The 55021-nt window shown below is 69.1% G+C and carries 59 protein-coding genes and 1 tRNA gene (1 of these 60 cut by a window edge); 32 read left to right on the forward strand and 28 right to left on the reverse strand.

What is annotated here, in order from left to right; all coding sequences use genetic code 11:
* Nucleotides 1–76 (forward strand): hypothetical protein (locus tag J3S20_RS10500; protein WP_216837025.1); only part of this gene is annotated, 76 nt, incomplete at its 5' end.
* A 68-nt stretch (nucleotides 77–144) separates the two neighbouring features.
* Nucleotides 145–2310 (forward strand): glycosyltransferase, encoded by a 2166-nt coding sequence (locus J3S20_RS10505; RefSeq protein WP_216836441.1) that lies wholly within the window; start codon nucleotides 145–147, stop codon nucleotides 2308–2310.
* 22 nt (nucleotides 2311–2332) lie between these two features.
* Here the strand turns inward: J3S20_RS10505 and rfaE1 are convergent, their stop codons facing one another.
* Both rfaE1 and J3S20_RS10515 read right to left on the reverse strand, forming a co-directional pair.
* Nucleotides 2333–3823: a D-glycero-beta-D-manno-heptose-7-phosphate kinase gene (gene rfaE1, locus J3S20_RS10510; protein ID WP_216837026.1), complete on the reverse strand. Its 1491-nt coding sequence runs from the start codon at nucleotides 3821–3823 to the stop codon at nucleotides 2333–2335.
* Nucleotides 3824–3928: 105 nt separating this feature from the next.
* The gene (locus J3S20_RS10515) at nucleotides 3929–4651 is read right to left on the reverse strand and encodes a metallophosphoesterase (protein ID WP_216836442.1); all 723 of its coding nucleotides are present in this window, start codon (nucleotides 4649–4651) and stop codon (nucleotides 3929–3931) included.
* Nucleotides 4652–4715: 64 nt separating this feature from the next.
* Here J3S20_RS10515 and J3S20_RS10520 point away from each other — a divergent pair, with 64 nt between their 5' ends.
* From J3S20_RS10520 to J3S20_RS10560, 9 genes are all read left to right on the forward strand, one after another.
* Nucleotides 4716–5861, forward strand: a complete 1146-nt coding sequence (locus tag J3S20_RS10520; RefSeq protein ID WP_216836443.1) for a hypothetical protein — start codon at nucleotides 4716–4718, stop codon at nucleotides 5859–5861.
* Nucleotides 5858–7015 (forward strand): serine/threonine-protein kinase, encoded by a 1158-nt coding sequence (locus tag J3S20_RS10525; protein WP_216836444.1) that lies wholly within the window; start codon nucleotides 5858–5860, stop codon nucleotides 7013–7015. Before J3S20_RS10520 ends, J3S20_RS10525 begins: the two co-directional genes overlap by 4 nt.
* A gap of 41 nt (nucleotides 7016–7056) precedes the next feature.
* Nucleotides 7057–8349, forward strand: a complete 1293-nt coding sequence (locus J3S20_RS10530; protein ID WP_216836445.1) for a family 1 glycosylhydrolase — start codon at nucleotides 7057–7059, stop codon at nucleotides 8347–8349.
* 54 nt (nucleotides 8350–8403) lie between these two features.
* A complete protein-coding gene (locus J3S20_RS10535; protein ID WP_216836446.1) occupies nucleotides 8404–9051 on the forward strand; it encodes a histidine phosphatase family protein in 648 nt (215 codons plus the stop codon).
* A gap of 93 nt (nucleotides 9052–9144) precedes the next feature.
* A complete protein-coding gene (locus tag J3S20_RS10540) occupies nucleotides 9145–9804 on the forward strand; it encodes a lipid-binding SYLF domain-containing protein (RefSeq protein WP_246602661.1) in 660 nt (219 codons plus the stop codon).
* Nucleotides 9805–9963: 159 nt separating this feature from the next.
* The gene (locus J3S20_RS10545; protein ID WP_216836448.1) at nucleotides 9964–10908 is read left to right on the forward strand and encodes a glycosyltransferase; all 945 of its coding nucleotides are present in this window, start codon (nucleotides 9964–9966) and stop codon (nucleotides 10906–10908) included.
* Nucleotides 10909–10959: 51 nt separating this feature from the next.
* Nucleotides 10960–11334, forward strand: coding sequence for an Hpt domain-containing protein (locus J3S20_RS10550; RefSeq protein ID WP_216836449.1), 375 nt, complete (start codon nucleotides 10960–10962; stop codon nucleotides 11332–11334).
* A 6-nt stretch (nucleotides 11335–11340) separates the two neighbouring features.
* Entirely contained in the window at nucleotides 11341–12846 is a 1506-nt protein-coding gene (locus J3S20_RS10555) for a sigma-54-dependent transcriptional regulator (RefSeq protein ID WP_216836450.1), read from the forward strand.
* A 76-nt stretch (nucleotides 12847–12922) separates the two neighbouring features.
* Complete coding sequence (locus J3S20_RS10560; RefSeq protein ID WP_216836451.1) at nucleotides 12923–13306, forward strand: hypothetical protein; 384 nt, start codon at nucleotides 12923–12925, stop codon at nucleotides 13304–13306.
* Between the two features lie 143 nt (nucleotides 13307–13449).
* On the opposite strand, the gene J3S20_RS10565 is transcribed toward J3S20_RS10560, so the two are convergent.
* From J3S20_RS10565 to J3S20_RS10575, 3 genes are all read right to left on the reverse strand, one after another.
* Nucleotides 13450–13968, reverse strand: coding sequence for a GNAT family N-acetyltransferase (locus tag J3S20_RS10565; protein ID WP_216836452.1), 519 nt, complete (start codon nucleotides 13966–13968; stop codon nucleotides 13450–13452).
* Nucleotides 13969–14049: 81 nt separating this feature from the next.
* Entirely contained in the window at nucleotides 14050–15258 is a 1209-nt protein-coding gene (locus tag J3S20_RS10570; protein WP_216836453.1) for an amidase, read from the reverse strand.
* A gap of 108 nt (nucleotides 15259–15366) precedes the next feature.
* Nucleotides 15367–16083, reverse strand: a complete 717-nt coding sequence (locus tag J3S20_RS10575) for a GNAT family N-acetyltransferase (protein WP_246602671.1) — start codon at nucleotides 16081–16083, stop codon at nucleotides 15367–15369.
* 137 nt (nucleotides 16084–16220) lie between these two features.
* Here J3S20_RS10575 and J3S20_RS10580 point away from each other — a divergent pair, with 137 nt between their 5' ends.
* The 5 genes from J3S20_RS10580 (at nucleotide 16221) to J3S20_RS10600 (ending at nucleotide 21244) form a co-directional block, all read left to right on the forward strand.
* Complete coding sequence (locus J3S20_RS10580) at nucleotides 16221–17033, forward strand: ferredoxin--NADP reductase (RefSeq protein WP_216836454.1); 813 nt, start codon at nucleotides 16221–16223, stop codon at nucleotides 17031–17033.
* 124 nt (nucleotides 17034–17157) lie between these two features.
* Nucleotides 17158–18300, forward strand: a complete 1143-nt coding sequence (locus tag J3S20_RS10585) for a TRAP transporter substrate-binding protein (protein WP_216836455.1) — start codon at nucleotides 17158–17160, stop codon at nucleotides 18298–18300.
* Between the two features lie 96 nt (nucleotides 18301–18396).
* Nucleotides 18397–19074, forward strand: a complete 678-nt coding sequence (locus tag J3S20_RS10590) for a TRAP transporter small permease subunit (RefSeq protein ID WP_216836456.1) — start codon at nucleotides 18397–18399, stop codon at nucleotides 19072–19074.
* Nucleotides 19075–19106: 32 nt separating this feature from the next.
* Entirely contained in the window at nucleotides 19107–20522 is a 1416-nt protein-coding gene (locus tag J3S20_RS10595) for a TRAP transporter large permease (RefSeq protein WP_216836457.1), read from the forward strand.
* Nucleotides 20519–21244, forward strand: coding sequence for a hypothetical protein (locus J3S20_RS10600; protein WP_216836458.1), 726 nt, complete (start codon nucleotides 20519–20521; stop codon nucleotides 21242–21244). The genes J3S20_RS10595 and J3S20_RS10600 overlap by 4 nt, the downstream gene beginning before the upstream one ends.
* A 33-nt stretch (nucleotides 21245–21277) precedes the next feature.
* Here J3S20_RS10600 and J3S20_RS10605 read toward each other — a convergent pair whose 3' ends face one another.
* Complete coding sequence (locus J3S20_RS10605) at nucleotides 21278–21661, reverse strand: hypothetical protein (protein WP_216836459.1); 384 nt, start codon at nucleotides 21659–21661, stop codon at nucleotides 21278–21280.
* Nucleotides 21662–21701: 40 nt separating this feature from the next.
* On the opposite strand from J3S20_RS10605, the gene J3S20_RS10610 reads away from it, so the two are divergent.
* The 5 genes from J3S20_RS10610 (at nucleotide 21702) to J3S20_RS10630 (ending at nucleotide 28496) form a co-directional block, all read left to right on the forward strand.
* On the forward strand, nucleotides 21702–22640 hold the full coding sequence (locus tag J3S20_RS10610) for an ArsR/SmtB family transcription factor (protein ID WP_216836460.1): 939 nt from the start codon (nucleotides 21702–21704) through the stop codon (nucleotides 22638–22640).
* Nucleotides 22641–22654: 14 nt separating this feature from the next.
* Nucleotides 22655–26155, forward strand: coding sequence for a methionine synthase (metH, locus tag J3S20_RS10615; RefSeq protein ID WP_216836461.1), 3501 nt, complete (start codon nucleotides 22655–22657; stop codon nucleotides 26153–26155).
* A gap of 72 nt (nucleotides 26156–26227) precedes the next feature.
* A complete protein-coding gene (locus J3S20_RS10620; RefSeq protein ID WP_216836462.1) occupies nucleotides 26228–27115 on the forward strand; it encodes a cation diffusion facilitator family transporter in 888 nt (295 codons plus the stop codon).
* Between the two features lie 35 nt (nucleotides 27116–27150).
* Nucleotides 27151–27942 carry an energy transducer TonB gene (locus tag J3S20_RS31110; protein ID WP_216836463.1) on the forward strand — a complete coding sequence of 264 codons (792 nt, stop codon included), beginning with the start codon at nucleotides 27151–27153 and terminating at the stop codon, nucleotides 27940–27942.
* Nucleotides 27936–28496, forward strand: coding sequence for a cob(I)yrinic acid a,c-diamide adenosyltransferase (locus J3S20_RS10630; RefSeq protein ID WP_216836464.1), 561 nt, complete (start codon nucleotides 27936–27938; stop codon nucleotides 28494–28496). Before J3S20_RS31110 ends, J3S20_RS10630 begins: the two co-directional genes overlap by 7 nt.
* A 4-nt stretch (nucleotides 28497–28500) precedes the next feature.
* Here the strand turns inward: J3S20_RS10630 and J3S20_RS10635 are convergent, their stop codons facing one another.
* The gene (locus J3S20_RS10635) at nucleotides 28501–29127 is read right to left on the reverse strand and encodes a glutathione S-transferase family protein (protein WP_216836465.1); all 627 of its coding nucleotides are present in this window, start codon (nucleotides 29125–29127) and stop codon (nucleotides 28501–28503) included.
* Between the two features lie 94 nt (nucleotides 29128–29221).
* Here J3S20_RS10635 and J3S20_RS10640 point away from each other — a divergent pair, with 94 nt between their 5' ends.
* Nucleotides 29222–29704, forward strand: a complete 483-nt coding sequence (locus J3S20_RS10640; protein WP_216836466.1) for a disulfide bond formation protein B — start codon at nucleotides 29222–29224, stop codon at nucleotides 29702–29704.
* A 43-nt stretch (nucleotides 29705–29747) separates the two neighbouring features.
* Here the strand turns inward: J3S20_RS10640 and J3S20_RS10645 are convergent, their stop codons facing one another.
* Entirely contained in the window at nucleotides 29748–30323 is a 576-nt protein-coding gene (locus J3S20_RS10645; protein WP_246602675.1) for an HNH endonuclease, read from the reverse strand.
* A gap of 152 nt (nucleotides 30324–30475) precedes the next feature.
* Nucleotides 30476–31132: an alpha/beta hydrolase gene (locus J3S20_RS10650; RefSeq protein ID WP_216836467.1), complete on the reverse strand. Its 657-nt coding sequence runs from the start codon at nucleotides 31130–31132 to the stop codon at nucleotides 30476–30478.
* Nucleotides 31133–31173: 41 nt separating this feature from the next.
* Between J3S20_RS10650 and gluQRS the strand changes: the two genes are divergently transcribed.
* Entirely contained in the window at nucleotides 31174–32031 is an 858-nt protein-coding gene (gene gluQRS / locus J3S20_RS10655; protein ID WP_216836468.1) for a tRNA glutamyl-Q(34) synthetase GluQRS, read from the forward strand.
* A gap of 3 nt (nucleotides 32032–32034) precedes the next feature.
* Here the strand turns inward: gluQRS and J3S20_RS10660 are convergent, their stop codons facing one another.
* From J3S20_RS10660 to J3S20_RS10735, 16 genes are all read right to left on the reverse strand, one after another.
* The gene (locus J3S20_RS10660; RefSeq protein ID WP_456305693.1) at nucleotides 32035–32754 is read right to left on the reverse strand and encodes an ABC transporter ATP-binding protein; all 720 of its coding nucleotides are present in this window, start codon (nucleotides 32752–32754) and stop codon (nucleotides 32035–32037) included.
* Nucleotides 32754–33593, reverse strand: coding sequence for an ABC transporter ATP-binding protein (locus J3S20_RS10665; RefSeq protein WP_216836469.1), 840 nt, complete (start codon nucleotides 33591–33593; stop codon nucleotides 32754–32756). The genes J3S20_RS10660 and J3S20_RS10665 overlap by 1 nt, the downstream gene beginning before the upstream one ends.
* Nucleotides 33590–34864 (reverse strand): high-affinity branched-chain amino acid ABC transporter permease LivM, encoded by a 1275-nt coding sequence (gene livM / locus J3S20_RS10670; RefSeq protein ID WP_216836470.1) that lies wholly within the window; start codon nucleotides 34862–34864, stop codon nucleotides 33590–33592. Before livM ends, J3S20_RS10665 begins: the two co-directional genes overlap by 4 nt.
* Complete coding sequence (locus J3S20_RS10675) at nucleotides 34861–35775, reverse strand: branched-chain amino acid ABC transporter permease (protein WP_216836471.1); 915 nt, start codon at nucleotides 35773–35775, stop codon at nucleotides 34861–34863. Before J3S20_RS10675 ends, livM begins: the two co-directional genes overlap by 4 nt.
* Before the next feature lie 106 nt (nucleotides 35776–35881).
* Nucleotides 35882–35957: transfer RNA gene (locus J3S20_RS10680), tRNA-Phe, on the reverse strand.
* Nucleotides 35958–36041: 84 nt separating this feature from the next.
* On the reverse strand, nucleotides 36042–36224 hold the full coding sequence (locus J3S20_RS10685) for a DNA gyrase inhibitor YacG (protein WP_216836472.1): 183 nt from the start codon (nucleotides 36222–36224) through the stop codon (nucleotides 36042–36044).
* Nucleotides 36221–37387: a ribonuclease E/G gene (locus tag J3S20_RS10690; RefSeq protein WP_216836473.1), complete on the reverse strand. Its 1167-nt coding sequence runs from the start codon at nucleotides 37385–37387 to the stop codon at nucleotides 36221–36223. The genes J3S20_RS10685 and J3S20_RS10690 overlap by 4 nt, the downstream gene beginning before the upstream one ends.
* A complete protein-coding gene (locus tag J3S20_RS10695) occupies nucleotides 37384–37971 on the reverse strand; it encodes a Maf family protein (RefSeq protein ID WP_216836474.1) in 588 nt (195 codons plus the stop codon). The genes J3S20_RS10690 and J3S20_RS10695 overlap by 4 nt, the downstream gene beginning before the upstream one ends.
* A gap of 26 nt (nucleotides 37972–37997) precedes the next feature.
* Entirely contained in the window at nucleotides 37998–38216 is a 219-nt protein-coding gene (gene infA, locus J3S20_RS10700) for a translation initiation factor IF-1 (RefSeq protein WP_092956859.1), read from the reverse strand.
* Between the two features lie 119 nt (nucleotides 38217–38335).
* Nucleotides 38336–39643: a histidinol dehydrogenase gene (gene hisD / locus J3S20_RS10705; protein ID WP_216836475.1), complete on the reverse strand. Its 1308-nt coding sequence runs from the start codon at nucleotides 39641–39643 to the stop codon at nucleotides 38336–38338.
* The gene (hisG, locus tag J3S20_RS10710; RefSeq protein WP_216836476.1) at nucleotides 39640–40359 is read right to left on the reverse strand and encodes an ATP phosphoribosyltransferase; all 720 of its coding nucleotides are present in this window, start codon (nucleotides 40357–40359) and stop codon (nucleotides 39640–39642) included. The genes hisD and hisG overlap by 4 nt, the downstream gene beginning before the upstream one ends.
* A 137-nt stretch (nucleotides 40360–40496) precedes the next feature.
* Nucleotides 40497–41297 carry an NAD kinase gene (locus J3S20_RS10715; protein WP_216836477.1) on the reverse strand — a complete coding sequence of 267 codons (801 nt, stop codon included), beginning with the start codon at nucleotides 41295–41297 and terminating at the stop codon, nucleotides 40497–40499.
* Between the two features lie 225 nt (nucleotides 41298–41522).
* Nucleotides 41523–41912 carry a hypothetical protein gene (locus J3S20_RS10720; protein WP_216836478.1) on the reverse strand — a complete coding sequence of 130 codons (390 nt, stop codon included), beginning with the start codon at nucleotides 41910–41912 and terminating at the stop codon, nucleotides 41523–41525.
* Nucleotides 41912–42904 (reverse strand): GTP 3',8-cyclase MoaA, encoded by a 993-nt coding sequence (gene moaA / locus J3S20_RS10725; RefSeq protein ID WP_216836479.1) that lies wholly within the window; start codon nucleotides 42902–42904, stop codon nucleotides 41912–41914. The genes J3S20_RS10720 and moaA overlap by 1 nt, the downstream gene beginning before the upstream one ends.
* A gap of 114 nt (nucleotides 42905–43018) precedes the next feature.
* Entirely contained in the window at nucleotides 43019–43774 is a 756-nt protein-coding gene (locus J3S20_RS10730) for a sulfite exporter TauE/SafE family protein (RefSeq protein WP_246602677.1), read from the reverse strand.
* The gene (locus J3S20_RS10735) at nucleotides 43771–43926 is read right to left on the reverse strand and encodes a DUF3553 domain-containing protein (protein WP_216836480.1); all 156 of its coding nucleotides are present in this window, start codon (nucleotides 43924–43926) and stop codon (nucleotides 43771–43773) included. Before J3S20_RS10735 ends, J3S20_RS10730 begins: the two co-directional genes overlap by 4 nt.
* Nucleotides 43927–44114: 188 nt before the next feature.
* Between J3S20_RS10735 and J3S20_RS10740 the strand changes: the two genes are divergently transcribed.
* The 6 genes from J3S20_RS10740 to J3S20_RS10765 all read left to right on the forward strand — a co-directional run bounded on the left by J3S20_RS10740 (nucleotide 44115) and on the right by J3S20_RS10765 (nucleotide 50248).
* On the forward strand, nucleotides 44115–44729 hold the full coding sequence (locus J3S20_RS10740) for a histidine phosphotransferase family protein (RefSeq protein WP_216836481.1): 615 nt from the start codon (nucleotides 44115–44117) through the stop codon (nucleotides 44727–44729).
* Nucleotides 44730–44820: 91 nt separating this feature from the next.
* Complete coding sequence (locus J3S20_RS10745; protein WP_216836482.1) at nucleotides 44821–47445, forward strand: hybrid sensor histidine kinase/response regulator; 2625 nt, start codon at nucleotides 44821–44823, stop codon at nucleotides 47443–47445.
* A gap of 16 nt (nucleotides 47446–47461) precedes the next feature.
* Nucleotides 47462–47926, forward strand: coding sequence for a chemotaxis protein CheW (locus J3S20_RS10750; protein WP_246602679.1), 465 nt, complete (start codon nucleotides 47462–47464; stop codon nucleotides 47924–47926).
* A complete protein-coding gene (locus J3S20_RS10755; RefSeq protein WP_216836484.1) occupies nucleotides 47923–48324 on the forward strand; it encodes a response regulator in 402 nt (133 codons plus the stop codon). The genes J3S20_RS10750 and J3S20_RS10755 overlap by 4 nt, the downstream gene beginning before the upstream one ends.
* Nucleotides 48321–49427 carry a chemotaxis-specific protein-glutamate methyltransferase CheB gene (gene cheB, locus J3S20_RS10760; protein ID WP_343215203.1) on the forward strand — a complete coding sequence of 369 codons (1107 nt, stop codon included), beginning with the start codon at nucleotides 48321–48323 and terminating at the stop codon, nucleotides 49425–49427. The genes J3S20_RS10755 and cheB overlap by 4 nt, the downstream gene beginning before the upstream one ends.
* Entirely contained in the window at nucleotides 49424–50248 is an 825-nt protein-coding gene (locus J3S20_RS10765) for a CheR family methyltransferase (protein WP_216836485.1), read from the forward strand. Before cheB ends, J3S20_RS10765 begins: the two co-directional genes overlap by 4 nt.
* Nucleotides 50249–50363: 115 nt before the next feature.
* Here the strand turns inward: J3S20_RS10765 and ctrA are convergent, their stop codons facing one another.
* A complete protein-coding gene (ctrA, locus tag J3S20_RS10770) occupies nucleotides 50364–51098 on the reverse strand; it encodes a response regulator transcription factor CtrA (RefSeq protein ID WP_216836486.1) in 735 nt (244 codons plus the stop codon).
* A 52-nt stretch (nucleotides 51099–51150) separates the two neighbouring features.
* On the opposite strand from ctrA, the gene J3S20_RS10775 reads away from it, so the two are divergent.
* Together J3S20_RS10775 and J3S20_RS10780 are read left to right on the forward strand one after the other, a co-directional pair.
* Entirely contained in the window at nucleotides 51151–52566 is a 1416-nt protein-coding gene (locus J3S20_RS10775) for a FliI/YscN family ATPase (RefSeq protein WP_343215204.1), read from the forward strand.
* The gene (locus J3S20_RS10780; protein WP_216836488.1) at nucleotides 52553–52960 is read left to right on the forward strand and encodes a hypothetical protein; all 408 of its coding nucleotides are present in this window, start codon (nucleotides 52553–52555) and stop codon (nucleotides 52958–52960) included. Before J3S20_RS10775 ends, J3S20_RS10780 begins: the two co-directional genes overlap by 14 nt.
* Here J3S20_RS10780 and hppD read toward each other — a convergent pair.
* A complete protein-coding gene (gene hppD / locus J3S20_RS10785) occupies nucleotides 52941–54047 on the reverse strand; it encodes a 4-hydroxyphenylpyruvate dioxygenase (protein WP_216836489.1) in 1107 nt (368 codons plus the stop codon). The two genes, J3S20_RS10780 and hppD, sit on opposite strands and share 20 nt — an antisense overlap.
* 127 nt (nucleotides 54048–54174) lie before the next feature.
* Between hppD and J3S20_RS10790 the strand changes: the two genes are divergently transcribed.
* Nucleotides 54175–54648, forward strand: a complete 474-nt coding sequence (locus tag J3S20_RS10790; protein WP_246602685.1) for an Lrp/AsnC family transcriptional regulator — start codon at nucleotides 54175–54177, stop codon at nucleotides 54646–54648.
* Here J3S20_RS10790 and J3S20_RS10795 read toward each other — a convergent pair.
* Nucleotides 54643–55021, reverse strand: the final stretch of a protein-coding gene (locus tag J3S20_RS10795; RefSeq protein ID WP_216836490.1) for a BaiN/RdsA family NAD(P)/FAD-dependent oxidoreductase. The gene runs 857 nt beyond the window's last position; the window shows 379 of its 1236 coding nt (coding positions 858–1236); its start codon lies off the right edge, out of view — the gene reads right to left on this strand; the stop codon is at nucleotides 54643–54645. The genes J3S20_RS10790 and J3S20_RS10795 overlap by 6 nt on opposite strands.

Below are 55021 nucleotides of genomic sequence, written 5' to 3' on the forward strand. Positions count from 1 at the left end.
GATCGAGGTGCAGTCCGGCTCCTACCTCGGCGAGGACGACATCGTCCGCCTGGAAGACACCTACGGACGCGCGTGAGCCAGCGTGCCGTCCTGCCGCAGATGCGCTAGACCTTCCTGACGACGCGGCAGGCAGGATCTTCAGGCATGGACGGTGTGCGGCGGAGCGAGGGTGCGGGCCTGCTGGGGGAGGCGGATCGCCGGCGCGATGCGCGCGACTGGCGCGGCGCGGCCGAGGGCTACGCCGCCTGGCTGGCGCAGCACCCCGATGACTGGGGCATCTGGATCCAGCACGGCCATTGCGTGAAGGAACAGGGCGACCCGCTCGGCGCGGTTGCCTCCTATCGCCAGGCGGAGCGCGGCCTGCCTGAGGATGCCGATCTGCAGATCCAGATCGGCCATGCCCTGAAGCGGGCGGGGGACCGGGCCGGCGCGCGCATCGCCTATGCCCGGGCACTCGACCTGACCCCGGATAGTGACCTCGCCTGGCGCGAGGTGGCGACCCTGCTCGCCGAGGGCGGGCTCGCGGAGGCGGCGGCGGAGGAAGGCGGCGGGCTGACCCTGGTGGGCGACCTTTCCGTGGTCTTCGACCTGTCGGACCTGCTCTCCTGGTTCGGCAGCAACCGCGCGCCCTCCGGCATCCAGCGGGTTCAGATGGAAATCGTGGGCCCAGCGCTGCGCCCGGGTGTCGCGGCCTCCACCGTGCTGCTGGCCGTCTTCGATGCCGAGGCGGCCGCCTGGCGTGCGCTGCCGCGCGAGATCTTCCTGCGCCTGGCATCGCTGGCCCGGGCCGGCGCCGACCCGCTCGACGGCCCCTGGCGGGAGGCGGTGGGTCTGGCGCGGGAGGCGGTGGCGGCGGCGCCGGAACTCGTCTTCCCGCAGGGCGCCTGGCTGGTGAACCTCGGCTCCTCCTGGTGGCTGCCGGACTACAGCATGGCGCTGCGCGCGGTGAAGGCGCGGCATGGCGTGCGCTACGCGCCGCTGGTCCATGACTGCGGGCCGCTGGTGGTGCCGGAACACAATACCCCGGAGATGGTCGCGGAATTCGCCCGCTGGTTTGCGGGCCTCGGCGCCCATGCGGACCTGCTGCTGGCCGTGTCGGAGGCGACCCGGAAGGATATCGAGGCGCTGCGCCAGAAGCTGCTTCCCGGCCTGCCTACGCCGCCGGTTTCGGTGCTGCGGCTGGATGCGCAGCCGGTGCGCGTGCCGCCGGCGGCACGCCCGCATCCGGGGGTCGCGGCGCTGTCCGGGCGCCCCTACGCGCTCTTCGTCGGCACGCTGGAATCGCGCAAGAACCACCTTTTCGTCCTGAACGCCTGGCTGGCGCTGATCCGCAAGCATGGCGCGGCCGCGCTGCCGCTGCTCGTGCTGGTGGGCCGCCCGGGCTACCTCTCCGACCCGGCGCTGGCCCTGCTGCGTAATGCACCGGCGCTGCGCGACGGGGTCCGGCTGCTGACCGATGTGCCGGATTCAGCGCTTGCCGGGCTGTATGAGGGCGCGCTGTTCACGCTGTACAACTCCTTCCACGAGGGCTGGGGCCTGCCGGTGACGGAGGCGCTGTCGCATGGCAAGGCGGCGCTGGCCCCCGACCATTCCGGGCTGCTGGAAGCCGGCCTCGGCCTCGCGCTGCATTTCCGCCACCAGAGCGAGCCCGATTTCCTGGAAGCGGTGGAGCGCCTGGTCTTCGACCCCGCCTATCGCCAGGCGCAGGAGGCGAAGGTGCGCGCCGGGCTGAAGCTGCGCGCCTGGAAGCAGGTGACCGATGACCTGCTCTCGCGCCTTTCCACCGCGCCGCCCGCCGCGCCCCCGGCACCGCCGCCTGCGGTCTTTGGCACGGTGCACCGGCTGGCGGAAATCGCGGCGCCGCTGCCCGACCCCGCCATGGCCCTCGCCGACCTGCTGCGCGCGGGAGAGGGTTGGTATCGGGCCGAGGCCTGGGGCTGCTGGACCCGGCCGGGCCGCGCCCTGCTGCACCTGCCGGTCGCCGCCTCACAGGCGGGCACGCTCCGTCTGCACCTGATGCTGCGCGCCCCGGCCCGGAGCCAGCGCGTGACGCTGGCCACGCCGGGCGCCGAGCCGATGGTGCTGGAACTGGCGGCTGGTGGCCGCGCGGTGGCGGCGCTGGAGGTGCCGGCGCAGGGCGAGGTGCTGGAACTCGCGATCGAGGCCGATGCCGCGCCGGAGACCAGCAGCCCGCAGGCGCGGGAGGTGGGCGTCGGCGTCATCTCCGTCATGGCCTGTGCCGCGGAGGATCTGGCGGCGCGGCTGGCCTATCTGGAACGCCAGCGCTTCGTCTGGCCGGAGCCGGTGTAGCGGGCGCAAGGCCCGCAAGGCCTCAGCTTCGGATGCGGGCCACGGTGGCCGTGGTACTCTGGCCCGGCAGCAGCGCTGCGAGGCGGACCTGGCCGCCCCATTCGGTGACCAGATCCGCGCCGACCACCTTGTCCACGGTGTAGTCGGCGCCCTTCACCAGAACCTCCGGCCGCAGCAGGCGCAGCAGTTCCAGTGGGGTATCTTCCTCGAAGACCGTCACTAGGTCGACCGAGGCGAGGGAGGCGAGGACGGCGGCGCGGGCGGCATCGCCCTGGATCGGCCGGGCCTCGCCCTTCAGGCGCTTGACGCTGGCATCGGCGTTGAGGCCGACCACCAGGCGGTCGCACCAGGACCGGGCCTGTTCCAGCAGATGCACATGGCCGGGGTGCAGCAGGTCGAAGCAGCCATTGGTGAAGCCGACCCGCCAGCCGCGCCGGCGCCAGCGCTCCACCTGTTCCACCGCCTGGGTGCGGGAGACGACCTTGCGCAAGGCACCACGCTCCGGCGTCAGGGCCTCCAGCAGATCCCCCTCGCGCGCCACGGCGGTGCCGATCTTGCCGACGACGATCCCGGCCGCGATGTTGGACAGGCGAGCGGCGACCGGGGCGGCGAGGCCGGCGGCAAGGCCCGCGGCGACCACCGCGACCACCGTATCCCCGGCGCCCGAGACGTCATGAACCTCCGGCGCCTCGGCCGGGAAATGACGGACACCCTCGGCTTCCACCAGGGTCATGCCGTCCTCGCTGCGGGTCACCAGGACCGCGCCGAAACCATGGTCGGCGCGCAGCTGCTGGGCGGCGGCAACCAGCGCGGCCTCGGTATCCACGGGCATGCCGGTGGCCTGCTTCAGCTCGGCCCGGTTCGGGGTGATTAGGTCGGCGCCGGCGTAGCGGGCATAGTCGATGCCCTTGGGGTCGACCACCACGCGCCGCCCGGCGCTGCGCGCGGACGCGATCAGGCGCTGCGCCGTATCCCCGGACAGCACGCCCTTGTTATAGTCGGACAGCACCATGACGGTGGTGGCGGCCACCGCATCGGCGGCGATGCGCACCAGCCGTTCGGCCAGGCGCGGATGGATCGGGCCGGCCATCTCATGGTCGGCGCGCAGCAATTGCTGGCCGGCGGCGATGAAGCGGGTCTTGGTCGTCGTGGCGCGGCCGCCCTGCACCAGCAGCCAGGGCTCCACATTGGGTTGGCCGCCGATCAGCCCAGTCAGGTCGCTGCCGGCCTGGTCGTCGCCCACGACGGAGACGAAGGCGACGGCGGCGCCGAGCGCGGTCAGGTTTCGCACCACATTGCCGGCCCCACCGGGCATGGCGACCTCGCGTTCCACCGCCAGCACGGCGACGGGCGCTTCCGGGCTGACGCGCTCGACCTGCCCATAGACATAGCGGTCCAGCATGGCGTCGCCGACGACGAGGACGGAGGCCCGCTTGAGCAGGCGCACGGCCTCGGTCAGGTCGCCGACCGGGATTTCTGGCGTCGGAAGGTCGGCGGGCGCGGGGCCTTGCATCGCCTTGGCGTAGCCCAATCGCCACATCCGGCGCAAGGCGCCCCCATCCGACCGGGGGCGAAATAAGCCGTCCGGCGGGCGCCGATCCTCGGTCAGGGCCGACCTCTAGACCTGCAGGAAATCGACCCGTGCGCCTTCCAGCACCCCGCAGGTCAGCGGCCCACCGAAGACCGCGCCGGTGTCGAGCCCGATCCGGTGCGGCAGGATTTCCGGCGTAGCGGCGGGGGTATGGCCATGGACCACCACCGCCGGCATGGGGCCGCGCCAGGACAGGAACGGCTCGCGAATCCACAGCATGTCCATGCGCTGCTGCTGTTCGAGCGCAATCCCGGGGCGCAGCCCGGCATGCACGAAGACGTAGCCGCCCGCGGCATGGTGGCTGCGGCAGGCGCGCAGCAGATCCAGATGGGCCGCCGGGACGCGATTCCAGCTGCGGGCCTCGCGCGCACGGGCGCCATAGCTTTCGAGCGTCGCGGCCCCGCCATTCGCCAGCCAGAGCTCGACCGCTTCCGCCGTCGCATCGGGCGCCAGCGCGTCCAGCATCATCTGGTCGTGATTGCCCATCAGGTTGAGGCTCGGCAGCCCGGCCGGCGGCGCTGCCAGCATCGCCAGCACGCCGGCGCTGTCTGGGCCGCGGTCGACATGATCGCCCAGATGGATCAGGCAGGGCTGCGCGATGGGGCGAGCGGCGAGATCGTCCAGGATCAGCCGATGCAGCGCCGCCAGATGACGGGCGCAGCGATGGCTGTCGCCCACCGCGTAGATGCGGAGCCCTTCCGGCAGGAAAGCCTGCGTTGTCGCGCCAGGAATTAAGCGTTTGGAAGCCATTGCCGGCGGACTCTAGGCGGATGGGGGGCGCCACCGCCATCCCGGCCCTCGCGGTTTCCGATCCATGCCAGAAGGTTTCGTCGCCAAGGATGTCCCGACCCCGCCACAGCAGGCACCGCTGCTTGCGGTGATGCGGGAGGCCCTGCGCGCGGCCGCGGGGCGCGTGGTCCTGCGGGTCCCGGCCATGGCACCGCATCGGCGGCGCGTGGCGCGGGCTCTGCTGCAGGAAGGTGCGTTGGTTGCGGGCGGCGTGGTCGCCGAGGGGCCCAATGAAGATCTGCTGCTGATCGGCGCGGAGGCCGGGCGCGCCGAGCGGCTGCGCGGCCTGCTGGACCGGCTTCTCGGCGGGCCGGTGACACGGATCTGGTCGCTGGAACGCGATGCCGGCGACCTGCTCGCCTATGCCGCAGAAGCTTCGACACCAGGCCCGGCCGGCGCGGGACCGGCCTTGGCGGGGCTGGACACCTGGCTGCGCAGCCTGCCCCTGACCCAGGTGGTGCGGCGTGAGATCGGGATGCGGGTCGATCCCGCGAGCGGCGCCTGCCGCCCGGCCTTCCTGCGCCTGTCGATCGCCGCCGTGCCCTTGGCCGCCCTTCTGGGGGGGCTCGGTGCGGATGCGGATCTGCTGGAACATGCCTCGCGCGGCCTGGCGGCCCGCCTGCTGCTGGCGATCGGCGACCCCGCGCAGTGCCGCGACCTGATGGGCACGAGCCTGCCCGGCGCCCTGCACTTGCCCGTTCCGCCAGCGCCGATGACCGGCAGGGGTGAGGGCGGCCAGGGTGGCCCGCGTGGCGGGCTGGTGGCGACGGTGGGGCTGGAGGCTGTGGCAGATCCCCTGGCGCTCGCCGCCCGGCGCGCCAGCCTGGCCGGCCAGGGATGGGCGCTGGAACTGGATGGCCTCGGCGCCAGTGCGCTGCGCATCCTGGACGTTGCGGAATTGCCGGTGGATTGGCTGCGGCTGGCCTGGTCACCCGCCATGGCGCATCCGGCGGTGGCCGAGGCGCTGCGCAAGGTGGCGCCCGAACGCCTGATCCTGTCCGGCATCGAGGACCAGCTGGCGCTCGATTGGGGTCGCCGCCAGGGTATCCAGCGCATGGAGGGCCGCTTCCTGGAGGTCGCCTCGGCGCCCGTGCGGCCGCAGATCTCCGTAGCGGCGGCCGGCGCTGCGATGCGGCAGGGCGCTGCCAGCCCGTCCCGTCCGGCGGCATGAGAACCGCGGAGGCGGAGTTCGACCGCCGCCCAGGCGGCGTGCGCGCCGCGGCGGAACTGGCCGCGCTGGTCCGGGAGAGCGTCGCCGCCAATGCGGTGCGGGAAGTGTTGCACCTGCGCCTGGCGGGCCTCGGCCCCGCCGCCCGCCGGCCACAGCATCAGCGCCTGCTGCGGGATGCGCTGGAACCCGTGCTGGCTGCCGCCCGCACCCGCGTCTTCGATCTGCCGAACGGCGATGTGGTGGCAGTCGCCGTCCCGCCGGGGCTGGTGCTGGAAAATGCCCGGCTGGCCCTGCTGCGCGCACTGGATCCCTCGGCCGCAGAGGCGGTGCAGTCGATGCGGCTGCCGGCGGGCGCCGCCCAGCTGCTGGCGATCGCCGCCGAGAGCCTTGGGCTGGCCCAGGTGCCGGAGGCGCCGGCCAGCTCCGTGGATGCCGCGCCGATCAACAGCTTCGACCTGGCCATGGCGGAGCGCGCCCTGTCGCAGGCGGATGTCGAGGCGATGACGCTGGCGCAGGGCGTCTGCCGGCTGGATCCCGAGGGGGAGCCCGCCGAGCCGCTGTGGGAGGATCGGCGTATCGCCTGGGCCAGCCTGGCGGCCGCGGTGTTGCCGGGGGTGGATATCACCGCCTGCTCCACCCTGCAGCGCCGGCTGGCCCGGCTGGCGGAACTGCGCATGTTGGCCGAGATCGGCCGCCCGGCCGCGCAACTCGGCTGGCGCCGGATCGGCCTGCCGGTGACGCCGGCGACCCTGGCCGCGCCGGGTTTCCTGAAATTCGACGAGGGCCTGCCCGCGGGGCGCCGCCAGGACATCACCCTGGCCTTCCGCCCTGCCGATATACTGGCCGATCCGGGCGGCTTCGCGACGGCACGGGATTTCGCGCGGGGCCGCGGCTATCGGCTGGCGCTGGACGATGCGCCGGTCGAACTGCTGGCCATCCTGCCGCCGGAGCGGCTGGGGCTGGATCTGCTGCGGCTGCGCTGGTCGGCCGAACTGCCGGTGGCGACCTCCGCTTCGCTGGAGCGCGCGCTGACGCAGCCGGAGAGCATCGTGCTGGTCGGCGTCGACCGGCCCGCTGCCATCGCCTGGGGCTGGGAAGTGGGGGTCCGCGTCTTCCAGGGTGGGCTTGTGGAGCGGCGCCGGCGGAACGGCTGAGTCGGCGGTAACTGCGGCGAGGCTGCTGCGTTCGGCAAGGCATGACCGCACCCCCCGCCTTCCTCTTCGCCACCGGGATCGAGAACAGCATCCCTCGCATCAAGGGCGGCCGCGTCCGGGTGGACGAGATGGCGCGCTGCGGCCTCTACGAGCGATGGCGGGAGGATTTCGGCCTGGTGCAGGAGCTGGGCCTGTCCTTCCTGCGCTACGGCCCGCCGCTGCATTCGACCCTGACCGGGGCCGGCCAGTACAACTGGGACTTCGCCGATGCGACCTTCGGCGAGCTGCAGCGGCGTGACATCGTGCCGATCGTCGATCTCTGCCATTTCGGGGTGCCGGACTGGATCGGCGACTTCCAGAACCCGGATTTCCCGAAGCTCTTCGCGCAATATGCGGGCGCCTTCGCGCGGCGCTTTCCCTGGGTCCAGCTCTATACGCCGGTCAACGAGATGTACATCTGCGCGCTGTTTTCCGCCCGCTACGGCTGGTGGAACGAGGAGCTGCGCACCGACCGCGGCTTCGTCACTGCGCTGAAGCACATCGTCGCCGCCAATGTGCTGGCGATGCGCGCCATCCTGGACGTGCGGCGGGACGCCATCTTCATCCAAAGCGAGAGCACGGAGTATTTCCACGCGGAAAGTCCCGAGGCCATCGCGCCGGCCGAACAGCGCAACCAGGAGCGCTTCCTGTCGCTCGACCTGAACTACGGCCGGCGGGTGGACAGCGGCATGTATGAATACCTGCTGGACAACGGCATGACGCGCGAGGAGTACCACTTCTTCCTGTCGCAGAGCTCGCTGAAGCATCACTGCATCATGGGCAACGACTACTACTGGACGAACGAGCACCTGGTGGTGCCGGATGGCAGCACCCGCGCCTCGGGCGAAGTCTTCGGCTATGCCGTGCTGACGCATCAGTATCATCAGCGCTATGCGCTGCCCGTCATGCACACGGAGACCAATATCCGCGACGACGGCCAGGGTGCCGCGGAGCGCTGGCTGTGGAAGCAATGGGCCAATGTGCTGCGCGTGCGGAACGACGGCGTGCCGGTGGTCGGCTTCACCTGGTATTCGCTGACCGACCAGGTGGACTGGGACACCGCGCTGCGGGAGGAGAATGGCCGCGTCGATCCGGTCGGGCTCTATGACCTGGATCGCAAGATCCGGCCGGTCGGCGAGGCCTTCAAGCGGCTGGTGGCGCAGTGGCGGGACGTGCTGCCGGCGCAGTCGCTGTGCTTGCAGGTGCCGGTGGTGATGCCGAGCGCCCATGCCATCGACGCATTGCCGGACGATTATTGGGCGCTGCAGGCCGCCCGCCGCGCCACGCCGGAGTAGGTCCGCCCGCCAGGGCATCTTCCGGCCTGCCCCAGTCCCCGCTAGACCGGCGCCGTGCAGATCACCCGGCTTTTCCTCGTCCGTCACGCGCTGGTGGAGCCCTCCGCCCGCGCCGTCGTTTATGGCAGCATGGATGTGGGGCTCTGCGAGCTGGCCCTGCAGCAGGAGGCCGCGGCCTATCGCTGGCTTGCCGCCAGGCTGCCGGAGGGCGCGCGCTGGGTGGTCACGCCGCTTTCCCGCACCCGCGCCACCGCGGCCGCCATCTTCGCAGCCGGCTATGCGCCGGCGTCGCTGGAGGTCGAGGCGGACCTGGCTGAGCAGCATCTGGGCGAGCTCCAGGGCCTGTCGCACGAACGCTTCGCCGAGATGCTGCGCCACCCGCCGCATCCCTTCTGGCCACATGCGGGGGAGGAAAAGCCGCCCGGCGGGGAATCCTTCGCCGAGGTGGTGGAACGTGTCGCCGCGGTGCTGGACCGGCTGGTGCAGGAGAGTGCGGGTCGGGATATCGTCATCGTGGCGCATGGCGGCTCGATCCGGGCGGCCATAGCCCAGGCGATGGGGCTGACGCCACATCAGGCGCTGATCTTCTCCATCAAGAACCTTTCCCTCACCCGGCTTGAGCGGCACGGCCAGGATTGGCGCGTGGCTGCGGTGAACGAGGAACCCTTCACCCTGCCAGCGGAGCCCGGACCGCCGGGCTGATCATCCGCGCCGCTTCGCCTTGGACACCCGAGTCGCTGGGATGTAGAGTGTTCTGCGACATAGGGTTGCGGGGGGCTTTTCATGTTCCGTGGGATGATGCTCGCCATCGGGCTGCTATTCGCCTTGCCGGCCGCGGCGCAGCAGGAAGAACAGGCGCTTGTCGACCGGGCGACGCTGGCGGTTCAGGAACTGATGAGCAGCGGCGAACAGGCCGGCGATGCGGTCGGCTTCCTGCAGCGGGCCCGCGCGGTGATGGTTTGCCCCCGGGTATTCCGCGCCGGCTTCATCCTGGGCGGGGAGGGAGGGTCCTGCGTCCTGGTCGGCCGCGACGGGGCCGGGTCCTGGTCCTCCCCCGCCTTCTATGGGCTCGGATCCGGCAGCTTCGGGCTGCAGATCGGGGTGCAGGATGCGATGGTGGCCATGATGATCATGACCGACCGCGGCCTGCAGGCGGTGATGGACAGCCAGTTCAAGGTCGGGGCCGACGCGTCCATCGCACTGGCGACGATTGGCGGCGGCATCCAGGGCAGCACCACCGCCGCGGTCGGCGCCGATATCGTGGCGATTGCCAAGTCGCGGGGCCTTTTCGCGGGCGTCTCCCTTTCCGGCTCCATGCTGTCCTATCGGCCGGCATCGGCGCGCAGCTATTACGGCCAGGCCTATTCGGCCCGGCAGATCGTGGTGGCGATGGAGGCGCATAACCCCGGCTCCGACCCGCTGCGTGCCATGCTGCTGCGCTATGGGGCGCGCTGAGCACACGAAGACCCAGGCGGTCGGCTTGATCAGGAGGGTGTGCCTCGACTCGGCAACGCGCTCTCGCAAAATGCAACGCGAAATGGTGGAACGCGCGATGCACTGATCTGCCGCGGTGGCCAACATCCCGGCCGCTGGATGCAGATCGCGAGGCTTTAATTGTACGCAGCGCCCCAGCTCAGCGTGGTGATCCCGGCGCAGAACGCCCTGCGCTGGCTTCCCGGTGCGATTGCCTCCCTGGGCCATTCACCCCAGCTCGAGATCCTGGTGGTCGATGACCGTTCGGAGGATGGAACGGCCGACTACCTGCGCGGCATCGCCACCAGCGACCGCCGGCTCCGTCCCCTGACGGCCCGTGGCACCGGCCCGGCCTCGGCGCGCAACCTGGGTCTGGCGGCGGCGCAGGCGCCGTTGGTGGCCTTCCTCGATGCCGATGACCGTTGGCGGCACGGCAAACTGGCGGCGCAGCTGGAACTGCACCGGCTGTACCCCGAGATCGGCTTCTCCTTCACCGACCACCGCTGCTTCGCCGAGGATGGCACGGAACTGCCGGGCGGCTTCGCCCGCTGCCCAAGCTTCGCCGCACGTCACAGCATGCGGCGCGAGGCCTTCCTGCTGGACCGGGATGGGCAGGCCGCGATCTATGCCGAACCGCTGGTGGCCACCTCCACCGTCATGGCACGCACCGGCCTGCTGCGCGCCGTGGGCGGCTTCAACGAGCAGCTGCAGCGGTCCGAGGACTGGGACCTTTGGCTGCATCTCGCCGCCTGCGCGCCGGTAGGTTGCCTGCCGCGCCCCCTCGCCGATCGGCTGGTGCGCGCCATCAATCCCGCGGGGGCGGAGGGGCTGGCGCGGCGCATGTCCCGTCGTCGCGTGGCCGATGCCTATGCCGAGCCGGTCAGTCGCCTGGACGAGGCTGCGCTGGCACTGTGGAAGACCAGCCAGCTGGCGTTGGAAGCCGATGGCGCGGCCTTGGCCGGGCGACGTGTGCAGGCGGCGTTGCTGCGGCTTAGCGCCTTCGCACAGCAGCCGAGTCGCAACATCGCGCGCGAGGCCGCCTGCGACCTTCTCGGCATTCGCGCGGCGGCCCAGCGGGTGCCCTGAGCGGGGCGGGAGCCGACGCTGCGCCTTCGGCAGGCCAGATGCGTTGACCCCATGCCCCTGCAATGCGAGAGGTGGTTCGTGAGCGCAATAGACCCCGAGATCGCCGGACAGCTTGCGTCGGACCTGCCGCGCGAGGACTTCGTGCGCATCGTCCGGACCTTCGAGGATGATCTCGGGCGGCTTGCGCGGCTTCTGGAATCCGCGGTCGCGGCTGGTGACGAGGATGGCTACAGGCGCGCCGCGCATAGCCTTGCCGGCGCTGCCGCCGCCGTTGGCGCGCGGCGGCTGGAGCAGGTGGCGCGGATCGCGATGGACCACCGCAACACCACCGATCCCCGGCTGCTCGCGCCGCAAGTGCGGCTGGAGGCGGAAGCCGCGCTCGCCGAGCTGGCGGCGCTGGCCGAGCATCCGCCCGGATCCCGATAGGGCCCCATGGCCGCGGCGGCCGCCCGGATCCTGATCGTCGAGGATACGCCGACCCAGGCCGAGGTGGCCCGTGCCCTGCTACGTGACCTTGGTCACGAGATCCGCTTGGCGGAAAGCGGCGCTGCGGCGCTGGACCTGGCCCTGTCCTGGCATCCCGACGCCATCCTGATGGATCTGGAACTGCCGGACTTCTCGGGGTTCGAGGCGATGCGGCGGCTCCGCTCCCAGGGCGTGGAGGCCGCGATCATCGTGGTCACCGCCCATGGCAGCGTGAACCATGCGGTGGAGGCGATGCGCGAAGGCGCGGTTGACTTTATCGTCAAGCCCTATGCCAAGGCGCGGCTGAAGGTGACCCTGCAGAATGCGCTGGAAAAGCGGGCGCTGGCGACCGAATTGCGGGAAGTGAAGGCGCAGCTCAGCCGGGACCACTACCTGGGCTTCATCGGTGCCTCGCCCGCCATGCAGGCCGTCTACCGGACCATTGAAAGCGTTGCGGCCAGCAAGGCGAATGTCTTCATCACCGGCGAAAGCGGCACCGGCAAGGAGTTGGCGGCGGAGGCGGTGCACCGGGCCAGCCCGCGCCGAAGCCGGCCCTTTCTTGCGCTGAACTGCGCCGCCATCCCGCGCGACCTGCTGGAATCGGAGATCTTCGGCCATGTGAAGGGCGCCTTCACCGGCGCCACCGAGAACCGGCCCGGTGCCGCCAAGCTGGCCGATGGTGGCACGCTGTTCCTCGACGAGATCGGCGAGATGCCGCTCGAGATGCAGGTCAAGCTGCTGCGCTTCGTGCAGACCGGCAGCTTCCAGCCTGTCGGCGCCTCCCGCCCCGAGAAGGTGGATGTGCGGATTGTCTCCGCCACCAACCGCGATCCCTGGCTGGAGGTCGAGGCGGGACGGTTCCGGGAGGATCTCTACTACCGGCTCTATGTCGTGCCCGTGGAGATGCCGCCGCTGCGCGACCGCGGCGCGGATGTCCTGCTGATCGCGCGCCATTTCCTGGCTGCCTTCGCGCGCGAGGAAGGCAAGCACTTCCGCGGCTTTGCGCGGGAGGCTGAGCAGGCGCTGGCCGCCTATTCCTGGCCGGGCAATGTGCGCCAGTTGCAGAATGTGGTCCGCAACATCGTGGTGCTGCATGCCGGTGCCCGGGTGGAGCGGAGCATGCTGCCGCCGATGCTGCTGCGCAGCGCCACCCGTCCAGCCGCCGCATCCTTGCCCGCCGCGGAGAGGGAGGAACCGGAGACGCTGGCCGAACCGCCCGCTCCGGCGCCCGAATGGGCATGGGTGCCGCCACCCGAACCCGCGGTCGCGGCGCCCGCCGCCCCCTGGCTGCCACCTGCCGGGCCCGATCCCTTCCTGCCTTTGGCCGAGGTGGAAAAGCGCTACATCCTTGCTGCGCTGGATCACACATCGCATGACGTGCCGCGCGCCGCCGCGATGCTCGGCGTCAATCCTTCAACCATCTACCGCAAGCTACAATCGTGGCGCGCGGAGGAAACCTCCGCACGTCCCTGAACTTCAAGGCAGGCCGGAGGTTGCTGCCGTGCGGCACCACCGCCAGATGGCAGCTGGTGTTTCGGAGGGGTGGTTGATGGATCTGATGCGAACCCTGGCGGATCACAGCATCCGGCGCGCCCTCAGCTTCGCCGGGCTGGGCGTGGTGACGCTGATGCTGGCCCTGTCCTTTGACCTGGCCCTGGCATTCCGGACGGGCGGGAACCTCCTGGGGCTGATCTGCCTGGGCCTGCTGTGGCTGGCCTGGCGGACACCCAGCCGAAATCTTCGGCGCAGCGAGCTTTGGAGCCTGTTGCTGGTGCATGCGACGGCCTTGGCCCGGAGCCTTCCGGCGGAGCAGGCGCAGCGGATGATGGCCGAGACGCTGCGGCAGCGGCTGGTCTGGCATGCGGAGCCGATCGGGGCCCTGGCCCTTTTCCTCTGGGTTCTGGCTATGATCCTGACCCTGGCTGGGCGCTGAGCAGCCTCCGGACGTCTGCGGGCTGACGCGCGGCGCGCTGCTACAGCACGATCTGTCCGAACGGACAGATCTCGTGCTGTAGAAGCTATTGTTTCTAAAGCACGAAATCGGTTCACGCTGCTTCAGTGTGAGCCGATAGTGCTTTAGACGGGCAGGGTGCGGTCGCCCTCGCCAAGTGCGCGCTGCATGAAGACCACATCGACCCAGCGGCCGAATTTCAGCCCGGCCGCCTTGAGCACGCCGGCCTGGCGGAAGCCGAGGGAGACGTGCAAGCCGATGGAGCCGACATTCTCCGAATCACCGATGACGGCTAGCATCTGCCGGAAGCCGCAATCGGTGGCGCGGCGCAGCAACACTTCCACCAGCGCCTTGCCCACGCCCTGGCCCCTGACGTCGTCGCGCACATAGATCGAATTCTCGGCCGAGAACCGATAGGCAGATCGCTCGCGGAACTGATTGAAGTAGGCGTAGCCGATGACGACGCCGTCCAGCTCCGCCACCAGCCAGGCCCAGCCGGCTTCCTGCACCTTCGCGATGCGCGCCGCCATCTCGGCCTGCGGCGGCGGGACCTCCTCGAAGGTGCCGGTGCCGACCTGGACGTGGTGGGCGTAGATGGCGGTGATGGCCGGCAGGTCGTTCGCGGTCGCGTCACGGATCAGCATCGGCAGGCTTCCCAGGATCGGCGGAGCCCCAGCGATTAGGCTGCCTCACTGGCAGGGGCAAGCGCCCTGCCGCCATGCGCCTCAGACCGGCAGTCGCAATTCGGCGGCCACCCGCTCGGCCACGGCCAGCAGGGCACGGTCGCGGCCCGGTGCGGCGGCCAGCGAAAGGCCGACCGGCACGCCATCCACCTTGGCGGCCGGCAGCGTCACCTCGCAGAGACCGGCGAGGCCGGCGATGGCGGTGACGCCCATGGTCCGCTCCCGCACCGCCTGCTGGGCCTCGGCATCGATGTCGAGGCGGGGCGCGGCGACGGGCGAGGTCGGGTAGATCAGCACGCCGCCGCCGGCGAGCAGCGCCCGCATCCGCTGGCGGAAAACCTCGCGGAAGGCGCGTGCGGCGGCTGCGACGGCGGGCGCGGTGGCCTTGGCGGCCGCAAAGCGTTCCGCGACGCCCGGGCCGAAGGCAGGTTTGATGGCCTCCACCCAGGAACCCAGGCTCGCCCAGGCCTCCTCCGCCTGCGCGGCCCGGAAATTCTCGTAGAGCTGGGTCAGGCCCTCGGGCGCGAGATGCACGGATAGGCAGGGGCCGAGCACGTGCTCGACCTTCGAAAGGGCGCCGACGAGCGCAGTTGCGGTCTGCGGCACCGCGTTCACCCAGGCTTCCTGTACCTTGATCAGCGGCCCGAGCGCATTGTCGCCCCCGCTGGCACCCCCGCCCGGCAACAGCACATCGCCGACCCGCCGCAGCACGGAGGCGCGGGCGGCGAACCAGCCCGCGGTGTCGAAGCTGGGGCCCAGCGGGCAGGCAGCGGTGAGGTTGACCGCGCCCCAGGAGGGGCGGATGCCGAAGATGCCGCAATAGCTGGCCGGGATACGCACCGAACCGCCGGTATCGCTGCCCAGCGCAAAGTCGACGAGGCCAGCCGAGACCGCGGCCGCGGAGCCGCAGGAGGATCCGCCAGGGAAGCGGTCCGGCGCGGCGGGATTGATCGGCGTGCCGTACCAGACGTTCTCGCCGGTCAGTCCATAGGCGAGCTCCACCGTCTTCGTCTTGCCGCGCAACTGCGCGCCGGCCTGGGTCAGCGCCAGGATGATCGGCGCGGTCGCGGCGGCGGGCGCATGGGTGCGCGCCCAGTCCGGATTGCCATAGCCGGTGACGACACCCGCCACGTCGAACAGGTCCTTGACCGCGAAATCCAGGCCCAGGAGAGGCCCGGAGGCGGCACCCGCCAATTCCACCCGCGGCCCCGGCACGAAAGCACCGACCCGATCTTCGAATGCACGCGGCACCACCGGACCTCCGTTACTCATCCGCACCAACCTGAGACTGTGCGACAGGACCGGCCCGAACACAACGCCATCGCCAACCTGCCTGGTCGCCCGGGTTTAGGGACTGTCTCACACCTGTGGCGCCGGCGCCGAACCGCTGAGCGAATGGCGCGGGCGTTGGGCATGGTCCCAGTTCGAATCATCGAGCCAGGCGGCGATCCGGTCCCGGCAGCCAGGCCATTCCTCGGCGAGGATCGAAAAGAAGGCGGTATCCCGGCGCCGGCCTTTGACCACCTGGTGTGCCCGCAACTCGCCTTCGAAGACGAAGCCCAGGCGAACCGCGGCGCGGCGCGAGGGGGCGTTCAGCGCGTTGCACTTCCAGACCAGGCGACGGTAGCCGAGGTCGTCCATGGCATGGCGCATCAGCAGGAACATCGCCTCCGTCGCCGCGCGGGTGCGCTGGAGCCGTGGCGAGAACCAGATGTGCCCGATTTCGATCGCCGCATTGGCCGGCTGGATATCCATCAGCGTCAGCCAGCCGAGGACCGTCCCGCTGGAATGCGGGCGGATGGCCCAGGCCATCGGGTCATGCTGGGCGGCGAAGGTGGCCACGTGACGCCGCATCGCCTCGCCATCCGCGAAGGGGCCGTAGCCGAGATAGGCCCAGCCATGGCCCGCCGCATCGGCCTGTGCCGCAGCCCAAAGCTCCGCCGCGTGCCGCACCGCGAGTGGCTCAAGCGTGACGGAGGCGCCACGATGAGGAACGCGGGCGGGCAGGGCGCGCGGCGTGGAATCCACGACCTCCCCGAGCGGGGGGGGGGATGGCGGAGCGAGGTCGGTCATCATCGGCGCCCGGATCCTGGTGAAGCGCCAGCATGCCCCAGCCCGGCCCGAAGGGCGAGATGGGCAGGGTCGGGCAGGGCCGCGACTCGGCCGGCTGCAACCGCATTGCAGCAGGGCGGGGGATGTCGCATACGGGCGGCATGTCATCCCCCAGCGCCTCCGCGGCGGTCGAAGCCGCCCCGCCCGGGTTCTTCCTGGAGCGGGTGCTGACGGTCCATCACTGGACCGATCGGCTGTTCTCCTTCACCTGCACGCGCAGCCCCCAGTTCCGCTTCGTTGCCGGGCAATTCGCGATGATCGGGCTGATGGTGGAGGGCAACCCGCTGGTCCGGGCCTATTCGCTGGTCAGCGCGCCCTGGGAGGAACACCTCGAATTCCTCTCGATCAAGGTGCAGGACGGCCCCCTGACATCCCGCCTGCAGCATATCGTGCCCGGCGACGGGGTGCTGATCGGCCGCAAGGCGACCGGCACGCTGGTGACGGAGAACCTGCTGCCAGGCGGCACGCTGTGGTTCTTTGCCACTGGCACCGGACTGGCGCCCTTCCTGAGCCTGATCCGCGAGCCCGAGACCTATGATCGATTCGACCGGGTGGTGGTGGTGCACACGGTACGCCAGGTGGCGGAACTGGCCTATCGGGAGACGATCTCGAAGGACCTGCCCGAGCACGAACTGCTGGGCGACCTGGTCCGGGGCAAGCTGCTCTACTACCCCAGCGTGACCCGGGAGGATTTTCCGAACCAGGGTCGCGTGACGACGCTGGTCGAAAGCGGGCGGCTCTTCGCCGATCTTGGCCTGTCGACCCTCTCGCCGGACCGCGACCGCGCCATGCTCTGCGGAAGCGAGGCGATGAACGCCGATATGCGCGTCATCCTGGAGGCCCGAGGCTTCACCGAAGGTGCCAATAATCGCCCCGCGACCTATGTCGTGGAGAAGGCCTTCGTCACGAAATAGTTGGCCGTCTTTTCCCGAGCCAAACCGGGCATTGCGTATCCTCGCGGCGAGCCCGTATGAAGCAGAGGGAAAAAATTGCCGAATGATCCGCAAATCGGACAGTCGGCCCGTCCGGGAGGTAGGGATGAACGAGAACGACACGCGCAATGCCGGTCGCCGCGGCCTACTCAAGGCCACTGCCGTCGGCGCCGTTGGTACAGCTGTTCTGGCGACGCCGAACGTGAGCCACGCGCAGACGACGGTGCTGCGCTTCCAGTCGACCTGGCCGCAGCGTGACATCTTCCATGAGTTCGCCCAGGATTTCGTGACCCGCGCCAATAGCATGGCCGGCGGGCGCCTGCGCCTGGAGCTGCTGGCGGCGGGTGCCGTCGTCGGTGCCTTCCAGCTGATGGATGCCGTGCATGCCGGCACCCTGGATGGCGGCCATGGCGTCTCGGCCTATTGGTTCGGCAAGAACAAGGCGTTCAGCCTGTTCGGCACCTCCCCGCCCTGGTTCGGCGATGCCAACCAGCTGCTCGGCTGGTTCTACCACGGCGGCGGCGAGGCGCTGTACAAGGAACTTGTAAACGACATCCTGCGGCTGAACGTCGTGGGCTTCCAGACCGGCCCCATGCCGACCCAGCCGCTCGGCTGGTTCAAGAACCCGATCACCAGCGTCGATCAGATCCGCGGCCTGCGCTATCGTACCGTGGGCCTGGCGACTGACCTGTTCAACGAGATGGGAGCGGCCGTGGTGGCGCTGCCGGGCGGCGAAATCGTCCCTGCGCTGGAACGCGGCGTGATCGACGGCGCGGAGTTCAACAACCCCTCCTCCGACCGCGTCCTCGGCTTCGCCGATGTGGCCAAGAACTACATGATCCAGTCCTTCCACCAGAGGACGGAATCCTTCGAGATCCTGTTCAACAAGGGCAAGTATGACGGCCTGCCGGCGGAGCTGCAGGCGGTGCTGCGCCATGCCTCCGAGGCCGCCTCGGCCGATATGTCCTGGAAGTTGCAGGACCGCTATTCGAAGGACCTGGTCGCGCTGGCCCAGTCCGGCGTGAATGTGCGCCCGACGCCGCGCCCGGTGCTCGATGCGCAGTTGCGCGCCTGGGACACGGTGGTGCAGCGGCTTGAGGGGGATAATTCCAACCCGGCGAACGGGCCGTTCTTCAAGAAGGTCTGCGACAGCCAGCGCGACTGGTGCCGTCGCGTCGGCGGCTTCTTCCTGCGCTACGAGGCGAGCCCGATCATCTCCTACAACCACTTCTTCGCCCGCCAGGGCTGAACCGCGCCCGCCGACGCCTGAGGCTTTCCCACCACAGGCGTCGCCGGTCCCGCGGCACTTCTGCTTTGCCCGGTCGTCCCGCCAGAAGGCAGTATCATGCAGCGTGTCCTGATCGGCATCGACCGGCTCTCGACCGTCGTGGGCCAGATATTCGCCTGGACTGTCGTCATCCTCACAGGCGTCATCGTCTATGACGTCGTGGCGCGCCGCTTCTTTGCCGCGCCGACGACCTGGGCCTTTGATACCTCATACATGCTGTACGGCACGCTGTTCATGATGGCGGGCGCCTATGCGCTGTCGCGCAACGGGCATGTGCGCGGCGACTTCCTCTACCGCATGTTCAATCCGCGGCTGCAGGCCAAGTTCGACCTTGTCCTCTATCTGGTCTTCTTCTTCCCGGCGATCTTCGCCTTCATGATCTCGGGCTGGCACTTTGCGGTCCAGTCCTGGGCACAGAATGAGCAATCCAGCATCAGCCCGAACGGGCCCATCATCTGGCCCTTCAAGTTCCTGATCCCGATCGTCGGCCTGCTGTTGCTGCTGCAGGGCGCTGTCGAATTTGTCCGATGCCTGCAATGCATCCGAACCGGCGCCTGGCCGCAGCGCCTCTCGGATGTCGAGGAACTTGATCAGCAGATCCTGGCGGCGGCGGAGGCGAAGGGTGCCGAAGCGCTGGCGGCCGAGATGGCGCGCGGTGGCGAGGCGGCCCTGGTACGCTCCACCAACCAACTGGCCGCTTCGCAAGACCCGTCTCCGCGCCATCCGCATTCCTGAGCCCCAGGGCCGACCGACATGAGCAACGCCAAATGAGTGATGCAGGCCTCGGGCTGACGCAGCTTCTGCTGTTTCTGTTCTTCATCATGCTGGGCTTCCCAATCGCCTTCACGCTGATGGCGATGGGGTTGTTCTTCGGCTATCTCGGCATGCAGGAGCGGGTCTTCGACCTGCTGGTGCAGCGGACCTATGCGGTGATGAGCAACGATGTGCTCATCTCGGTGCCGCTTTTCGTCTTCATGGGCTATATCATCGAGCGGGCGAATATCCTGGACCGACTGTTCAGGGCCTTGCAGATGGCCAGTCGGAACCTGCCCGGCAGTCTCGCCGTGGCCACCCTGGTCACCTGCGCGCTTTTCGCCACGGCGACCGGCATCGTCGGTGCGGTGGTCACGCTGATGGGCCTTCTCGCCTTCCCCGCCATGTTGCGGGCCGGCTACGATCCGCGGCTTGCCGCGGGCGTCACCTGCGCCGGCGGTTGCCTCGGCATCCTCATTCCCCCCTCGATCATGCTCATCCTCTACGGCGCGACCGCGGGCGTGTCGGTGGTTCAGCTCTATGCTGCGGCCTTCATCCCGGGCGTGACGCTGGCGCTTCTCTATGTGATCTATGCCGTCGGCGTCGGAATCTTCCAGCCGCACCGCGCACCACGCCTGCCACCGGATGCCGTGGTCGCGCCGCTGGGGCAGGTCCTCTTCGCGCTGCTGACCTCCTTCTTCCCGCTCGCTTTCCTGATCGCGGCGGTGCTGGGCTCCATCCTCATGGGCCTTGCAACGCCCTCGGAGGCGGCGGCGATGGGCTCGCTAGGCTCCGTCGTCCTGGCCATTGCCTACCGCGCCTTCACCTTCCAGAAGCTGAAGGAGAGCGTCTTCCTGACGGCGCGGACCAGCGCCATGGTCTGCTGGCTGTTCGTCGGCAGCTACATCTTCTCCTCCGTCTTCGGCTATCTCGGCGGCCAGTCGGTGGTGGAGGAATTCGTCAAGTCGCTGCCGCTGAACAGCTTCACCTTCCTGCTGCTGGCGCAGGTCATCATCTTCATCCTGGGCTGGCCGCTGGAGTGGACGGAGATCATCGTGATCTTCGTGCCGATCTTCCTGCCGCTGCTCGACGATTTCGGCGTGAGCCCGATCTTCTTCGGCATCATGATCGCGCTGAACCTGCAGACCTCCTTCCTGTCCCCGCCCGTGGCCATGGCGGCCTTCTACCTGAAGGGCGTGGCGCCGCCGCATGTGCGGCTGGAGGATATCTTCCGCGGCTGCATGCCGTTCATCTACATCGTCGTTTTCTGCATGGCACTGGTCTATGTCTTTCCCGCCCTGGTCACCTGGCTGCCCGAGAATCTCTATGGCAGCGCGACGCCAGTGCCCGGTGCTCCAACCCTGCTCGATGCCCCGCCCGCGGGCGGATTCACGGAACAGGAGGAAATCAACCTCCCGCCGCTCAATTGAGTGACGTGATCCCGCTGGCGTCCGACTGGACGCCGGAGCCGGCGACCCGCTGGCTCGTCGAGGCCGTGGAAACCGGCAACCCTCTGGCCACCCTGCCGCCCGAGATCGCGCCGCGTGATCTTGCGGAGGCCGAGGCGGTGGCGCTGGCGGTGTTGCAGCAACTTGAGATCGCCCCCTGCGGCGTGCGCCTGCTGCACCGGCCGGGCGCTGGCACGCTGGCCGGGCCGATGATCGAGGGCCGGCTGCTGCCGAACGGCGCCCCTGTGGCAATGGGGGCGCTGCGGCAGCCTGTCCTGACCGCGGCTGTCATCGGCGTGCTGGGAGAGAGGCTGGACCCCGATGCCGAGGAGCCGCCTCGCCTGGCGGCGCTGCATGCGGCCATCGACATCTCCGCGACCCGCTTCAGCGAAGAGGCCGAGGCCGACGATATCGCGCTGACCGCCGACCTGGCTCGCCTCGGCCTTCTCGTCGCCAGCCGGGGCAAAGCGCTGGCACCAGGACGCGTCAAGGCTGGGCTTGGACCCCTGGGGGCGCGGCGGAAGGTCGTGTCGTGGGATCTGGCCTCCGTCTTCGTCGAGGCCGCGGCCTTCGCCCGGCGATTGGGTGGCCTGCCGGCTGGCGGTCTATTGGTGGTGGCGGGTCTGACGCCACCTTCGCGCGTCGGGGGCCGGGTTTCCGCGTCACTCGGCCCCCTGGGGCGGGTCGAGGTCGTCTGCAGCTAGCCCGGGCGCCTATTCGGCGCAGCGGCAGGGCCTTCAAAAGCCTGGGCGGAAGCGGGCCTGGGTGAGGGGGTCGTGCATCAGGGCCGTCTCGACCTCCGCGCGGCATGTGGTGTCGGTCACCACCGCCAGGACACTGTCGAACCAGGGGGCAGTACCGCGCACGCGCGCTTGGAACAGGCGGTCGAGCGCCGCTGAGACGGGCGGGCGGCCGGCGCAGCAGGCGCAGGCTGCGGCATGCCGTGGGCCGTCGGGCGCGAAGGCCGCAGATGGCAGGCCCTGCGTGGCCACGCCCTGTAAAGACTCGGGAATCAGCAGCGCCAGCTTGACGCCAGCCTGCCGCGCGGCCTCGATCCGGGCGGCAGCTTCCTCGGGCGAGGCCAAGTGCAGGGGGATGCGCGCGTCCAGGGACCAAGTCATAGACTAGACATAAGGATATCTTTATGTTATTTGCAAGGCCATGGAAGATCTCCTGGCCCAGCTCCGTGCCGCCGCCGAGCCTACCCGGCTGCGCCTCCTGTCGCTCTGTGCGCGCGGTTCATTCTGCGTTTCCGACCTCTGCGGCATTCTCGGTCAGTCGCAGCCCCGGCTCTCCCGGCATCTGAAGCTGCTGGTGGAGGCGGGGCTGCTGGAACGCATGCCGGAAGGCGCGAACGTCTTCTTCCATTTGCCGGCCGATGCCGACCTGGTCCGCCAGATCCTGGCCCGCCTGCCGGAGGAGGACCCGCTTCTGGCGGCTGATCGCCGGGCCGCGGCGCGGCTGGCCGCGGAGCGTGCGCGCGCGGCTTCCGATGCCTTCCGCCGGCACGGTGCCGATTGGGACGAGATGCGCGCGCTGGAATTGCCCGCGGCGGCCATCGAGGCGGCCCTGGTGGATATCCTGCCCGGCCAGATCGACCGGCTGCTGGATATCGGCAGCGGCACCGGCCGCCTTCTGGAAGTCCTCGCCGCCCGTTGCGGCAGCGCCCTCGGCGTCGATGCCAGCCGCGAGATGCTGGCCCTGGCCCGGGCCCGGCTTTCCGAGCGCGGCCTGAACCATTGCGCGGTGCGCCAGGCCGATATGTACCGCCTGCCGCTGCCTGATGCCGGCTTCGATGCCGTGACCCTGCAGATGGTGCTGCATTATGCCGAGGATCCTGCCGCGGCGCTGGCCGAGGCGGCGCGCGTGCTGAAGCCCGGCGGCAGCCTGCTGGTGGTGGACCTTGCCCCGCATGCGCGGGCTGATCTGCTGGGCCGCCACGCGCATCGCTGGCCCGGCTTCGATGACGCGCAGCTTGCCGGTTGGCTCGGCGCCGCCGGCTGCGCGCTGCGCCAGGCGCGCAGCATCGACGGCCCGCTGGCCGTGCGCCTCTGGGTGGCACAGCGCCAGCCGGCCTCCCTCTCCGTTTCGACTCGCTGAAGGGGTTCCCCCGCATGTCTCGTCCGCATCTTCTCGACGCCCTCCGCGACCAGGTCCTGCTCTGCGACGGTGGCATGGGCAGCCGCGTGCAGGCGCTGACCCTCGACACCGACAAGGACTTCTGGGGGAAGGAGAACTGCACGGAGGTGCTGAACCTCTCGCGCCCGGACCTCGTGCGCGAAATCCACCGCGGCTACTACGAAGCCGGCGCCGATATGGTGTTGACCAACAGCTTCGGCGGCTCCCCCGTCACGCTCGGGGAGTTTGAGCTCGAGGACAAGGCCTTTGAGATCAACAGGCTCTCGGTGGAACTGGCGCGTGAGGCGGCGGAGAGCTTCGCGGATGGCCGGCATCGCTGGGTGATCGGCGATATCGGCCCGGGCACCAAGCTGCCGAGCCTGGGCAATATCAGCTACGACCAGCTGGAAGCGGCGCTGGTGCTGCAATGCCAGGGGCTGATCGCCGGCGGCGCCGATGCGCTGCTGACCGAGACCAATCAGGACACGCTGTTCATCAAGGCCGCGGTGAATGCGGCGAAGATCGCGCGTGCCCAGGCGAAGTCCGACATCCCGATCTTCGTGCAGGTGACGGTGGAGACCACCGGCACGCTGCTGGTCGGCCCCGATATCGCCGCCGCGACTACGGTGGTGCATTCGCTTGATGTGCCGCTCATCGGCCTGAACTGCGCGACCGGCCCGCAGGAGATGGCGGAGCATGTGCGCTGGCTGTCACAGAACTGGCCCGGCCTGCTCAGCGTGCAGCCCAATGCCGGCCTGCCGGAGCTGGTGGATGGCAAGACGCATTATCCGCTCGGCCCTAACGAGCTCGCCTCCTGGATGGAGCGCTTCGTTCTCGAGGACGGGCTGAACCTGATCGGCGGCTGCTGCGGCACCTCCACCCCGCATATCCAGGCGCTGGACCAGCTGCTGCGCAAGCTCGGTGGCGCCCGTCACCGGCCAGCGCCGGTGCTGCGCAAGCCGCACTGGGTGCCCTCCGTCGCCAGCCTCTACGGCGCCACCGCCCTGCGGCAGGAGAACAGCTACTTCTCGATCGGCGAGCGCTGCAACGCCAATGGCTCCAAGGTCTGGCGCCAGCGGCAGGAAGCGCACGACTGGGACGGCTGCGTCGCCATCGGGCGCGAGCAGGTCGCCGAAGGCTCGAACAGCCTCGATGTCTGCACCGCCTTCGTTGGCCGCAACGAGATCGAGGAGATGAACGAGGTCATCCGCCGCTTCACCAGCAGCGTGAACAGCCCGCTCGTCATCGACTCCACCGAGACGCCGGTGATCGAGGCCGCGCTGAAGCTGCATGGCGGCAAGCCCATCATCAACTCGATCAACTTCGAGGATGGCGAGGAGGCGGCGCATGACCGGCTGAAGCTGGCGAAGAAGTTCGGCGCCGCCGTCATCGCACTGACCATCGACGAGGTCGGCATGGCCAAGACGGCGGAGGACAAGCTGCGCATCGCGGAGCGTCTGGTCGACTTCGCCTGCAACAAATACGGCCTGCCGCAATCCGACCTGCTGATCGACCCGCTGACTTTCACCATCGCCACCGGCAACGAGGACGATCGTAAGCTCGGTCTCTGGACGCTCGAGGGGATCCGCATGATCCGGGAGAAGTTTCCGGACATCCAGATCATCCTCGGCCTGTCCAATATTTCCTTCGGCCTGAACCCTGCGGCCCGGCACGTCCTCAACAGCGTCTTCCTGGACCATGCCGTGAAGGCCGGCATGACCGGCGCCATCGTCCACGTCTCCAAGATCAAGCCGCTGCACCAGATTCCGCCGGAGGAGGTGGAGGTGGTCGAGGACCTGATCTTCGATCGCCGCCGCGAAGGCTATGACCCGCTGCAGAAGGTGCTGGAGATCTTCTCCGGCCGAAAGGCGGCAGACAACGTCAAGAAGGTGCGTGCCGAGACGGTCGAGGGGCGCCTGAAGGACCGCATCGTCGATGGCGACCGCAAGGGGTTGAACGAAGAACTGCAAGTGGCGCTCGACCAGGGCAATACGCCGCTTTCCATCATCAACGACGTTCTGCTGGACGGCATGAAGGTGGTGGGCGAGCTGTTCGGCGCTGGCAAGATGCAGCTACCCTTCGTGCTCCAGAGCGCGGAGACGATGAAGGCGGCCGTCGCCTATCTCGAGCCCTTCATGGAGAAGGTGGAGGGCCAGGAGAAGGGCACCATCGTGCTCGGCACGGTGAAGGGCGACGTGCACGACATTGGCAAGAACCTTGTCGACATCATCCTCACCAACAACGGCTACAAGGTGGTCAACCTCGGCATCAAGGTGCCGCTGATGGACATCGTCGCCGCGGCGAAGGAGCACAAGGCGCATGCCATCGGCATGTCCGGCCTGCTGGTGAAGTCCACCGTGGTGATGCGCGAGAACCTGGAGGAGATGAGCCGCCAGGGTATCGACATTCCCGTGATGCTGGGCGGCGCCGCCCTGACCCGCAACTATGTCGAGGATGACTGCGTGAAGGCCTATGCCTGCGGGCGCGTGGCCTATGCGCGGGACGCCTTCGATGGCCTGCACCTGATGGACAAGGTGATGGGCAATGGCTTCGAGGATTATCTCGCCGCGCTGCAGGCGAAGCGCGTGGGCAAGGCAAAGAACGAGAAGCGCACCCTCGGCCAGGCCGATCCGCGCGGCTTCGCGCCGGTGGATGTCGCCTATGCCCAGGAACGCCGCCGTCGCGTGGCTGCCGAGAGCGCCGTGCCGGTACCGCCCTTCTGGGGCGCGCGGGTGGTGGAGGCGCCGCCCAAGGCGATCATCCCCTTCATCAATGAGCGCAGCCTGTACCAATTCCAGTGGGGCTTCCGGAAGTCTGGCCGGTCGCTGGAGGATTTTCTCGGTTGGGCGAAGCAGGAACTGCGCCCGGTGCTGAAGCGCATGCTGGCGCTGGCGGAGGATCAGAAAATCCTCAAGCCGCAGGCGATCTACGGCTATTGGAAATGCGCCGGGCAGGGGAACGACCTGGTGTTGTTTGCCGAGGATGGCGTGACAGAAGTCTGCCGCTTCAACCTGCCGCGCCAGCCGAAGCCGGATGGCGAATGCATCGCCGATTTCGTCCGCGACATCGACGAGGGCCCGAATGCGCGCGACGTGATCGGCCTGCAGGTGGTGACGGTGGGTCAGAAGGCTTCCGACATCGCGCGGGAATGGTTCGAGGACAACCGTTACCAGGACTACCTCTATCTGCACGGACTGTCCGTGGAGATGGCGGAGGCGATGGCCGAGTATGTCCACAAGCGCATCCGCGCCGAGCTCGGCTTTGCGGGCGAAGACGACCGCGACATGGATAAGATGCTGCAGCAATCCTATCGCGGCGGCCGTTATTCCTTCGGCTATCCCGCCTGCCCGAAGCTGGAGGACCAGGAGCCGCTGCTGAAGCTGTTGGACGCGGAGCGGATCGGCGTCTCCATCTCGGACGAGTGGCAGCTGCACCCGGAACAGTCCACCAGTGCCATCGTGCTGCACCACCCCCGCGCCAAGTACTTCTCGGTGTAGCGCGCCGCGCCGCATGGTTGCGCCGCCCCCGCGGGGCGGTGCATCAAGCGTCCGGTCCGATGGAGCCAGAGCATGAAGCGCGTCGAGCATTATGCCGCCGCGAGCGTGGGCGTGGCGCTACTGGTGCTCGGCCTGAAGGCGGGCGCCTGGTGGCTCACCGGCAGCGTCGCCCTCTTCGCCGATGCGCTGGAGAGCGTGGTGAATGTTGCAGCCGCCGTGGTCGCGCTGGCTGCCATCCGCGTCTCCGCCAAGCCGCCCGATGCCGAGCATCCCTATGGCCATGCCAAGGCCGAATACTTCTCAGCCGTGCTGGAAGGCGTGCTGATCTGCGTCGCAGCGCTGCTGATCCTGAACGAGGCCTGGGACGCCTGGCTCGCGCCGCGTGCGCTGGAGGCAGCGACCTCGGGGCTGGCGGTCTCGGCCATCGCGACCGGTATCAACGCGGCCTGGTCCGCGGCACTGTTCCGCCGTGGTCGCGCCTCGCGGTCCCCGGCGCTGGTTGCGGATGCGCGGCACCTGCTGTCGGATGTCGTCACCTCGGTCGGGGTGTTGGTCGGCGTCGCGCTGGTGGCGCTGACCGGCATCCTGTGGATCGATCCGCTGCTGGCGGCGCTGACGGCAGTGAATATCCTCTATTCCGGCTGGCAGCTGATGCGCGAATCCTTCGGTGGCCTGATGGACGAGGCGGCGCCGGCCGAGGAACTCGGCCGGATTCGCAGCCTGGTCGCCGCGCATGCGGAGGGCGCGATCGAGGCGCATGACCTGCGCACCCGCCGCTCGGGCCGCTTCACCTTCGTCGAATTCCACCTGGTGGTGCCGGGCGACATGGCCGTGACGCAGGCGCATGACATCTGCGACCGGATCGAGGGGGCGCTGAAGGCTCACCTGGATGCCGCCGTCATCACCATCCATGTCGAGCCGGAGGGTAAGGCCAAGCACCGGGGTGTGCTGGTGCTGTGAGGCGGAGGGGTGGGCGGCCCGCCAAGCGCCGTCATGTGCCGCATGCCCTTGCCCTGTCGCTGCTGCTGCATGCGGCGGGCCTTGCGGCGCTGCTTGCGCTGCCGGGGCTCGCCCCGCCCGGCGACGCGGTGCAGCAGGTGGCGCTGGTCTGGGCAGAGCAATCGCCCTGGGCGGGCGATGCGGCGGAGCCCGCCGGCGAGACCCAGCCGCTCGAACCACCCGCTACGCCTGCCGCCGCGCCGCTGCCGCCGGCCGAGGCCGAGCCCATCGAGCCGAGCCAGTCGGCCTCGGCTCCGGCACCGCAAGCCGCCGCGCTTCCGGCGGAGGTGCCAGAGGAGGTGCCGGAGACGCCGCTACCCCTGCCGCCGCCCGCCCCTCCCGCGGCCGCACCCGCGCGTCCCGCGGCCGCGCCCGCGCGTCCCGTGGCCGCCAGGCCCGAGTCCACCTCGCCTAGGGCCGGCGCCACGCCACCGGGCGCTGCCGCCAGCCCCGGCCCGCTGCGCGAGCAGGCGGGCGGCGAGGCCCTGGGCGCCGTGATCCCGGCGCGGCAATTGGCGGGCGCCGCCAATCCGCCGCCCGAATATCCCTATGCGAGCCGGCTTCGCAACGAGCGCGGCCGGGTGACCTTGCGGGTCGAGATCGACGCTACCGGCCGTGTCGTGGATGTGCAGGTGCTGACCTCCGCCGGTTTTCCGGCGCTGGACGAGTCGGCGATCCGCGCCGTGCGGGGCTGGCGCTTCGAGCCCGCGCAACGCGACGGGGTGCCGGTCTTTTCGACCACCGCCATCGGCATCACCTTCCAGCTCGAAGGAGACCGACGATGGTAAGGCTGGATGTGATCACGACCCGGGGCGGCGATTCGGGGGAAACCTCGCTCGGCGACGGCACGCGGGTACGCAAGGATGCGCTGCGCGTCGCGGCCTATGGGACCATCGACGAGGCCAATGCGGCGCTGGGCCTGCTGCGCCTGCATCTGGCGGGGGATTCGGCCGCTGATGAGATGCTCGGACGCATCCAGAACGACCTTTTCGACCTCGGCGCGGATCTCTGCGTCCCCGGGACCGCGCAGGACCGCCTGCGGGTGAGCGATTCACAGTGCCTGAGGCTGGAAGCCGAATTGGCCGGGATGAATGCCCTGGTGCCGCCGCTGCGCAGCTTCGTGCTGCCCGGCGGTAGCCCCGGCGCTGCCCATGCGCATCTTGCTCGCACCATCATCCGCCGGGCGGAGCGGGATGTGGTGGCGCTGGCGGCGGAGGATGCGGTGAACCCTGCCGTGATCCGCTACCTCAACCGTCTCTCGGACCATCTGTTCGTACTTTCCCGACGCCTGAACGGCAATGGCGCCGGCGACGTCCTCTGGACTCCCGGCGCCAGCCGCTGACGCCTCAGGTCAGCGGGCCGGAGGCGTATTTGGCGCAGCCGGGCCGGGCCAGCAGGCGGTCGTACCAACCGCGCAGCGCCGGCATTTCCGCGCGCTCGATCGGCATGGCGAACCAGCGGTGCACGTAGATGCCCAGCGCGATATCGGCCAGGGTCAGGGCATCGCCGGTGATGAAGGGGCGGCCTGCCAGGTGTCGGTCCAGCATGGCCCAAAGCTGCTCGGCCTCGGCCCGTGCCTTGTGCGTCGCCGGCCAGTCGCGCTCAGCCTCGGGGATACGGACGTAGGTAAAAAACACCGTCGTCATGGGCCGGTTGAGCGTGCCCAGCTGCCAGTCCATCCAGCGGTCGCAATCCGCGGCCAGGCGCAGATCCGCCGGGTAAATCGGATGCCCCGGCGCCTTCGACCGCGCCAGGTAGCGCAGGATCGCATTGCTTTCCCAAAGCGCGAAGCCGTCTGGCTCCTCGATGGTCGGGACCAGGGCGTTGGGGTTCAGGGCGAGGTAGGCGGGCTCCTTCGTCTTGCCGAAGGCGCCGCCGGCATCGATCCGCTCGAAGGGCAGGCCGAGCTCCTCGCAGAGCCACAGCACCTTCATGACATTGGACGAATTGGCCCGGCCCCAGATCCGCAGCATGGCAGCTTTTCCCCTCCTGATGCGCCGTTACGGTAGGTCCGGGACAGCCCAGGGTCCAGTTGCCCTCGGCCGCTGGCGGGACGATGAATGCGCCATGCCAATCCCTTTCCTGGTGGCGATTCTCGCCGCCGCCGCGCCGCTGCTCGCCCTGGGCTTCGAATATTGGCCCGGCTTGGCCCCTTGTGCGCTCTGCCTCTGGCAGCGCTGGCCCTATTGGGTCGCGGCCGGGTTGGCCGTGCTGGCGGGGCTGCTACCGCAGCCGGGGCGGGTCTGGTTGCTGCGCGCGGCGGCGGCCGCGGTCGCCGTCTCGGGCGCCATCGCTGCGCTGCATCTGGGGGTGGAACAGGGGTGGTGGCCCTCACCGCTGCCGGCCTGCCTGGCGCCCAGCGTGGGAGCCTCGGTCAGCGTGGACGACCTGCTGCGCAACATGACGCCCCTGCCGTCGAAGCCCTGCGACGAGCCGGCCTACCTCATCCCCGGCCTGCCCGTTTCGATTGCGGGGATGAACCTGATCTATGCGCTGCTGCTGTCAGCGTGGATCCTGCGCCGGGCCAGCCGCGAGGCTGCCGGCAGGTAAGGTCGCGCGACCAGATCGGCGGCACGTACCACCGACCAAAGGGTCAGCTCTCCAACTCGCTGTCCCAGTAGAGGTAGTCGCGCCAGCTTTCATGCAGGTAGTTAGGCGGGAAGGACCGGCCATTCTCCTGCAGCTCCCAGCTGGTGGGCTGTCGCGGCACCTGGCGGGGGAACATCCGGCATTCCCGCGGCAGCTTGTTGCCCTTGCGCAGGTTGCAGGGGCCGCAGGCGGTGATGACGTTGTCCCAGGTGGTGCGGCCACCGCGGCTGCGCGGGATGACATGGTCGAAGGTCAGCTCCGGCGTCGGCCGGCCCTGGCCGCAATACTGGCATTCGAAGCTGTCGCGCAGGAAGACGTTGAACCGCGTGAAGGCAGGCCTGCGGGCGGCCGGGATATAGTCCTTCAGCGCGATGACGCTGGGCAGCCGCATGGTCACCCGCGGCGAGTGCACCACCGTCTCGTATTCCGACAGCACGGAGACACGGTCCAGGAAAACGGCCTTCACCGCATCCTGCCAGGCCCAGACCGAGAGGGGGAAATAGGATAGCGGCCGGAAATCCGCGTTCAGTACGAGCGCGGGAAATGACTGCCCCAACTGGAAGTGTCCGCCGTCAGGCAAGCGCCACTCCTATGAATGGCGACACTTCCCAGAACTGGGGCTCCGAACGTTAGGCAAGCCCCATATTCTGTGGCAGCGCCGCGTTGACCTCGTCTTCATGCCAGGGCCGCCCTGGCGGCGCAACCGCCTGTTCCACGGCTTTCATCCAGCCGTCATGCGGGGCCGCATAGCGCGCGCTGCAGCGCCAGCGCACCGAGGCTAATGCCGACCTCGTCGATGGCATGCCCCAGGCCCGGCCGGTACACCGCCTCCACGGTGAAGCCGGCCTTGAGCAGCGCCGCTTCGGCCTGCCGGCTGCCCGCCTCCGGCACCACCTCATCCGCCGCGCCATGCACCAGCAGCACCGGCGCCGCGCCCGGCCCCGCCTGGGTGGGGGGCGCCAGCAGAGCGCCGGAATAGGCGAGCACGGCGGCGCAGCCATCCGGCGGATGCAGGCCGAAGTGCAGCGCCGTCATCGCGCCCTGGCTGAAGCCGGCCAGCGCCAGGTCCCGTCGGGTAAGGCCGAGTTCGCGCAGCTTCGCCTCCACCGCCGGGCCGAGCGACTCGGCCGCCGCCTGCACCCCCGCCTGCATCAGCGTGGGTCGCCGATCCTGCAGGCTGAACCACTGCCGCCCATAGGGGGCGAGGTCGCAGGGCTCCGGCCCATGCGGCGCGATGAACAGCGCATCCGGTACCGCCTTGCCCCAGCCGGGGGCCAGGTCGATCAGGTCGAAGCCATCGGCGCCGACGCCGTGCAGCAGCAGCACGAGATGGCGTGGCTTGCCGCCCGATGCAGGGCCCCAGCTCGGCCCGTCCAATCCATCAGCCATCGCTTGCTCCCCTTCCCGGGCTTCGGCTACGCGGGGGCAGGATGACCGCGCCCCGGCCCCTCGTCACGCGTTTCGCCCCGAGCCCGACGGGCTTCCTGCATCTCGGCCATGCTCATTCGGCGCTGGCCGGCTGGCGCCGGGCGCGGGCAGGGCAGGGGCGCTTCCTGCTGCGGCTGGAAGATATCGACAGCACGCGCTGCCGCCCCGAATTCGCGGAGGCGATCCAGGAAGACCTGGCTTGGCTCGGGCTGGAGTGGGACGGCCCGGTGCGCGTGCAGTCACGGCACATGGCGGATTATGCCGAGACCTTGGCGGCGCTGAGTGACCGTGGGCTGCTGTTCCCCTGCTTCTGCACCCGGCGCGACATCGCGCGGGAGATCGCGGGCAGTGCCTCCGCCCCGCATGGCCCGGACGGGCCGCTGTACCCCGGCATCTGCCGGCGGCTTTCGCAGGCCGAGCGCGAGGCGCGGCTGGCGCGCGGCGAGCCACATGCGCTGCGGCTGGACATGCCGCGGGCGCTGGAGCGGGCCGGGCCGGGGCTCTCCTTTGCCGAGGCGGGGCGTGGCCGCTTGGCCTGCACGGCGGCCCGCTTCGGCGACGTGGTGCTGGCGCGCAAGGACGTGCCCGCCAGCTACCACCTCTGCGTCACGCATGACGATGCGCGGGACGGGGTGACTTTGGTGACGCGGGGCGAGGATCTGTTGCCGGCCACCGACCTGCACCGGCTGCTGCAGGCGCTGATGGGCTGGCCGGAGCCCGCCTATGCCCACCACCCCCTGCTGACCGATGCCGAAGGGCGGCGTCTGGCGAAGCGCGACCGGGCCCAAACGCTGCGCGAACTGCGCGCCCGCGGCGTTAGCCCCGCCGAGGCGCGCGCCCTGGCCGGCTGGCCGGATTGACGCTCAGTGGCCGCCGCCGAGATAGGCGTCGCGGATCTCCGACCGGGCCAGCAAATCCGCCCCGCTGCCGCTCATGGTGATGCGCCCAGTGACCAGCACATAACCGCGATGGGCAAGGCGCAGCGCCTGATTCGCATTCTGCTCCACCAGCAGCACGGTCAGCCCCTCCCGCTGGTTCAGATCGCGGATCGCCGCAAAGATCTGGCGGGAGATCAACGGCGCCAGGCCGAGCGAGGGTTCGTCCAGCAGCAGCAGACGCGGCCGGGACATCAGCGCCCGGCCGATCGCCAGCATCTGCTGCTCGCCGCCCGAGAGCGTGCCGCCGCGCTGGGACTGCCTTTCGCGCAGCCGCGGGAACAGGGCGAAGACACCAGGCAGCTCCGCATCCGGATCCTGGCCCGCCGCCTGCGCGCCCATGATCAGGTTCTCGAGCACCGACATGCGGGGGAAAATGCGCCGTCCCTCCGGCGCCTGCGCCACGCCGCTGCGCATGATCTCATGCGTCGGCTTGGCGGTGATGTCCTCGCCATCCAGCAGCACGCGGCCGGCGCGGGCGCGAGGGTCGCCGCATATGCTCATCAGCAGGGTGGACTTGCCGGCGCCATTGGCGCCGATCAGCGTCACGATCTCGCCCTTCTCCACATGCAGGGACACGCCCTTCAGCGCCTGCACCGCGCCGTAGCCGGCGGAGAGGTTGTCGATTTCCAGCATCGGTCCAGCCATCAGCCTTCCTCATCCTCCCCGAGGTAGGCGGCGATGACGTGGCGGTCGTTCCGCACCTGGTCGGGCGGTCCCTCCGCGATCTTCCGGCCGTGGTCCAGCACCACGACATGGTCGGAGATGCGCATGACGATGCCCATGTCATGCTCGATCAGCAGCACGGAGGTGGGCGGGCTGGCGGTCGCGGTGCCGTCGCGAATGCTGACCAGCAGCTTCGCCAGGTCGTCCGACTCCCGCGGATTCAACCCGGCCGCCGGCTCATCCAGGCAGAGCAGGGCGGGCATGGTGCACATGGCGCGCGCGATCTCCAGCCGCCGTTGTGCGCCATATGGCAGGCCGCCCGCGATATCGTCCGCGCGGTCGAGCAGGCCGATGGCGCGCAGCCATTCCGCCGCGCGGTCGATCGCCTCCGCTTCCGCGGCGCGATAGCCGGACAGGCCGAGCATGGCGCCGATGCCGAAGCCGGTCGCCTTCTGCAGCTTGATGTGCTGGGCAATCAGCAGATTCTCCAGCACCGTCATGCCAGCAAACAGGCGGATGTTCTGGAAGGTGCGGGCGACGCCGGCGCGGGCGATGCGGTGGTCCTTCAGCGTCTGCAGCGCGGCGACGCTGCCATCGGCGCGGCGCAGCCGGATCTGCCCCGCGGTCGGCCGGTAGAAGCCGGTGATGCAGTTGAAGACCGTGGTCTTGCCGGCGCCGTTCGGGCCGATCAGCGCGGTGATGCTGCCGCGCTGCACCTGGAAATCCACGCCATCGACGGCCAGCAGACCGCCGAAGCGCATGCTGAGCGACTTGACCTCGAGGATCTCGGTGCCCGCGGCGGGTTGCAGGGCGGCGCTCATTCGCGTCGCGCACCTAGCAGCACGCTCGGTGACCGGGACCCGACCAGTCCGCGCGGGCGCAGCACCATGATCAGCACCATGGCGCCGCCGAAGACCAGCATCCGGTATTCGTCGAGGTCGCGGAACAGCTCGAAGCCGCCGATCATGACGATGGCGGCCACCGCGATGCCGATCTGACTGCCGAGACCGCCGAGCACCACGATGGCCAGGATGATGGCGCTTTCGATGAAGGTGAAGCTTTCGGGACTGATGAAGGCTTGGCGCGTGGCGAAGAAGGCGCCGGCGAAGCCCGCGAACATGGCGCCGAGCGCGAAGGCCGTCAGCTTCGTGTTGGTGATGTTGATGCCGAGCGCGCGGCAGGCGACCTCATCCTCGCGCAGCGCTTCCCAGGCCCGGCCGATCGGCTGGCGGCGGATGCGCATCGCTACCCAGTTGGTCAGCAGCGCGAGCGCCAGGATCAGGTAGTACAGGAAGATGACGCGGTGCGAGGGGTTGGGCTCCAGCCCGAAGAAGCCGGCAAAGGTGCCCGGTCCGCCGCCCATGCTGAAGGGCAGGCCGAAGAAGGTGGGGCGCGGGATGCCCGAGATGCCGTTGGGCCCGCCGGTCAGGCTGACCCAGTTCAGCAGCACGATGCGGATGATCTCGCCGAAGGCCAAAGTGACGATGGCCAGGTAGTCGCCGCGCAGCCGCAGCACCGGGAAGCCCAGCAGCACGCCCCAGAAGGCGGCGAGGATTCCGGCCAGCGGCAGGCAGATCCAGAAGGACAATCCGAAATACTGCGCCAGCAGCGCATAGGAATAGGCGCCGACCGCGTAGAAGGCGACGTAGCCGAGGTCCAGCAAGCCGGCGAGGCCGACCACGATGTTCAGCCCCCAGCCGAGCATCACATAGGTCAGCACCAGGATGCCGAGGTCCAGCTCGTAGCGGCCGATACCGGGAATGAAGGGCAGGATCAGCGCGAGGGCGAGCAGGGCCGGCCCAAAGAGCAGCCCGGCGCGCGACAGGCCGGCCGCCCAGCGCGCCGGCGTGACCGCCGCCTGCTGTGGCCGGACGCTGAGCGCCAGGACGAGCCGGAGGATGAAGACTGCGGCGCAAAGGGCCGCCACATCCGGCCAGCGGGTGCGCAGCAGCAGCGCACCGGTCGGGCCGATATCCGTGCGCAGACCAACCATCACGACGAAGAGGCCGAAGGCGATGCCGGTGGCCTTCAGGGCATCGAGCGTGGCAGCCCGCAACCGTGCCGCAATCGACGCCGACTGAGGCGTCGTCATACCTTCTCGATCTCCTGCCGCCCGAGCAGACCTGTGGGCAGGAAGACCAGGGTGAGGGCGAGGATACTGAAGGCGGCGACGTCCTTGTACTGGACCGAGAAGTAGGCCGACCAGAAGGTCTCGATCAGGCCGATCAGCAGGCCTCCCAGCACGGCGCCGGGCAGGCTGCCGATGCCGCCCAGCACCGCCGCGGTGAAGGCCTTCACGCCGACGATGAAGCCCATGAAGAAATCCGCGATGCCATAGCGCAGCAGGTAGAGCGTGCCGGCGACCGCCGCGAGCGCCGCGCCGATGACGAAGGCCAGGCTGATGGTCCGGTCCGTATTGATGCCGAGCAGGGAGGCCATCCTGCGATCCTGCTCGCAGGCCCGCATGGCGCGGCCCAGGGCGGTCTGCGTCACCAGCCAGGTGAAGACGGCGAGCACAGCGAGGGTGGAGACGATAATCAGGATCTGCATGTAGGACAGCTGCACCACGAAGTCGCCGTCCCGCATCAGTTCCACCCCGCCGCGCAGCTGCGGCTCCAGCGGCTTCACCCGGGCGCCCTGGCTGACCTGAACGAAGTTCTGTAGCACGATGGACATGCCGATGGCCGAAATCAGCGGCGCCAGGCGGAAGCTGCCGCGCAGCGGGCGATAGGCGATTCGCTCCACCGTCCAGCCGTAGAGCGCGGTGAAGGCCATGGAGATCGCCAGCACCAGCAGGATGGCAGCGGGGCCACCCATCAGGTCGCTCGACATCAGGCTGAGGATCGCGATCAGCGCGATGAAGGCACCGACCATGAAGATGTCGCCGTGGGCGAAGTTGATCATGCCGATGATGCCGTAGACCATCGTATAGCCGACCGCGATCAGCCCATAGATCATCCCCAGGCTGATGCCGTTGATCAGCTGCTGCAGCGCATAGGCCAAGGGTCAGTCCTTCTTGGGGGCAGTGGCGCGGCGAACCTCACGCAAGCCGTGGGGCTTCGCAAGTGGTTTCGCGGTGGCCAGAGGCTGATCCCAGGAAGCTGAAGAATGGTGCCCAGGGGCGGAATCGAACCACCGACACTGCGATTTTCAGTCGCATGCTCTACCAACTGAGCTACCTGGGCCCAAGCGAAGGATGGTGGAACCGCATCCCCCGGCAGAGGCGCGCGTGATAGCGGAAGGTCCGGTGGCTGTCCACCCGGCTTCGCTCAGGATTCCGCCTCGGGGTCCTCGGGCTCCCGCACCGGGATTGCGTAGTGGCCGCGCAGCCAGCGGCCCAGATCGACATTGGCGCAGCGGTCCGAGCAGAAGCGGGCGGTGCTCGCCTCCAGCGGCTTGCTGCAGATGGGGCAGCGACGGGCGCGGGGCGGCTTGGCGTCGGGCTCCTTCATCCCGGGATCTCCATGATGTCTTCCTGGCCCGGGCGAAGCCGGGGGTCGGGCTGCAGTGCCAGGGCACGCTGGGTGATCGCCTGGTAGTCCATGAGGCTCTGGGGCAGGGCCTGAAGCGCGAGGATCACCTCCGGCGCCGCACGAAGCGCGAAGCTGGCACCGGGCTTCGCCGCCTCCTCCCGGACCGCCTGGCGCAGGGCCGCCAGGCCGCAGGTCAGCGGGCTTGGCGGCAGGCCGAGGATCTCGTGCAGCGGCGGATGGACGCGGGGCCGCACGATTTCCATCAGGCCGAGCCGGGTCATCCCCAGCAGCCGCGGCGAAAGCGGGTCCTGCGCCAGGGCCTCAGCCAGCGGGGCCACCAGCATCTCACGCCGCCGGACGGCCAGGCCCGCGAAATCGACCAGGATCGCCCCCGCCAAGTTCCGCAGGCGGAGCTCCCGCGCGATCGCAGGGATGGCGACCGCATTCAGACGCTCATGCGCCACCGGATCCCGCGAGGCCGCGAGGCTACCCGAATCGACGTCGATGGCCGTCAGCGCCGGGGTCGGGTGGAAGATCAGGCTCGCACCGCCATCCAGGGCCAGGCGGGGTTCGGCCAGCTCGGCGAAGCGGGCCTCCAGCTCCGGCCCGAAGGCCGGAGACAGGGTGAGGGTGATGCGGGCCGGGTCGAGGGCGGCGCGCAGCAGGCCGGCCACCGCCGGTCCATCCGTCACGATCGGGGCCTCCGGCCAATCGCGTGCCAGACGCATGGCCGCGCCATCCCCCCTTTGCAGCAGGGCCGGCGCCCCGCTGCCGACTTGCTGCGCCAGCTTCTGCTCGGCAGGCGAAAGACGTGCGGAAAGACGGGGTCCCTTGCCGCCCTGGGCGGCCCGCATCACGCGCACAGGCAGGGACTGGCCCTCCTGCAAGGCCTTGGCGATGGGGCGGCGCGGCGGGGGCAACTCGCTTTCCGGCAGGAAGCCTGAGGTGTCGTCGCCCAGCAGCAGGAAGGCGCCGCTCATCGCGGGAAGGATGGCAGTCACCCTCGCCCGGTGCAGGTCCCCGACCCCATCGGGGCGGCTCGGCCGTTCGATGAAGGCCACCTCCAACCGGCCATCGCGAAGGCCGGCGACGCGAACCTCGCCCGGGGAGACGCTGACGCGGATTTCCGCGTCGCCGCTCATGGCCGCAGCCAGCCTGCTCCGCGCAGCAATTGCGCCGTCTCGAACAGAGGCAGGCCGACCACATTGGAATGGCTTCCGGACAGGAAGCGCACATACATCTCGGCGCGCTTCTGGATCTGGTAGCCGCCCGCCACGCCGCGCCATTCGTCGGAGGCGACATGGTCCTCGATCTGGGCCTGGGTCAGCCGCTGGAAGGCGAGGATTGTGGTCACCAGCCGCGTGGTCTGCCGGCCATCGGGCCAGATCAGGCAGACCCCCGTCATCACGCGATGCCGCCGCCCGGAGAGAAGAGCAAGGAATCGGGCCGCCTCCGCCGCATCCAGGGGCTTGCCCAGAATGCGCCGACCCACGCCGACCACCGTATCGGCGGCCAGAATCAGCGCGCCTGGCGCCATCAGGGCACCCGCCGCGGCCTTGCCCGCCGCGAGACGCACCGCGAGCGGACGGGGCGCCTCACCCTTGCGGGGGGTTTCGTCGATGTCAGCCGAAAGAACCTGGTCCGGCGCTATGCCGATCCTGGCGAGAAGTTCGAGCCGCCGTGGACTGCCGGAGGCCAGCACCAGCCTTGGTCGCACCTGGGACATGCCGAGCGATGCCGGCAAGGCGTCAGCTACTTGAAGCGGAAGGTGATGCGCCCCTTGGTCAGGTCATAGGGCGTCATTTCCACGTTCACCCTGTCACCGGCCAGGACGCGGATGCGGTTCTTGCGCATCTTCCCGCTGGTATGGGCCAATACCATGTGGTCGTTGTCGAGCTTGACGCGAAACATCGCGTTGGGCAGCAGCTCCACGACGGTGCCGCTGAACTCGATCATGTCCTCTTTCGACATGCAGATCCTTCATCGGAGTCATCAGGGCCGGCTCGGCCAAGGCCGGCTGAGCGCGACATGAGGGGGTTTCGCGCCAAGGCGCAAAGCGGCGCGGAACATGAGCGCCATGCTGCCCGCGGTCAAGGACGCTTCTCGATGGCGTCCAATCGTACGGCCACACTCATGGCATGCGCATCGAGCCCTTCGGCGCGCGCCAGGGTGACAGCTGCGCCGCCGATGGCCGAAAGGGCGCGGGCATCCGCCTCGACCCAGGTCGTCCGCTTGAGAAAATCGAAGACGGAAAGGCCGGAGGCAAAGCGGGCGGTCCGCCCGGTGGGCAGGACGTGGTTGGGCCCCGCCACATAGTCGCCGACGGCTTCCGGGCAGAAGCGGCCAAGGAAGGCGGCGCCGGCATGGCGGATGCGGGACATCAAGGCACGCGGGGCCTCGACCATGACCTGCAGATGCTCCGGAGCCAGCCGGTTGGTGAGCTCCACTGCCTCCGCCCAGTCCCGGACCAGGATGATTGCCCCGTGCTGGTCCCACGACTGCCGTGCGATGGCGGCGCGCGGCAGGGTCTGCAACGCCTGCTCCAGCGCCTCGGCCACGCGCCGACCGAAGGCGGCGTCGTCCGTGATCAGGATGGATTGCGCCGCCTCGTCATGCTCGGCCTGGGCCAGCAGATCCAGGGCGACATGGCGCGGGTCATTGCCGGCATCCGCAAGCACGACGACCTCGGAAGGTCCGGCGATGCTGTCGATTCCGACCCGGCCGAAAACCTGGCGCTTCGCCTCCGCAACATAGGCATTGCCCGGCCCGACGATGCGGTCGACCGGTGCCAGCATGGCAGTGCCCCAGGCGAGCGCCGCAATCGCCTGCGCGCCGCCGATCCGCCAGACCTCGCTGACGCCCGCCAGCCGCGCCGCGGCCAGCACCAGGGGGTTCAGCACGCCATCGGGGGTGGGCACGCACATGGCGATCCGTGCGACGCCGGCCACGCGGGCCGGCAGGGCATTCATCAGGACGGAGGAGGGGTAGGCTGCCTTGCCGCCTGGGACATAGAGACCCACAGCGTCGATAGCGCCCCAGCGCATCCCGGTCGTCACCCCCTCGGCATCGGTCAGCTCGAGGTCCGTCGGCAGCTGCGCCCGGTGGAAGGCCTCGATCCGTCGGGCCGCGGTCTGCAGGGCTTCCAGTTGCTCGGCCGGCACTGTGGCGGCCGCAGCCTCCATCTCCGCCGCCGTGACGCGCAGTGCGGCGGGCTCGGTGGGGTTCCAGCGGTCGAAGCGGCGGGTCAGCTCCAGAAGCGCCACGTCGCCCTTCTGCCGCACCTCCGTGATGATCGCGGAAACGGCGCCGTCGACGCGGGTCGTGGTTTCCCGCGCGTCGTTCAATAGGGCCAGGAAGCTGGGCTCGAAGCCCGCCTCACGCGTGTCGAGCCACTTCATCGGGAGGCTGCCTCGGCCATGGCGGTGCGGAAGCGTGCGATCCAGGCCCCGATCGCCTCGGGGCGGGTCTTCAGCGCAGTGCGGTTGACGATCAGACGCGAGGTGACATGGGCGATGACCTCGGTTTCGACCAGGCCATTCGCGCGCAAGGTGGAGCCGGTCTGCACCAGATCCACGATCAGACGCGAAAGTCCCAGAGAAGGCGCCAGTTCCATGGCCCCGTTCAGATGAACGATTTCCGCCTGCACCCCACGGGCCGCAAAGTGACGATGCGCGATCGTGGGATATTTGGTCGCGACGGTGACCCGTGACCACGCCCCGATATCCTCCCGCGCCGCCAAGGCTTCCGGCTCGGCAACGGAGACGCGGCAGCGGCCGATGCCGAGGTCGAGCGGCGCATAGATCTGGTCGTAGTCGAATTCCATCAGCACATCGGCGCCGCAGACACCGATCTGGGCGGCCCCATGCGCGACGAAGGTGGCCACGTCGAAGGGGCGGACACGGACCACATCGAGATTGGTATGATTGGTCTCGAAGCGCAGGCGCCGGCTGTCCTCATCCGCGTAATCGGCGGCCGGCGCGATACCGGCGCGGGCGAGCAGCGGCCCCAGTTCCGAGAGGATGCGCCCCTTGGGCAGGGCGAGCACCAGCGGGCCACCCGCCTCGGCCGGCGTGGAGGGATCGGCGGGAAGGGAGACGCTCGTCAAGGTTTCCATGGTCCGGCCTGGCAGCGTGGCAGCGGGCGAGCCGCCACGATCTCAATGGCGACCCGGCGGTGACCAGGGCCGCGACGCGCCGGGCGGATCGCAGAAGCGGCGCCCGCCGTCAACCTGCCGCCCCGACCCGTTCATGGCTATACCGTGAACTGTTCCGCGATGATCCGCTCCGACAGGCCATGGTCAGGGTCGAACAGCATGGTCAGTGCGACGCCGCGGTCCTCCCAGACCTCAACGCGGCGCACGTCCCGCACCTCGGTATAATCGGCGACCGCCGCGACGGGTCGCTTTTCGGGCTCCAGCACCTCGAAGACTACCCGCGCCTCGGCTGGCAGCAGGGCGCCGCGCCAGCGGCGCGGGCGGAAGGCGGAGATCGGGGTCAGGGGCAGGAGGTTGGCGCCCAGCGGCACGATCGGCCCGTGGGCAGAAAGATTGTAGGCGGTGCTGCCGGCGGGTGTGGAGACCAGCACCCCGTCGCAGACCAACTCCTCCAGCCGCCGCTTGCCGTCGATCAGGATACGGACCTTGGCGGCCTGGCGTGTCTCACGCAGCAGCGAGACCTCGTTGATCGCCAAAGCCTCCAACGGGTCCCCCTGTCCCACGAAGGCCCGCATGCGCAGCGGATGCAGGATGGCGGCCTGGGCCAAAGCGAGGCGTTCCGGCAGACCATCCTCCCGAAAATCATTCATGAGGAAGCCGACGCTGCCGCAATTCATGCCGTAGACAGGGAGGTTGCGGCCAAGCAGCCGGTGCTGGGTCTCCAGCATCAAGCCATCGCCCCCAAGCGCGACCACCATCCGCGCCTCATCCAGCGGAGCATTGCCATAGGCGGCAATGAGGCGGTTCAGAGCCTCTGTGGCCTGCTCGGTGGGAGCCGCCACGATCGCGATGCGGCCGGCCACGGACTCGGCGCCGGGCGGCGGGAGAAGGGTGCTCATGCTCTCTGGCCGGTGGAGGGCTGCGCGCAGGTCGTGGAAAACAGCGTCATCCTGCGACGCCTGTCAGCGATGCGTCCGCCCGAAGCCAGCGGGCCTGGCCCGGCGCCCTGCGCCAAATCTCAATCCTCGAACCAGAAGCCGAAGGCATGCGCGAAGTTCCTGGGCAGCTTTCGGCCATCAAGCTCCCTGTAGCCCTGCGCGGCAAGGGGCCCGGCCGGCGGGGCCTCAGCGCGGCGGTCGCGGCCAGTCCAGCCGCGGTTCCGACCTTGCCGGCCCCCGCTCGGGCCAGGCAGCGGGCGGCGGAACCGGGGGGCGGGAGCGGGGCGTCGGCGCATCGACCGGCTGGCGTGTCATCTGCGGCGGCTCCGCCCAGTCATCCTCGACCGGTGCGCGACGCGGCGCCGCATCCGGCAGCCGGATCGACAGGGTACGAAGCTCCGCCTGCACCTCATCCAGCTGCGCCTCGATGGCGTCCAGCCGACCCTTCAAGCCGAAGACGCTGAAGGGCATCAGCAGATAGGCCAGCCCGACCAGGGTGAGCAGGACGAGAACCACGAGCCCGGACCAGTCGGGCAGGCCTGGGATGGTCAGTGTGGCGGCGATCTCCTGGAGCATCAGCCGCCTGTCACACTCATATGCCGGGCCACGGCCGGCTTGCTGCGGGTGCGGTCGATCACGAAATCATGGCCCTTCGGCTTGCGTGAAATGGCTTCCAGGATGGCCTGCCGGAGGCCTTCGCTGCCCACCGCCGGGTCCCGAAGCGGGCGCCGGAGATCCGCCGCATCATCCTGCCCGAGGCACATGAACAAGGTGCCCGTACAGGTCAGGCGAACCCGATTGCAGGACTCGCAGAAGTTGTGCGTCAATGGCGTGATGAAACCAATGCGCTGGCCGGTTTCGCGGACAGCGTAATACCGCGCAGGACCGCCGGTTGTATAATCGGTCTCATCCAGCGTCCAATTCTGGCGTAACTTGGCGCGCACGCTGGACAGCGGCAGGTACTGGTCATTTCGATCGCCCGAAATCTCGCCCAGGGGCATGGTTTCGATCAGGCAGAGGTCGAAGCCGTGCTCGCCGCACCAGGCAATCATCCGGTCGAATTCCGATTCGTTCACGCCCTTCATCGCCACGGCATTGATCTTTACGGCCAGGCCGGCCGCCTTGGCGGCAAAGATGCCGTCCAGCGTCGGCTCCAGCCGACCCCACCGGGTGACCGCGGTAAAGGTCGCGGGGTCCAGCGTATCCATGCTGACATTGATGCGCCGAACCCCGGCCGCGTAGAGATCGGCGGCCATGCGCACCAGTTGGGTGCCGTTGGTGGTCGTCGTCAGTTCGCGCAATCCCCCACCACCCACCCGCGACCCCAGGCTTCGGAACAGGCTGATGACGTTCTTCCGGACCAGGGGCTCGCCGCCGGTCAGGCGGATCCGGTCGACTCCCAGGTCGATGAAGGCGCCACAGAGCCGGTCCAGTTCCTCGAGCGAGAGGACCTCCGCCTTCGGCAGGAAGGTCATGTCCTCGGCCATGCAATAGACGCAGCGGAGGTCGCAACGGTCCGTGACCGAGACGCGGAGGTAGCTCACCTTTCGGCCGAACGGGTCAATCATCTTGGGAAATCCCCAGGGGAGGCGGAGCCGTCGCGACGGCTCCACATGCCTTCAGTCATGGTGCATTTGGTCCGCACCCCCCGTCCGGCGCAACCCCCGGCCAGCCCACCGCGGTCACGCAAGAAGGGCGATGACGCCCGTGGACACCAGGAAGATCAAAGCCGCACGCTTGTACCAGCGTTCGGGCAAGACGTGGAACAAGCGGGCGCCTAGCGGCACGCAGACCATCAGCACGGGTAGCAGAAGGAGCAGCTTCGCCAGGACCGGCCAGCCCATCAGGCCAGCCAGCGCGGGCGGGATAACCGAGATCACGGCGATGGTGCCGAAGAACAGGATCAGGTTGGCGCGATGCTGCTTCGCCGCCTCGGGTCCCGCCAACAGATAGAGGATAACGGGCGGACCACTGATCCCCGTCGCGCCCTTCAAAAGCCCGGCCATGGTGCCCACGGCGATGTTGAGCGGCAGCGGCCGTGACCCATGATAGCGCCAGCCGGACATCAGGAGCAGGCCGAAGACCAGCACGAATCCGCCGATGAAGCGGCGCAGCAGGTCCTCGTCCGCCGTGATCAGGATGAAGGCGCCGAGCGGCGTTGCCAGGGTGGCCGCTGCACCGATCGGCAGGATGACCCGTCGATTGGCCTCGCGGAATGCCCGGGGCACCAGTTGCAGCGAGACCACCAGCTCCATCAGCAGCATGACGGGGATGCCGATCCGAGGCCCCCACAGGACCGAATAGGCCGGGGCCAGCAGCACCGCTGTTCCGAACCCGGAATAACCACGCATCAGGCCCGCAAGAGCCGTGACGGCGATGGCGATGTAGATCCGCCAATCCCCGAGCAGAACCATTATTTCCAGCGGGATATCGCTCAAGATGCGTCCGGTTCAACGGGGATGAGGGCAATCACGTCCGCCCGGATCATCACCTTTCCCCTGTTCTCGAAGTTGATGGTCACGCGATCTCCGACAACGGATTGCACCTGACCTATGCCCCAGTCCGGGCAGTGGGGATGGCGGACGCGCATCCCGGGGGAGAGTTCTGACCACACCACTGCAGCCTATCAACCGACCTGCCACCTCGCTAGCCCGTCGCGCGGACGCAACATTGGATTGCCACTCGGCCTTGGTGTTCTGGCAATCTGCGCGGGGTATTTCGAAACCCTGGTCCCCTGGGCCGGCCGTCGTGGCTGGCTGCTGCGCTGCGGAGGAATGAATGCTGCCTGACAAGATTGCGTTGGCCCAGGCCGTCTGCACGCGACTATGCCATGACCTCGGGGGTCCCGCCGGCGCCTTGGCCGGCGCGCTGGACCTGCTGGACGGTCCGGGTGACGACGCCATGGACGTCGCGCGCGATGCGGCCCGCATCATGGACCGCCGGATCCGGTTCTACCGGGCCGCCGTCGGCGCGGGCTGTGGCGACTGCAGGGTCGAGGAGATTGCCCAGATGGCGGAGGGGCTGACGCTCGGCCGCAAGGCGATGATCGATCTGGCGGATCTGGAGCCGAACGCGGTCTTTCCCGCCCATCTCACCCAGGCGATGCTGCTGGCCTGCTGGACCGCGGTGGATGCCTTGCCGAGGGGCGGCGTGGTGCGGCTGGGTGGGGACGTCGAAGGTGGTCTCTCGATTTGGCCGGATGGCCCGGGCGCGGCCTGGCCCGTGGGCCTGGCTGCCGGCCTGGCCGGGGATGCGGTGGCGCTGAATGCGCGCAGCGTCTCGGTACCCCTTTTGCTCGGTGTCTCGGCCTCGGCCGGCATACAGCTGGAACTGATGATGGGCGCCGGCAATTCCGCCTCGCCCCTGCTGCTGACTTTGGCAACGCGCAACTGAATCGGGAAGGCGCGCCGGCAGGCCGGCGCGTTTACCGAATATTCGGCCTGTTCGGGCAGATTCCTGGAAAGACCAGGCGCCGGAGCCCCGAATGGACGACTTGCTCGCCGACTTCCTGACCGAGACCCATGAGGGCCTGGTCGCACTCGACGTCGCACTTTTGCGGCTGGAGAAATCGCCGGGCGACAAGCCAACGCTGTCGGAAATCTTCCGACTGGTGCACACCATCAAGGGGACCTGCGGCTTTCTCGGGCTCTCACGCCTCGAGCGCGTGGCGCATGCCGCGGAGAACATCCTCGGGCTCTATCGCGACGGCGTCCTGACCGTCACGCCGGCGGGGGTGAGCCTGGTGCTGCGCGCCCTCGACCGGATCAAGGAGATCGTCGGCGGGCTCGAGCAGGGCGGCAGCGAACCGGCAGGCGATGATGCGGAGCTGATTGGCGAGCTGGACGCGGCGGCCGGCGGCGACGGCATCTCCACGCTGGCGGAGACGGAGGCGGCCTTCAACAACGCGCCGGCACCTGCTGCCGTGGAAGAGCCCTTGGCGGCCGAGGCTGTCGAAAGCCCCTCGCCTGTCGCCAAGCCCAGCGCGCCCCAGCGCCGCGCCGCGCCGCCCCCGGCCGAAACGCCGGCCGCAGAGGAGGCGGCCACTTCCGGCCGGGCTCCGCCGCAAAGCATTCGCGTTTCCGTGGACGTGCTCGAAGACCTCATGATGCTGGTCAGCGAGCTGGTGCTGACGCGCAACCAGCTCATGCAGCTGTCCCGCGCGCGCAGCGATGGCGCCTACAGCGTTCCCCTGCAGCGGCTGTCCCATATCACCTCCGACCTGCAGGACGGGGTGATGAAGACGCGCATGCAGCCCATCGGCAATGCCTGGGCGAAGATGCCGCGCCTGGTGCGCGATCTCTCGATCGAACTTGGCAAGAAGATCGATCTCGAGATGCGCGGGGCCGATACCGAGCTCGACCGCCAGGTGCTGGAGCTTATCAAGGATCCGCTGACGCACATGGTCCGCAACAGCGGCGACCATGGGCTGGAGGGTCCGGAGGATCGGCGCCGCGCCGGCAAGTCGGAGACCGGCCGGATCATGCTGAACGCCTTCCATGAAGGCGGGCATATTCTGATCGAGATCTCCGATGACGGCCGCGGCCTGAGCCTGGATCGTATTCGCCAGAAAGCGCTGACCCAGGGCCTGGCGACCGAGTCCGAGATCGCCGGCATGAGCGACGGTGAGATCCACCGCTTCATCTTCCGCGCCGGCTTCTCCACCGCCGCCGCCGTCACCGCCGTTTCCGGCCGCGGCGTCGGTATGGATGTGGTCAAGACGAATGTCGAACGCATCGGCGGCACCATCGACGTGGCCTCCGTCGAGGGCCGCGGCACCGCCTTCACCATCAAGATCCCGCTGACGCTGGCGATCGTCTCCGCCCTCATCGTCGAGGTGGCCGGCGAGCGCTTCGCCATTCCGCAGATCGGCGTGCTGGAACTGGTCCGCGTCGGCGGCGGCTCCGGCTCGCGCGTCGAGCGGATCAAGGATGCGCCGGTCCTGCGCCTGCGCGATCGCCTGCTGCCGCTGGTCTCGCTCGGCCGCGTCCTCGGCCTGGAGGAGGGGCCGAGCCAGCCGCTGGGCGAGGGCGGCGATGCCGGCTTCGTGGTGGTGACGCAGGTCGGCGCCAATGTCTTCGGCATCATCGTCGACCGCCTGTTCGACACCGAGGAAATCGTGGTCAAGCCGGTGGCGCCGATCCTGCGTCACATCGGCATGTTCTCCGGCAACACGATCCTGGGTGACGGCAGCGTCATCATGATCCTCGACCCCAACGGCATCGCCCGCGTCACGGGCGTGGTGGCGGACGGCGCTGGCGCACGCGCCGCGGAGAACAAGGTGGCGAGCGCCGTGCGATCCAGTGAGAAGACGTCGCTGCTGCTGTTCCGGGCCGGGGATGAGACGCCGAAGGCCGTGCCGCTCGGGCTGATCGCGCGGCTCGACGATATCCCGGTCGAGCAGATCGAGAATTCCGGCGGCACGCCCGTCGTCCAGTATCGTGGCCAACTCATGCCGCTGCTGTCGATGTCGGGCGGCTTCGTGCCGGCCGAGGAGGGTCGCACGCGGCAGACGGTACTGGTGTTCAGCGAAGGCGAGCGAAGCCTCGGCATCATGGTGGACGCCATCCTCGACGTGGTCGATGAGGCGCTCAGCGTGCAGGCGGGCCAAGGCCGCCCGGGCTTCCTCGGCTCCGCCGTCGTCGCCGGCAAGGTGACCGACGTGATCGATACCGCCTGGTGGCTCGGCCAGGCCGGCGGCGACTGGTTCCGCCCGGCAACCGCCACGCCCGCGAGCCGCCGGCTCCTGGTGGTCGAGGACAGCGCCTTCTTCCGCGAGCTGGTGGTCCCGGCGCTGGCCGCCGATGGCTACGAGGTGGTCGCGGTGGAGGGACCGGCCCAGGCGCTGCGGCTGCGCGAGCGGGGTGAGATGTTCGACGCCATCGTGTCCGACATCGAGATGCCCGACATGGATGGCTATGCCTTCGCCCGCGATGTGCGCGGCGGCGGCCCGTGGCAGGACCTGCCGATGGTCGCGCTGACCGGCCGGGTCGAGCCTGCCGCCGTGGCGCGCGGCCGTGCCGCAGGTTTCACCGATTATGTCGGCAAATACGACCGTGAGGCACTGCTGGCGAGCCTCAGCGAATGTCTCGCCGTGCCCGTGGCGGCTTGAAGCGGAGGATCTGGTCTTGCGTACCCAAGCGACACAGTCGGCGGTCACCGATGCCGACCTCTACCTCACCCTGACGGTGGCCGGGCAATCCTGCGGCGTTCCGGTCCTCGTGGTCCGCGATGTGCTCGGGCCGCAGGTCATCACCCGGATCCCCCTGGCACCGCCGGAAGTGGCCGGCAGCCTGAACCTGCGCGGCAGGATCGTGACGGCGGTGGATCTGCGCCGCAGACTTGGCCTGCCGCCCCGCGCCGCTGATGCCCAGCCGATGAGCATCGTGGTCGAGATGGCCGGCGAGCTCTACAGCATGCTGGCGGATGCGGTGGGAGAGGTTGTGCCGCTGCGTCAGGATGACTCGGCCGCCAATCCGCCGACACTGGATGCGGTCTGGCGCGAGGTTTCCAAGGGCGTTCACCGACGCGATGGACAGTTGCTCATCGTGCTCGATGTAGAGCGGGTTCTCGCGATCGGCGGTGGACGATGAGCGCGGTGGAGGGCGTGGTCCGCCAGTGCCTGGTTGTCGATGACAGCCGGGTGGTCCGCAAGGCCGCAAGGCGCTTCATGGAAGGATTCGGCTTCACGGTGCGAGAGGCAGGAGACGGCAGCGAGGCGCTGACCGCCTGCCGCGAGCTGCTGCCCGAGCTGGTGCTGCTGGACTGGAACATGCCAGTCATGGACGGCGTGACCTTCCTGCGCGCGGCGCGTGCCGAATTCGGGCCGGACAAGCCGGTGATCATCCTCTGCACCACCGAGATCGCCTTCGAGAAGATCATGGAGGCACTTGAGGCGGGCGCGCAGGAATACGTGATGAAACCCTTCGACGCCGAGATCCTGGGCAGCAAGCTGGAGCAGATCGGCCTGCTGCAGGCTGCCGCCGCGTGATCGCGCCCGGGCCTGTCCGGGTCCTGCTGTGTGACGACAGCGCGGCAGCCCGCGCTGTCATGTCACGAATGCTGGCGACTGATCCGGGCATCAAGGTGATCGCCAAGGCGACCGATGGCGGCGATGCCCTGGCACAGCTGACGGCCATGCCGGCGGCCGAGCGGCCGCAGGTGGTGCTGCTGGATCTCGAGATGCCACGGATGGACGGCATGACCGCCCTTCCGCTGCTGCTCAAGGCCGCGCCGAATACGGCCATCATCGTCGCCAGTGCTCTGAGCCAGCGTGGCGCGGCGGCCACCATGGCCGCGTTGCGGGCCGGGGCCGTGGACTATGTTCCCAAGCCATCGGCGGCCGCGGGCGGCATAAGCGGCGGCCAGTTCCAGGCGGAACTGGTCGCGAAGGTGAAGGGCTGGGCGCGCATGCGGCGCCCGGCTGTTCCGTCTGCCGCCAGGCCCGCGCCCCCCCCGGTGTCCGTCGCCAGGCCGATGGTGGCGGAGCGGCCGGCGGGCTCGGCCCAGCGACCCCGCGCCATTGCGATCGGATCCTCGACAGGCGGGCCGCAAGCCCTGGCGGCGCTCGTTGCGCGGCTGGACAGGCCCCTGGGCGCGCCCGTTATCGTGGTGCAGCACATGCCAGCCGGCTTCACGACCCTGCTGGCCGATCACCTGAACCGCATCGGGACGCTTCCCTGCAGCGAGGCGAAAGAAGGCGACAAGCTGTTGCCTGGCCGCCTTTACCTTGCCCCCGGCGACAAGCACCTCCTCGTCAAGGATGTGGCCGGGGTGCTGGTGGCGCAGCTCGGTGACGGTCCGCCCGAGAACTTCTGCCGGCCTGCGGTGGATCCCATGCTGCGCAGCCTGGTCACGGCCTGCCAAGGCAGACTGCTCGTCGCCATCCTGACGGGCATGGGCAGCGATGGCTTGGCGGGCTGCCGGGCTGTGGCGGGGGCAGGAGGTGCGGTGCTCGCACAGGATGAAGCGAGTTCGGTCGTTTGGGGCATGCCCGGAGCGGTCGCGAAGGCCGGAATTGCCACGGCCATTCTCAGTGTCGAGGACATTGCAGGCCGCATTCTTGCGGCTGGTGCAGACGGAAAGCGGACATGACGAACGAGGAATTCGCTGAGATTGCCGGCGTTGTCCGGCGCCGCTCCGGCATCGTGCTGACTGCGGACAAGGCCTATTTGCTGGAAACGCGCCTCGGGCCCATCCTGACCCGCTTCGGGCTGGCCTCGCTCGCGGCGCTGGGACAGAAGCTGCGTCAGCGGCCGGATGAGGCGCTGGAGCGCGCGGTGGTCGAGGCGCTGACCACCCACGAGTCCTCCTTCTTCCGTGACGGCAAGCCCTTTGATCATCTGGCGAAGATCCTGCCGCGCTTGATTGCAGGGCGCGCTCCCGGCGCGCCGCTGCGGATCTGGTCGGCTGCATGCTCCACGGGCCAGGAGCCCTTCTCGATCGCGATGCTGGTTGCCGATGCATTGGGCGGGCGAGCGGACTACAAGGTCGAGATCCTGGCCACGGATATCTCTGCCGAGATCCTGCAGCGCGCCAAGCAGGGCGTCTTCACGCAGTTCGAGGTGCAGCGGGGCCTGCCGATCCGGTCGCTGGTCAAGCACTTCAAGCAGGATGGCGCCAAGTGGCGGATTTCGCAGGAGCTCCTCGCCATGGTGCGGTTCGAGGAACGGAACCTGCTGAACGACCTGTCCACGCTGGGTCGCTTCGATGCGATCTTCTGCCGCAACGTGCTGATCTACTTCGACGCCCCGACCAAGACGCGGGTGCTGGAAGCGCTGGCGCGACGCCTGTCGCCGGATGGCGTGCTGTATCTGGGCGGCGCAGAAACAGTCCTCGGCCTGACGGATCGGCTTGTGCCCGTCCCGGGGGAGCGGGGGGCTTATGGAACGTCGGCGCAAAAGGCGGCGGCTTAGCGAAAGCTGTGCCTCCCGCCTGCGCGTGAGGAGCGGCGGCGGGTTTGGTAGCTCGTCCAGGTCGTCGGTCGCGCCAGCGCGCGGTTGCTGCGCGACCTGCCTCGCAGCCGCGGCTTCAGGCCGCGGCGGTTGCCGGACCGCCGCGACCGTCAGTGCCCGACGGCAGCCGAATGGCACCGTTAGGCTCACGAAGAACATAGCCGCGGCCCCAGACGGTGCCGATCAGCTCGGCCGCCCCGGCATTGGCCAGCTTCTTGCGGAGCTTGCAGATGAAGACGTCGATGATCTTCACCTCGGGCTCGTCCATCCCGCCGTAGAGGTGGTTCAGGAACGCCTCCTTGGTCAGCACGATGCCCTTGCGCAGCGTGAGCAACTCCAGCACCGCATATTCCTTGCCAGTGAGGTGCACGGCGCGGCCGTCCACGAGGACCTCACGGGAGCCCAGGTTCAGCGTCAGCGGCCCCACCGACAGCGTCGGTTGGCTGAAGCCCTTCGCGCGTCGAACGATGGCTTGGATGCGCGCCACCAGTTCCTGCTGGTCGAAGGGTTTCGTGATGTAGTCATCGGCACCCATGCCGAAGCCGCGGACCTTGGCCTGCGGCCGGGTCAAACCCGAAAGGATGAGGACCGGCGTTTCCAGCCGAGCGGCCCGAAGGCGGCGCACGACCTCATAGCCCTCCATGTCGGGCAGCATGAGGTCCAGCACCACGATGTCGAAATCGTAGAGCCGGGCGAGCTCGAGCGCCTCCTCTCCGGTGTCCGCCGTGTCGACGATCATGCTCGCGGCCTTCAGCGCGAGTGTCACGCCGCGCGCCACAATTGTATCATCCTCAACCAAAAGCACACGCATGGGCGGCCTCCACACAGCTTGTGCGTGTAGGAATACCACCTTTGCGCGAGATGTGAAGAGGTTATTCACCGAAAAAAAGCATCATCGGCGCGATGTAAACCCTAAAATAGCGGATGATCGTTTATTGGGACGTTTGGTTAAAATTGGTGAATGGCGCGCGGTGGCGGACAGGTTCCGGCAGCTGCCGCCTCTGCTGCGGCAAGGACGCATCCAGGGCGCCAACCTCATGACAGTGGATGTGGTGGGCGTCCGGCCTCCGCCTGCCATCGGCGATCGCCTGCGGATAGGGCCCGCTTCCGAAGGGACGATGGCCGAGATCGTCAGCGTCGGGCAGGCGATGGCCAGCTGCGTCATCTTCGGTGACACCGCGCGCATTGCAGCAGGCGAGGTCGTCGAGCTTCAGCCGGCTTCCGGCATCAGGGTCGGCGACGGCTGGCGAGGGCGGGTGGTGGATCCGCTGGGAAGGCCCATGGATGGGGGCGGACCCCTGCGCGGCGGCCAGGCGGAGCGCATGACACGGACTGCGGCGCCGCCCGCCGCCACGCGTCAGAGGCTCGGTCCCCCGCTGGGCGTCGGCGTCCGGGCGATCGACGCCTTCTGCACGATGCGCGAGGGACAGCGGCTGGGGCTGTTTGCGGCCTCCGGGATCGGCAAGTCCACACTTCTCTCGACCATGGCGCGTGCCGCCGCCTTTGACACCGTCGTGCTCGGGCTGATCGGCGAGCGGGGGCGGGAATTGCGGGAATTCATCGAGGACGACCTGGGTCCCGAAGGGCTCGCCCGCAGCGTGGTGGTCTGCGCCACGTCTGATGCGCCGGCTGCCATGCGGCGCGAGGCAGCCTATGCGAGCCTCGCTGTGGCGGAGCATTTCCGTGATTCCGGACAGCGCGTCCTGCTGCTGCTCGATTCCGTCACCCGCTTTGCGCTTGCCTGTCGCGAGATCGGCCTGGCGGCCGGGGAGCCTCCCGCCACGCGGGGCTATCCGCCCAGCGTTTTCCGGGAATTGCCGGCATTGCTGGAGCGCGCCGGGCCGGGCGGCCCGGGTTGCGGCAGCATCACGGCCCTGATCACGGTACTGGTTGAGGGTGACGACCATGACGAGCCGATCGCCGATGCCGTGCGCGGCATCCTGGACGGCCATGTGGTGCTGGATCGGCGGATCGCGGAAGGCGGTCGCTATCCCGCCGTCGATGTGCTGCGCAGCCTGTCGCGCACGGTGCCCGGCTGTCTGAACGCCGAGCAGGCGGCGCTCATGCGGCGGGCGCGCAAGGTGCTGGCACTCCGCGACGAGGTTGCGGACCTGGTTCGGCTCGGCGCCTATCGGCCCGGCACGGACGCCGAGACCGATGCCGCGCTGCGCGCGGCGCCGGGCATCGAGCAGATGCTGCAACAGGCTCGCGGCGAGGTTTCGACGCTGGAGGAAGCCTTCAGCCGGCTGGCACAGGCCCTGTCCGATGCCGGCGTCTGACCCGCTGCGCGCCCTGCGCCTGTTGCGGCGAATCGAGCTTGAGGCGGCGCGTCGTGGTCTTGGCGAGGCCCTGACGGCGGAAGCCAGGGCCGCGGAAGCCTGCCGGCAGGCGATGGAGGCGCAGACCGCGGAAGCCGGCAGCGCCAGCCCGGCGGATTACGCCGCCTGGCTGCCGGCCGCCCGCGCCGCAGCCGCACAGACCGCGGCGCTGCATGTGGTGACGGCCACGACCCTCGGTGCCCGCCGCGCCGCGGTCGCCGAGGCGTCCCGCGCCGAGCAGGTTGTGGCGGAGGAAACCGCGGCCCGCCAACGCCGCCAGCGGCAGGAGCGGCAGGCGCGAAACCAGGCGCTGCTCGAAGACCTGGCCCGACCTTTCAGGCCTCCGCGGGCTTGAGCACCCCGCGCCGGATCTGGTCCAGCTCGATGCTCTCGAACAGCGCGCGGAAATTGCCCTCGCCAAAACCCTGGTCGCCCTGGCGCTGGATCAGCTCGAAGAAGATCGGGCCGATGACATTGCCGGTGAAGATCTGCAGCAGCCGCCCGCCCTCCGGCGTCGGCGCCCCGTCCATCAGGATGCGGTTGCGCCGCAGCCGGTCCAGCCCCTGCTCGCTGCCGGGAAGCCGGTTCGGCAGCAACTCGTAATAGGTGTCCGGCGTGTCCAGGAAGGCCACGTTGGCGGACCGCATGCCTTCCACGCTGGCATGGATGTCGCCAGTGCCCAGCGCCACGTGCTGGATGCCCTCGCCGTGATAGGCGCGCAGGAATTCCTCTATCTGGCTGCGGTCGTCGGAGCTCTCGTTGATCGGGATGCGGATCTGGCCGCAGGGCGAGGTCAGCGCGCGGGACTTCAAGCCCGTCAGCTTGCCCTCGATATCGAAGTAGCGGATTTCCTTGAAGTTGAAGAGCTTGGCGTAGAACTGCCACCACACATCCATGCGCCCGCGATGCACGTTGTGGGTCAGGTGGTCGATCACCGTCAGGCCATGGCCGGCCGGGTGCGGGTCGCGGTCGCCGATCCAGCGGAAGTCGACGTCGTAGATATTGCCGCGCGGGCCGTAGCGGTCGACGAAGTAGAGCAGCGAGCCGCCGATGCCCTCGATCGCCGGGATGTTCAGCTCCATCGGGCCGACCTTGCCGGCGACGGGCTTGGCGCCCAGCGCGATGGCGCGCTGATAGGCCTGCGCCGCATCCGCCACCCGAAAGGCCATGGCGCAGGCCGAAGGCCCGTGCACGCGGGCGAAGGCCTGGGCGAAGCTTTCGGGCTCGGCATTGATGAGGAAATTGATGTCGCCCTGCCGCCAGAGCGTCACGGCCTTGGAGCGGTGGCGCGCCACAGCGGTGAAACCGAGCCGGCCGAACAGATCCTCGAGATAGGGGATGTCCGGGCCGGTGAATTCGACGAATTCGAAGCCATCGGTCCCCATGGGATTGGCTTCCGAGATGCGGCCGGCATAGGCGCTGCGATCGGGCGGGACATCCATGGCGTTTTCCTAGCGCTGCGTTTCGAGCTTGGCCCCAGAAATTAGAGCATGGGGCGGGGCGATTTTCGCTGAATCCGCACGTGGATCCGGGCCATGCTGCGCATTCTCACCTCAAGGAAGCCGCAGCTTGGCGAATTCCACCATTGCGCTCGATGAGCTGGATCGACGGATCCTGCGTGCCCTGCAGCAGGATGGCCGAATCGCCATCACCCTGCTGGCGGAGCAAGTGGGGCTTTCCGCGACGCCCTGCCTGCGGCGGATCCGGCGGATGGAGGAGGCAGGCATCATCGCCCGCTACACAGCGGTGCTGGACCCCGCCCGGGTCGGCCTGCCCATTCAGGCCTTCGTCCAGGTCGCCCTTTCCTCCCATGCCGAAGAGGTCGCCACGGCCTTCCACAAGGCCCTTGCCTCCCGCGGTGAGGTCATCGCGGCCTATGCCATGAGCGGTGGCATGGACTACATGCTGCATGTCGTCGCGGCCGATTTCGAGGCCTATGCCGACTTCGCCCTGAAGGCGCTGCTGCGGATGCCGGGGGTGAAGGAGACGCGAAGCTCCTTCGTCCTCATGGCCCTGAAGCCGCCGGGCGCCATCCCGCTATGAGCGGCCGGCCTGCTCCGCCAGCCAGGCGAGCGTGCCGCGGGCAGCGGCGACGCCCGTGCTGAAGCAGCCTTGCAGCAGGTAGCCGCCAGTCGGCGCTTCCCAGTCCAGCATCTCACCGCAGGCGAAGACGCCGGGGCGGGCGGTGAGCATCAGGCGGTCATCCACCTCCGACCAGGCGAGGCCGCCGGCGGAGGAAATCGCCCGCTCGATCCCGGCGGTCCCGGTCAGCCGCAGCGGCAGGGCCTTTATCAATCGGGCGGGCGGCACGCCGGCCGCGTCGGAGCGCAGCGCTTCCTGCACGAGGCCGATGGCGACCGGCGGCAGGGCGAGTGCCTTGCGCAGGCCATTCGCCAGGGATTCCGAGCGCGGCCGT

It is taken from the genome of Falsiroseomonas tokyonensis, from assembly GCF_019024325.1.
GTDB classification, from domain to species: domain Bacteria; phylum Pseudomonadota; class Alphaproteobacteria; order Acetobacterales; family Acetobacteraceae; genus Falsiroseomonas; species Falsiroseomonas tokyonensis.

Coding starts and splice junctions, on each gene's coding strand:
- J3S20_RS10735 (WP_216836480.1), bottom strand. CDS start 43,926: ATGCGCGTCCGCCATCCCCACTGCCCGGACTGGGGCATAGGTCAGGTG.
- hisD (WP_216836475.1), bottom strand. CDS start 39,643: ATGAAGTGGCTCGACACGCGTGAGGCGGGCTTCGAGCCCAGCTTCCTG.
- hppD (WP_216836489.1), bottom strand. CDS start 54,047: ATGGATGTCCCGCCCGATCGCAGCGCCTATGCCGGCCGCATCTCGGAA.
- infA (WP_092956859.1), bottom strand. CDS start 38,216: ATGTCGAAAGAGGACATGATCGAGTTCAGCGGCACCGTCGTGGAGCTG.
- J3S20_RS10745 (WP_216836482.1), top strand. CDS start 44,821: ATGGACGACTTGCTCGCCGACTTCCTGACCGAGACCCATGAGGGCCTG.
- J3S20_RS10565 (WP_216836452.1), bottom strand. CDS start 13,968: ATGCTGATCCGTGACGCGACCGCGAACGACCTGCCGGCCATCACCGCC.
- J3S20_RS10525 (WP_216836444.1), top strand. CDS start 5,858: ATGAGAACCGCGGAGGCGGAGTTCGACCGCCGCCCAGGCGGCGTGCGC.
- J3S20_RS10780 (WP_216836488.1), top strand. CDS start 52,553: ATGCCGGCGTCTGACCCGCTGCGCGCCCTGCGCCTGTTGCGGCGAATC.
- moaA (WP_216836479.1), bottom strand. CDS start 42,904: ATGATTGACCCGTTCGGCCGAAAGGTGAGCTACCTCCGCGTCTCGGTC.
- gluQRS (WP_216836468.1), top strand. CDS start 31,174: ATGACCGCGCCCCGGCCCCTCGTCACGCGTTTCGCCCCGAGCCCGACG.
- J3S20_RS10550 (WP_216836449.1), top strand. CDS start 10,960: ATGCCCCTGCAATGCGAGAGGTGGTTCGTGAGCGCAATAGACCCCGAG.
- J3S20_RS10555 (WP_216836450.1), top strand. CDS start 11,341: ATGGCCGCGGCGGCCGCCCGGATCCTGATCGTCGAGGATACGCCGACC.
- J3S20_RS10650 (WP_216836467.1), bottom strand. CDS start 31,132: ATGGCTGATGGATTGGACGGGCCGAGCTGGGGCCCTGCATCGGGCGGC.
- J3S20_RS10540 (WP_246602661.1), top strand. CDS start 9,145: ATGATGCTCGCCATCGGGCTGCTATTCGCCTTGCCGGCCGCGGCGCAG.
- J3S20_RS10610 (WP_216836460.1), top strand. CDS start 21,702: ATGGAAGATCTCCTGGCCCAGCTCCGTGCCGCCGCCGAGCCTACCCGG.
- J3S20_RS10715 (WP_216836477.1), bottom strand. CDS start 41,297: ATGAGCACCCTTCTCCCGCCGCCCGGCGCCGAGTCCGTGGCCGGCCGC.
- J3S20_RS10620 (WP_216836462.1), top strand. CDS start 26,228: ATGAAGCGCGTCGAGCATTATGCCGCCGCGAGCGTGGGCGTGGCGCTA.
- J3S20_RS10605 (WP_216836459.1), bottom strand. CDS start 21,661: ATGACTTGGTCCCTGGACGCGCGCATCCCCCTGCACTTGGCCTCGCCC.
- J3S20_RS10695 (WP_216836474.1), bottom strand. CDS start 37,971: ATGTCCCAGGTGCGACCAAGGCTGGTGCTGGCCTCCGGCAGTCCACGG.
- J3S20_RS10740 (WP_216836481.1), top strand. CDS start 44,115: ATGCTGCCTGACAAGATTGCGTTGGCCCAGGCCGTCTGCACGCGACTA.
- J3S20_RS10765 (WP_216836485.1), top strand. CDS start 49,424: ATGACGAACGAGGAATTCGCTGAGATTGCCGGCGTTGTCCGGCGCCGC.
- ctrA (WP_216836486.1), bottom strand. CDS start 51,098: ATGCGTGTGCTTTTGGTTGAGGATGATACAATTGTGGCGCGCGGCGTG.
- J3S20_RS10640 (WP_216836466.1), top strand. CDS start 29,222: ATGCCAATCCCTTTCCTGGTGGCGATTCTCGCCGCCGCCGCGCCGCTG.
- J3S20_RS10660 (WP_456305693.1), bottom strand. CDS start 32,754: ATGGCTGGACCGATGCTGGAAATCGACAACCTCTCCGCCGGCTACGGC.
- metH (WP_216836461.1), top strand. CDS start 22,655: ATGTCTCGTCCGCATCTTCTCGACGCCCTCCGCGACCAGGTCCTGCTC.
- J3S20_RS10590 (WP_216836456.1), top strand. CDS start 18,397: ATGCAGCGTGTCCTGATCGGCATCGACCGGCTCTCGACCGTCGTGGGC.
- J3S20_RS10630 (WP_216836464.1), top strand. CDS start 27,936: ATGGTAAGGCTGGATGTGATCACGACCCGGGGCGGCGATTCGGGGGAA.
- J3S20_RS10665 (WP_216836469.1), bottom strand. CDS start 33,593: ATGAGCGCCGCCCTGCAACCCGCCGCGGGCACCGAGATCCTCGAGGTC.
- J3S20_RS10690 (WP_216836473.1), bottom strand. CDS start 37,387: ATGAGCGGCGACGCGGAAATCCGCGTCAGCGTCTCCCCGGGCGAGGTT.
- J3S20_RS10595 (WP_216836457.1), top strand. CDS start 19,107: ATGAGTGATGCAGGCCTCGGGCTGACGCAGCTTCTGCTGTTTCTGTTC.
- J3S20_RS10580 (WP_216836454.1), top strand. CDS start 16,221: ATGTCATCCCCCAGCGCCTCCGCGGCGGTCGAAGCCGCCCCGCCCGGG.
- J3S20_RS10635 (WP_216836465.1), bottom strand. CDS start 29,127: ATGCTGCGGATCTGGGGCCGGGCCAATTCGTCCAATGTCATGAAGGTG.
- livM (WP_216836470.1), bottom strand. CDS start 34,864: ATGACGACGCCTCAGTCGGCGTCGATTGCGGCACGGTTGCGGGCTGCC.
- J3S20_RS10755 (WP_216836484.1), top strand. CDS start 47,923: ATGAGCGCGGTGGAGGGCGTGGTCCGCCAGTGCCTGGTTGTCGATGAC.
- J3S20_RS10505 (WP_216836441.1), top strand. CDS start 145: ATGGACGGTGTGCGGCGGAGCGAGGGTGCGGGCCTGCTGGGGGAGGCG.
- hisG (WP_216836476.1), bottom strand. CDS start 40,359: ATGGAAACCTTGACGAGCGTCTCCCTTCCCGCCGATCCCTCCACGCCG.
- J3S20_RS10585 (WP_216836455.1), top strand. CDS start 17,158: ATGAACGAGAACGACACGCGCAATGCCGGTCGCCGCGGCCTACTCAAG.
- J3S20_RS10720 (WP_216836478.1), bottom strand. CDS start 41,912: ATGCTCCAGGAGATCGCCGCCACACTGACCATCCCAGGCCTGCCCGAC.
- J3S20_RS10530 (WP_216836445.1), top strand. CDS start 7,057: ATGACCGCACCCCCCGCCTTCCTCTTCGCCACCGGGATCGAGAACAGC.
- rfaE1 (WP_216837026.1), bottom strand. CDS start 3,823: ATGCAAGGCCCCGCGCCCGCCGACCTTCCGACGCCAGAAATCCCGGTC.
- J3S20_RS10685 (WP_216836472.1), bottom strand. CDS start 36,224: ATGAAGGAGCCCGACGCCAAGCCGCCCCGCGCCCGTCGCTGCCCCATC.
- J3S20_RS10520 (WP_216836443.1), top strand. CDS start 4,716: ATGCCAGAAGGTTTCGTCGCCAAGGATGTCCCGACCCCGCCACAGCAG.
- J3S20_RS10515 (WP_216836442.1), bottom strand. CDS start 4,651: ATGGCTTCCAAACGCTTAATTCCTGGCGCGACAACGCAGGCTTTCCTG.
- J3S20_RS10560 (WP_216836451.1), top strand. CDS start 12,923: ATGGATCTGATGCGAACCCTGGCGGATCACAGCATCCGGCGCGCCCTC.
- J3S20_RS10575 (WP_246602671.1), bottom strand. CDS start 16,083: ATGATGACCGACCTCGCTCCGCCATCCCCCCCCCCGCTCGGGGAGGTC.